Consider the following 57,671-nt stretch of genomic DNA (forward strand, 5'->3'; position numbering starts at 1 on the left):
GGGCGACAAGGAAATCTTCCTCGTTTCCCAGCTGGACCCCGCAGAGGATGATCCGGGTCAGGATTCGCTCTATGACACCGGCGTGATCGCGGTCGTGCTGCAATTGCTGAAGCTGCCCGACGGCACGGTTCGCGTGTTGGTGGAGGGCAAGCAGCGCGCCCGCCTCGACGGCATCAGCAACGCCGAAGGGCATATGATCGCGGCAGTGAGCCAGGTCGATGAACTGGCTGCCGAAGGGCCGGAAGCCGCCGCGCTGATGCGCTCCGTGGCAGAGCAGTTCGAAAATTACGCCAAGCTCAACAAGAAGCTGCCCGCCGAAACCCCGGTGCAGCTGCGTGAGATCGAGGATGCGGGGCGTCTGGCCGATGCGGTCGCCGCCAATATCAACGTCAAGGTCGCCGACAAGCAGTCGCTGCTGGTCGAGGCCGATCCGGTCAAGCGCCTCGAAATGGTGTTCGCCTTCATGGAAGGCGAACTGGGCGTGTTGCAGGTCGAGAAGAAGATTCGCGGCCGCGTGAAGCGGCAGATGGAGAAGACCCAGCGCGAATATTATCTGAACGAGCAGTTGAAGGCGATCCAGCGGGAACTGGGCAATGGCGAGGGTGAGGAGGGCGATGAACTTGCCGAACTCACCGAGAAGATCGCCAAGGCGAAGCTCAGCAAGGAAGCCCGCGCCAAGGCGACGGCCGAGCTGAAGAAGCTCAAGGGCATGCAGCCCATGTCGGCCGAAGCGACGGTGGTGCGCAACTATCTCGACGTGCTGCTGGGGCTTCCCTGGGGCAAGAAGGGCAAGGTCAAGACCGATCTCAAGAAGGCGCAGGCGATCCTGGACGAGGATCATTTCGCGCTGGAGAAGGTCAAGGACCGGATCATCGAATATCTGGCCGTCCAGGCGCGCACCAACAAGCTGAAAGGCCCGATCCTGTGCCTTGTCGGCCCTCCGGGCGTCGGCAAGACCTCGCTTGGTCGCAGCATTGCGAAAGCGACGGGCCGTGAATTCGTGCGCCAGTCGCTGGGCGGCGTGCGTGACGAAGCGGAAATCCGCGGCCACAGGCGGACCTATATCGGCTCGCTCCCGGGCAAGATCGTGACCAACCTCAAGAAGGCGGGGACGATGAACCCGCTCTTCCTGCTGGACGAGATCGACAAGCTGGGTCAGGATTTCCGCGGCGATCCGGCCTCGGCGCTGCTGGAGGTGCTGGACCCCGAACAGAACAGCAAGTTCCAGGATCATTATCTGGAGATCGACGTCGATCTTTCGGACGTGATGTTCGTGACGACGGCCAACTCGCTCAACCTGCCGCAGCCCTTGCTCGACCGCATGGAGATCATCCGGCTCGAAGGCTATACAGAGGATGAGAAGGTCGAGATCGCCCAGCGGCATCTGTTGCCCAAGCAGATCGACGCCCACGGCCTCAAGGAAGGCGAGTTCGAAGTCACCGAAGACGCGGTGCGCGATCTGATCCGCTATTATACGCGGGAGGCGGGCGTCCGCACGCTGGAACGCGAGGTGGCGCGCCTCGCCCGCAAGGCGCTGCGCAAGATTCTCGAAGGCGCCTATGACAAGGTGACGATCACGCCGGAAAACCTCGCCGACTATGCAGGCGTCCGGAAGTTCCGCCATGGCGTGGGTGAGGAAGAGCATCAGATCGGCGCGGTGACGGGGCTGGCCTGGACCGAAGTGGGCGGCGAACTGCTGACCATCGAGGCGGTGACGGTCCCCGGCAAGGGCGCGATCAGGACCACCGGCAAGCTGGGCGAGGTCATGAACGAGTCGGTTCAGGCCGCCTTCTCCTATGTGAAGGCGCGTTCGCCCGGCTATGGGATCAAGCCCAATATCTTCATCCGCAAGGATATTCACATCCACCTTCCAGAAGGCGCGGTGCCCAAGGATGGCCCGTCGGCGGGCATCGGCATGGTGACGACCATCGTGTCGACGCTGACCGGCATCCCGGTGCACAAGGACGTGGCGATGACCGGCGAAGTCACGCTGCGTGGCCGTGTCCTTCCCATTGGCGGGCTCAAGGAAAAGCTCCTCGCGGCCCTGCGCGGCGGCATCAAGACGGTGCTGATCCCGCAGGAAAATGAGAAGGACCTGGCTGAGATACCTGCCAACATCCGGGAGGGGCTGGAGATCGTTCCGGTGTCCCATGTGGATGAGGTGCTGGCCCGCGCGCTCGTTTCGACTCCGGAAGCAATTGCCTGGACGGAGGAGGATGACCTCGCCGCCCAGCCGAGTCCGGCTCAGGGACGGGATGGCGAAGCCTCCATCCGGCACTGATTTGGGGTTATGGAAGCCGTGATCGGCGGCTCTTTGACAGGGTTTTGACTTAAAATCTTGTCTGAGTAGCCATTGGCACCGCTTTCCCTTTGACAAGCCCGGAAAGCTGCGCCTTATTGCGCCGCCTACGCCGCGATTCCTAAAGTTATCCAAACAGCTAGAAGGGGGTTCCCAAGGCATGAACAAGCAGGATCTTATCAGCGCAGTCGCTGAAAGCAGCGGCCTTTCCAAGAGCGACGCCAGCAAGGCCGTCGAAGGCGTTTTCGACGCAATCACCGGTTCGCTGAAGAAGGGCGACGAAGTGCGCCTGGTCGGTTTCGGCACTTTTTCCGTTTCGCAGCGCAAGGCTTCGACCGGTCGCAACCCGCGCACCGGGGAAACGATGACGATCAAGGCATCCGCCCAACCGAAGTTCAAGGCCGGCAAGGGTCTTAAGGATTCGGTCAACTAGGGGTTCAAGGGCGCTTCTTGAAAGAGCGCCTTTGCCCATTTAATCCAGCGTCGCGGTGGGCGAAAGTTTTTACGGAGAGAGTAGCGCAGCAGCAGGGAGGGTACTCTCATCGCGCGCGCCGATTTCGGAAGGCAAGGGAAAAGGGGTGGAAGCGGCAAGCTTCTCGCCCCTTTTCTTTTTTATTTCGATGCCCCGCCTTTTTCCGCATGCACCCGCTTGACGGCGCGGGGTGGGCCGCATATGTCGCCCTTCTCTTACGGGGCATTGCTCCTGTGGCGATCGTAGCTCAGTTGGTTAGAGCGCCGGTTTGTGGTACCGGAGGTCGCGGGTTCGGATCCCGTCGATCGCCCCATTTTCTCCATTCCTGCCCCATAATCGGGGCTTCGCATAAGGCGCGCGGCCCTCTATAGCCCGCTCATGGACGAAGCGCGCGACAAGGGCCTGACCCTCAATCCCAAATATGACAGAGACGGCCTGATCACCGCCGTCGTCACCCATGTCGACAGCGGCGAAGTGTTGATGGTCGCACATATGAATGCGCAGGCGCTGAAGCTGACCATCGGCACCGGCCTCGCCCATTTCTGGTCGCGCAGCCGCCAGGCGCTCTGGAAGAAGGGCGAGACGTCCGGCCATATGCTGCAAGTCCGCGACCTCCGCATCGATTGCGATCAGGATGCCGTCTGGGTGAAGGCCGTCCCGGCCGGCCCCACCTGCCACACCGGCGCGCGCTCCTGCTTCTTCCGCCGCATCGGCCCGGAAGGCCTTACCCCCGTCGATGCGGCTGACTAGCCTTTTCGCGCTGGTCCTGCTCGCCGCCTGCCAGCGCGAAGCGACACCTGCGCCCGGCCCGCGTGAAACCGGCATCCAGACCAGTTCGGGCCTCGAACGCGCGGCCATCGAAACCGGCGTGATCGCGGACGCGGCGAAGATTCCGGCGATCGGCCTCTATCAGCGCGATCATGAGGCCGGCCGCGACCTACTCTGCGTGATCCCGGCGAAGAATGGCGATTATCGCTTTGGTCTGGAAGCGACCTTCGGAGAGGATCAGAGTTGCGCGGGGAGGGGGACGGCGCGGCGCGCAGGCGACAAGCTGATCCTGAGCTTCTCCCGCAGCGACCATTGCATCGTCGTCGCCCAATATGATGGCGACCGGATATCGCTTCCCGGCGTGGTCGACATGAAGTGCGCGGACGTCTGCAAGGGGAGAGGCTCGCTCGAAGGCGTCAGCTTCCCACGCGTGGCCAGTGACGCCGCCTCGGCCCTTCAGGTCCGTAATGGCAGTGGCGATCCCCTCTGCAAGCCGGATTAGCGCTTGCTCATTCGCAGGGGACTACCGCCAACCGCATCGACCGTTGATGCTGGTTGAGCGCGAACAGGAAAATCGCAAGGCCAGCCAGCGCCAGCGCGGCGCCGATCCACCCGGTCGACGTCAGCCCATAGCCCGCCGAGATCGCCACGCCGCCCAGCCAGGGCCCCAGCGCATTGGCGACGTTGAAAGCGCTGTGATGCGCCGCCGCCGCCAGCGTTTGCGCGTCGCCTGCCACGTCCATCAGTCGCGTCTGCAACACGCTGCCCAGACCCCCGCCGCAGCCGATCAGAAAGATGACCAGCGACAGGCTCCAGATATTTCCCGCCATCATCGGGAACAGCGCCAGCGACGCCGCGCTCCACAGCAGCACGATGATCCCCGTCCGGCTCTGTGCCCGATCCGCCGCCCAGGCCGCCACCAGATTGCCGATCGTCATGCCCACGCCGAAGATCGCCAATATCACGGGTACCAGCCGTTCCGACACATGGGTCACGGAAATCATGGTCGAGGCGACATAGGTATAGACGGCGAACAACCCGCCAAAGCCCACCGCCCCCGTCAGCAATGTCAGCAGTACCTGAGGTTCCCGCAGGGCGCCCAGTTCCCGCATCGGGATCGCCTGCGGATCGCCCGCATCGCGTGGTGCAAAGAACGTTACCAGCATCATGGTGATAATCGCCAGCAGCGCGACAATGCCAAAGCCCCAGCGCCAGCCGAGCGCCTGTCCCATCCAGTTGGCCACCGGCACTCCGATCACGGTGGCGACGGTCAGGCCGGTCATCACCCGCGCCACCGCCTGCGCGCGCCGGTCGCTGGGCACCAGAGACGCCGCCACCAGCGCCGCCACGCCGAAATAGGCGCCATGGGGCAGGCCGCTTAGGAAGCGGAACAGCAGCATGGTCGCATAGTCTGGCGAAACGGCGCTCAATCCGTTGCCGATCGCGAACAATGCCATCAGCCCGATAAGCAAGGTCCGGCGCGGCAACCGAGCGCCCAGAACGGCGATCACCGGCGCGCCGACTACCACGCCCAGCGCATAGGCGCTGATCGCATGGCCTGCCATCGGTTCGCTGATGCCCAGATCACCCGCGAAGAAGGGCAGCAGGCTCATCGCCGCGAATTCGGTTGTCCCGATCGCGAACGCACCCATGGCGAGCGCGAGAATGACGAGCGCGGGATGAACCGGACCGGAGGAAAGGGGGCGGCTGGCCTGCGCCATCTGCTGCTCCATAGTGCAATGCAATAGGGGTTGAAGTCCGTACATGACAACGTTGTCTATGGAAATCAAGCCGTGGATTGCGTGACTTTATTGCAGTTGCGTCGATGGAAAGCGCAACTCAGGCGCTGGCCCTGGCATGGCTCGTGTCCAGCATCCTGCCATTGGTGATGACCACCAGATCGCCCAACTTGGCCACGCCGAACAGCTTTCTGGCGAAAGGCCTGGGCACGCCGATGCAGCCATGGGTCGCATTGCCCCATCGCACATCGCTGCCGTGGATCGCGACGCCGTCGCTGGTCAGCCGCAAGGTGAAGGGCATGGGGGCATTATTATAGGTGCGGCTATAATGATCCGCATCCTTCTGAATGATCGGGAACGCGCCCAGCGGACTGGGCTTGTCGTCCGCGCCATAGATGATGACCGCCGATCCGATCTCATAGCCCGCGCGGAAGACGGAAAGCGTCTGGGCCTTCAGGTCCACGGTGATGATGACCGGACCGGTGGCAGGCGCGCCGCCCTCGTCCCAGACATAGTCGCCATGGCGGAAGGGGCCGGTGATGGGAAGAACGCGCTTGACCACCAATGCCTGCGGATCGACGGCAATGGGCTGGGCGCGGGTGCGCTCGACGAGATTGGCGGACGTAGAGGCTTTCGCCGTTGGGATGTTGGTGGGCTGACGCGGTTTCAGATCGCGTCCGCGCCCGATTGACAGGCCTAACAACAGGATCACGGCAGCCGCGCTGCCGCCGATCGCCAGTTTTATGCCTGTTGGAATCCCCATGTGCTTTCCATCGCCTTAAGATCATCGTCATCCCCGCTTTCGCGGGAATGACGGATTATTGGCGACAGGCTATCGTGGGAAAAGGTTAAACTTCAGCCCTCGCGCTCCGCCTCGGCTGCTGCGATCGCAGTCAGGTTCAATATCCCGCGCGCCGTGACGCCGGGCGTCAGTACATGGATCGGCTGCGCCAGGCCCATCAGCATCGGCCCGACCGTCGGCGAACTGGATGCAGCCGACAGCGCGGTCAGGGTGATGTTGGCCGCATCCAGATTAGGCATGACCAGCAGATTGGCCGAGCCTTCGAAGCGGGAATCGGGGATCAACCGTTCGCGCAGCGACTGACTGAGCGCCGCGTCGGCATGCATCTCGCCGTCGACCATCAGCTCTGGGGCTGCCTTCTTCACCAGCTTGAAGGCCTCTCGCATCTTGCGAGCGCTGGGCGAGTGCGACGCCCCGAAATTGGAATGGGACAGCAGCGCTACCCGCGGCGTCAGGCCGAAATGCTTCAGTTCGGTCGCGCCCAGCAGCGCCATTTCGGCAATCTGCGCGGGCGTCGGATCGGGCACCATATGCGTGTCGGTGATGAACAGCGCGCCTGCATCGAGGATGAGGCCCGACAGGGCGTAGACGCGGCTGCTACCCGGCGTGCGGTCGATGATGCGCAGCACATGTTCGACTTCGCCCCAATATTCGCTGTTGCCGCCCACCAGCGCGGCATCGACCCGCCCGGTGCGCAGCAGCATGGCTGCGGTCACGCTTGGCCGGCGATAGACATGGCGCAGCACCTCGGCCGAGGAGACTCCGCGGCGCGCGGCGATTGCGCGATAGGCCTCCACCAACTCGCCCATCAACGGATGATCGGTTTCGGGATCGACCACCTCTACATCGCGATCCAGTTCCAAACGCAGGCCCAGATCGGGCAGCTTCTGCTTCAATATCCGCCGCCGCGCGACGATCACCGGGCGGACAATGCCTTCGTCCAGCGCATCCTGAATGGCGCGCAGCACACGCTCATCCTCGCCTTCGCCATAGGCGATGCGCCGCTGCAACCCGCGCGTTGCCTCGAACACCGGCAGCATCAATCCTGCCGAACGAGTGCTTTGCTGGGCGAGCTGGCGCTTGTAGACATCAAGGTCCAGATGCTTCTTGGCGACGCCGCTGTCCATTGCCGCCTTGGCGACGGCGCAGGCGATCTCCGCGATCAGGCGCGGGTCGAACGGGGTGGGGATGATGTAATCCGGCCCGAACACCAGCTTGCGCCCGCCATAGGCCTGGGCGACGCTGTCATGGGCGGGCATGCGGGCAAGATTGGCGATGGCGTCGGCGGCGGCGACCTTCATCGCCTCGTTGATCTCGGTCGCCCGCGCGTCCAGCGCACCCCGGAAGATATAGGGGAAGCACAGGACGTTGTTGACCTGATTGGGATAGTCCGAGCGGCCGGTGGCGATGATGGCGTCGGGCCGGACTTCGCGAGCAGCTTCGGGGCGGATTTCCGGCTCGGGATTGGCGAGCGCGAAGATCAGCGGATTGGGTGCCATCAGCGGCAGCCATTCGGGCTTCAGCACGCCCGGCGCCGACAGGCCGAGGAACAGGTTCGCGCCCGGCAGCACGTCGGGCAGGGCGCGCGCATTGGTGGTGCGGGCATAGCGCGCCATGTTGGGCAGCATGCCCTCGCGCTCCGAATGGATGACGCCATCCTTGTCGGTCAGCGTCACATTCTCTTGTGGCAGGCCCATGGATACCAGCAGGTCGACGCAGGCCAGCGCCGCCGCGCCAGCGCCGGACGTCACCAGCTTTGCGTCGGCCAGCGTCTTGCCCTGCAACACCAGCGCGTTGCGCACGGCGGCAGCGACGACGATGGCCGTGCCATGCTGGTCGTCGTGGAAGACGGGGATGTTCATCCGCTTCTTCAGTTCCGCCTCGATGGCGAAACATTCGGGCGCCTTGATATCCTCCAGATTGATGCCGCCGAAGGTTGGCTCCAGCAGGGCGACGGCCTCGATGAATTTTTCCGGGTCGGTGGTGTCGACCTCAATGTCGAACACGTCGATATCGGCGAATTTCTTGAAGAGGACGGCCTTGCCCTCCATCACCGGCTTCGACGCCAGCGCCCCGATCGAACCCAGCCCCAGAACGGCGGTTCCGTTGGAGATCACCGCGACCAGATTGCCGCGCGCGGTATAGTCCATCGCCTTTTCGGGGTCTTCGGCAATGTCGACGCAGGGCGCGGCGACGCCGGGCGAATAGGCCAGCGCCAGATCGCGCTGGTTGACCATGCGCTTGGTCGGTTCGATCCTCAGCTTTCCGGGTTGCGGATAGCGGTGATAGTCCAGGGCGGCGCGGCGGGTAGTATCGTCCATGCGATGGGCCTTAAAGCCGCTTTTCCGCCGGGGCAATGCCCGACCGCTCCCAGGGAGGGCTGGGGGCATATAGTCCGACAAGAAAATCGACAAAGGCAGTGATGGCAAGCGGCGGATTATTCTGCGGAAGATGCACGGCATACAGGCCGACATCCGCCGATCCCTCATGATCCGGCATGATCTGTCGAATTTCGCGGCGCTCCAGCGCATCGCTGACGTCCCAGAGCGATCGCAGCGCGATGCCGACCCCCGACAGCGCCAGTTCTCGCACCATTTCGCTGCTGTTGGTGCGAACATGGCTGCTGCCTTCGACGGTGATGGCGCCCCCGGGACCGATGAGCCGCCAGGGCAATTGGCCCTCCGCCGCAAGCAGCCGGTGCTTTTTGAGGTCGGGGAGGGTGCGCGGCATCCCGTACTTCGCGAGATAGCCGGGCGCGGCGCACAACACCCGCCGATTGGTCGCCAGCCTGCGCGCGGCCAGCCCCGGCCCCGGATCGGCAGTGATCCGGATGGCCAGGTCCGCGCGCGTCGCCAACAGATCGGCATAATCGTCCGACAGGTCGATCCGCATCCGCACCTTGGGATGCGCCTCCAGAAACTGTCCGAGATAAGGCGCGACATGCATCCGTCCAAAGGATGTCGGCGCGGACACCCGGAGCATTCCCGAAGCCTCTGCCGAAGCCCCCGAAACCCGCCGTTCCGCGTCGTCCAGCGCCGCCATGATCGCGCGCAGGTCCTCATGCAGGCGCTCGCCCGCCGGGGTCAGAGCCAGCCGTCGCGTCGTCCGGTGGATCAATCGCGTGCCCAGCCGCTCCTCCAGCCGTACCAGCCGCTTCGACACCATGGCAGGCGAGATGTTAAGCCGCCGCCCCGCCGCCGCCATGCCGCCTTCGTCCACGATGGTCGCGAGCAGGTCATAATCCGGGTCCATCATTTATTTCACCAGAGGAAAATCTGAATTTGAATAATATTGTCTACACGGCATAATGCGGCCCGTCTATGGTCGCCCGCAAAGGAGATCATCCATGACCAGCATGACCGATCGCGCGGGCCTCAAGGTCGCGCAGGAATTAGCGACCTTCATCGAGCAGCGCGCGCTCCCCGGCACAGCCTTGGACGCGGACCGCTTCTGGCGGGGCACCGCCGCGATCTTCGCGCAATTCGCTCCCGAAAATGCGCGCCTGCTCGCCAAGCGCGATACCCTGCAAGCGCAGATCGACAGCTATTATGATGGGCGCGCGGGCCAGCCCATCGACACCCCGGCGCTGCGCCATTTCCTCCAGGAAATCGGCTATCTCGTCCCCGAACCCGCGCCGTTCCAGATCGGCAGCGAGAATGTCGATGACGAGGTCGCGCGTCTTGCCGGGCCGCAGCTGGTCGTCCCGATCCTCAACGCGCGCTTCCTGCTGAACGCCGCCAATGCACGCTGGGGCAGCCTCTATGACGCGCTTTACGGCACCGATGCCCTGCCGGGCGCTGCTTCGGGCAAGGGCTATGATCCGACACGCGGCGCGCAGGTCATCGACTGGGCCAAGTCCTTCCTCGACGAAGCGATCCCGCTGGCGAACGGCTCATGGGCAGCACTGACGAGCGACGACATTCAACTGGCCGACCCGACCCAATATCGCGGCCGAAGCGAAAAGGGCCGCCTGTTCCGCCACAATGGCCTGCACATCGAAGTCGTCTTCGACCGCAACCACCCGATCGGCAAGGACGACCCGGCCGGCATCGCCGACGTCATCCTCGAATCGGCGCTCACCACCATCTGCGACCTTGAAGACTCGGTCGCCGCCGTCGATGCGGAGGACAAGGTCGCCGCCTATGCCAACTGGCTCGGCCTGATGCAGGGCGACCTCAAGGACAGTTTCGAGAAGAACGGCGCGATGATGACCCGCGCCCTCAATCCGGACCGCGCCTATACCGCGCCCGACGGCAGCGCCTTCACCCTGCCGGGGCGCAGCCTGTTGTTCGTCCGCAATGTCGGCCATCTGATGACCACGCCCGCCCTCCTTCTCCCCAACGGAGCCGAGGCGCCCGAAGGCATACTCGACGGCATCGTCACGACGCTCATCGCCATGCACGACCTTCAGCGTGACGGCGGCAACAGCCGCGCCGGCAGCGTCTATATCGTCAAGCCCAAGATGCATGGCCCGGAGGAAGTCGGCTTCACCAATCGCCTGTTCGATGCGATCGAGGATCTGCTGGGCCTTGCCCGCCACACCCTCAAGGTTGGCGTAATGGATGAGGAACGCCGCACCTCCGCCAATCTCGCCGCCTGTATCGAGGCCGTCAAAAACCGCATCGTCTTCATCAACACCGGCTTCCTCGACCGTACAGGTGACGAGATGCACACGGCGATGCGCGCGGGTCCGATGATCCGCAAGGGCGAGATCAAGACGTCCGACTGGATCGCCGCCTATGAGGACCGCAACGTCCAGATCGGCCTCGCCTGCGGTCTGTCCGGCCGTGCCCAGATCGGCAAGGGCATGTGGGCCGCGCCGGATCGCATGGCCGACATGCTCGACCAGAAGGTCGGCCACCCGAAAAGCGGCGCCAACACCGCCTGGGTTCCGTCCCCCACGGCGGCGACGCTGCATGCGACGCACTATCACGCCATCGACGTCTTCGCCCGTCAGGCCGAGCGCAAGGCCGAAGCCATCGCCTCCATCGACCGCCTGCTGACCATCCCGGTCGCGAGAGGGCACAACTGGTCGGAGGAGGAAATCACCCACGAACTTGACAATAATGCGCAGGGCATCCTGGGCTATGTCGTCCGCTGGATCGATCAGGGCGTCGGATGCTCCAAGGTTCCCGACATCCACGATATCGGCCTGATGGAAGACCGCGCCACGTTGCGCATTTCCTCGCAGCATATGGCGAACTGGCTGCTCCATGGGGTTTGCACGAGCGATCAGATCGACGCCGCCTTCACCCGCATGGCGGCCAAGGTCGACGCCCAGAACGCGACCGACCCACTTTACCAGCCGATGAGCGGCAATCCGGACAGCCTTGCCTGGCAGGCGGCCCGCGCCCTCGTCTTCGAAGGCGTGGCGCAGCCCAATGGCTATACCGAGCCGCTGCTGCACAAATATCGCGCGTTGGCGAAGGCCGCGAATTGAATGAAATGCGGCCGGGTGAAACGCCCGGCCGCATTTCCCATGCGATCCGACGAAAAGCCCCGCTTGTGCGCCGGGCCGGTTCCAACTAAATCGCCCCTCATGACATCGACCAACGACATTCGCCGCTCGTTCCTCGACTATTTCGGGGCCAACGGCCACACCATCGTCCCTTCAGCGCCTCTGGTGCCGCACAACGACCCAACGCTGATGTTCGTCAATGCGGGCATGGTGCCGTTCAAGAATGTCTTCACGGGCCTCGAATCCCGCCCCTATAACAAGGCGACGTCCAGCCAGAAGTCGGTCCGCGCTGGCGGCAAGCATAATGATCTCGACAATGTCGGCTACACCGCGCGCCACCACACCTTCTTCGAAATGCTGGGCAATTTCAGCTTCGGCGACTATTTCAAGGAACAGGCGATCCATCATGCCTGGACCCTGCTGACCCGGGAATGGGGCCTCCCGGCGGAAAAGCTGACCGCCACCGTCTATCACACGGACGATGAAGCTTTCGACCTGTGGAAGAAGATCGCCGGCCTGCCCGAACACCGGATCATCCGCATTCCGACCAAGGATAATTTCTGGGCGATGGGCGATAGTGGTCCTTGTGGGCCTTGCTCGGAAATCTTCTACGACCATGGCGATCATATCTGGGGCGGCCCTCCGGGAAGCCCGGAAGAGGATGGCGACCGCTTCGTCGAGATATGGAACCTCGTCTTCATGCAATATGAGCAGGAAGCGAACGAGATCGTCTCCGAACTGCCCAAGCCCAGCATCGACACCGGCATGGGGCTGGAACGCATCGCGGCGGTCCTGCAAGGCGTCCATAACAATTACGACACCGACACGTTCAAGGCGCTGATTGAGGAATCGGGCGCGCTGACCCGAACCGCCATCGATGGCGAGCATCAGGCTAGCCACCGCGTCATCGCGGACCATCTCCGCTCGACCAGCTTCCTGATCGCCGACGGCGTGCTGCCCGCGAATGAAGGCCGTGGCTATGTCCTGCGCCGCATCATGCGCCGCGCCATGCGCCACGCGCATATCATCGGCGCGAAGGAACCGTTGATGCACCGCCTGGTGCCCAGCCTTGTCTCCGAAATGGGCGGTGCCTATCAGGAACTGGTCCGCGCCCAGCCGCTGATCGAGGAAACGCTGCTGCGCGAGGAAACCCGCTTCCGCCAGACGCTGGAAAAGGGCCTGAAGCTGCTCGACGAAGCAACCGGCGACCTTTCCGAAGGCGGCACGCTGCCCGGCGAAACCGCGTTCAAGCTCTACGATACCTACGGCTTCCCCTATGACCTGACCGAAGACGCGCTCCGCTCGCGGGGCCTTGGCGTCGACCGCGAAGGCTTCGACAAGGCGATGGCCGAGCAGAAGGCCGCCGCCCGCGCGGCTTGGAAGGGGTCGGGCGAAAAGGCGTCGGACGAAATCTGGTTCGACATTGCCGAAACCACCGGCAGCACCGAATTCATCGGCTACACCGCGACGGTGGGCGAGGGCGAAGTGCTCGCGCTGGTGAAGGACGGCGCGCGCATTGATGCGGCGGGGCCGGGCGATGACGTCACCATCATCACCAACCAGACGCCCTTCTACGGGGAAAGCGGCGGGCAGATGGGCGACGCCGGCACCATCTCGTCACAGGCGGGCCTCGTCGCGGATGTCGAAGACACGGCCAAGCCGCTCGGCCGCCTCCACGCCCACAGGGCAAAGATTGGCGCGGGCAAGATCAAGGTTGGCGACACCGTCCATTTGAGCGTCGACACCCATCGCCGCGACCGCATCCGTTCCAACCACAGCGCCACTCATTTGCTGCACGCCGCGCTGCGCAACGAACTGGGCGCACATGTCACGCAAAAGGGCAGCCTCGTCGCGCCGGAGCGCCTCCGCTTCGACTTCTCGCACCCCGAAGCGCTGACCCATAGCCAGATCGCCGCGATCGAGGCGCAGGTGAACGAACAGATTCGCCACAATGAAGCGGTGACGACCCGTCTGATGACGCCCGATGACGCCATTCAGGCAGGCGCCATGGCGCTGTTCGGGGAGAAATATGGCGATGAAGTCCGCGTCCTTTCCATGGGGAAGGGCGATGCGCACAGCTATTCGGTTGAGCTGTGCGGCGGCACCCATGTCCGCGCGACCGGCGACATCGCGATCTTCAAGATCATATCGGAATCGGCGGTTTCATCCGGCGTCCGCCGCATCGAAGCACTGACCGGCGAGGCCGCGCGCCTCTGGCTCTCCGACCGCGAAGACCGCCTGCGCCAGTCCGCCGCCGCGCTCAAGACGACGCCGGAGGAAGTTCCCGCCCGCATCGCCGCGCTGGTCGAACAGAGCCGCAAGCTCGAACGCGAACTGGCCGAAGCGAAGAAGGCACTTGCCCTCGGCGGCGGCGGTTCTGCCCAGGCCGCTGGCCCCGAAAAGGTCGGCGCAACCAGTTTCATCGGCCAGGTGATCGAAGGCCTTGACCCGAAGGAACTGCGCGGCCTGGTCGACCAGAACAAGGCGACTCTGGGCAGCGGCGTGTCCGCCGTCCTCGCCGTGGTCGACGGCCGGGCCACCATCGCGGTCGGCGTCACCGACGACCTGAAGGGCAGCATCAGCGCCGTCGATCTGGTCCGCGCGGGCGTGGAAGCGTTGGGCGGCAAGGGCGGTGGAGGCCGCCCCGACATGGCACAAGGCGGCGGCCCCGATGGCGATAAGGCGCAGGCTGCGATCGAAGCCGTCAAGATCACCCTGGCCAACGCCTCGGCGTAAATCTGAAAATCCCCCTCCCGCCTGCGGGAGGGGGATGTCCTGCATTGGCCATTGGCTGACGTTTTGCCTTCGCGGGGATGACGAAAAGGTGAGGCGAGGACGGCTCAAACAGGCTGAACGAAGCTGTCCATCACCCGTTTCCGTCCCGCTGTTTCGAAGTCGATCTCCAGCTTGTTGCCTTCGATCTCCGCGACGGTGCCGTAGCCGAATTTCTGGTGGAAGATGCGCAGGCCCACGCTCATGTCGTCGCGGCCCTTGTTGCCCAGCGATACCGCTGAGGCGCGGGCCTCTATGATTCGGACGGGTTCTTTCACGAACTGGCCGCTTTGCTGGGCGCGTTGCCAGCCGGGGCCTCGGCTGGAGCCGCGCTGGACATTGGCGAAGGGGTCAGCGCGTTCCGACCAGTTGGCGCGCCAGAGCGAGGCGCCGCCGGACATGCTGCTTTCCTCCTCCACATGTTCGGGCGGCAGTTCGCCCACGAAGCGCGAGGGGATGGAACTGGTCCACTGGCCGTAGATGCGGCGATTGGCGGCGTGGAGGACGATGCAGCGTTTCCGCGCGCGGGTGAGCGCGACATAGGCGAGGCGTCGCTCCTCCTCCAGCGAGTTCAATCCGCCTTCATCGAGGGCGCGCTGGGAAGGGAAGATGCCCTCCTCCCAGCCCGCGAGAAATACCGTGTCGAACTCCAGCCCCTTGGCGGCGTGGATGGTCATGATCGTGACCTTGCGCTCGTCCGCCTGCGCCTCATTGTCCATGACCAGCGACACATGTTCGAGGAACGCGCCCAGCGTCTCATATTCCTCCATGGCGCGGGTGAGTTCATTGAGGTTTTCGAGGCGGCCCGCGCTTTCGGCAGTGCGCTCGGCCTGGAGCATCGCCGTGTAGCCGCTTTCATCGAGAATCTGGCGCGCGAGTTCCGCATGGGGCAGTTGCGCCGCGCGGTCGCGCCAGCGGGCGAGGTCGCCGATGAAGGCGCCAAGGCTGCGGCGGGCCTGCGGGGTCATCTCGTCCGTGTCGAGGATGCGCGCCGCGGCGAGCGCCAGCGGGATGCCCTCCGCGCGGGCTAGGCGGTGGAGTTTCTCGACCGCCTTGTCGCCCAGCCCGCGTTTGGGGACGTTGACGATCCGTTCGAAGGCGAGGTCGTCGGCGGGTTGGTTGACGAGGCGCAGATAGGCCAGAGCGTCCCGGATTTCGGCGCGCTCATAGAAGCGGAAGCCGCCGACGATGCGATAGGGCAGGCCGATCTGGATGAAGCGGTCTTCGAATTCGCGGGTCTGATGCTGGGCGCGGACGAGAATGGCGACTTCGTCCAGCGACTGGCCGCTGCGTTCGATCGATTCGATTTCGTCTCCGACGCGGCGGGCTTCCTCCGGGCCGTCCCAGACGCCTATGATGCGGACCTTCTCGCCCACGTCGATTTCGGTCCAGAGCGTCTTGCCGAGGCGGTTGCCATTTTCCGCGATCACGCCGGACGCTGCGCCCAGGATGTGCGGGGTCGAGCGGTAATTCTGTTCGAGGCGGACGATCTTGGCGCCCGGAAAATCCTTTTCGAACCGCAGGATATTGGCGACTTCTGCGCCGCGCCATGAATAGATGGACTGGTCGTCATCACCGACGCAGCAGATGTTCTTGGCGCTTTGGGCGAGCAGGCGGAGCCAGAGATATTGGCTGCTGTTCGTGTCCTGATATTCGTCAACCATGATATAGCGGAAGCGCTGTTGATAGCTTTCCAACACATCGCGGTGGCGTTTCAGAATCGTTAGAACATGCAGGAGCAAGTCACCGAAATCACAGGCATTTACGTCACGCAGACGGGCTTGATAGGCGGCATAGAGCTTCTGGCCCCGGCCATTGGCATAGCCCTCGCTTTCGCCTGCGCCGATCTCCTCCGGAGTCCAGCCGCGATTCTTCCATTGGTCGATGAGGCCCGCGAGCTGGCGAGCGGGCCAGCGCTTTTCGTCAATCCCCTCGGCCTGGATGAGCTGTTTCATCAGGCGAAGCTGGTCGTCGGTGTCGAGGATGGTGAAATTGGATTGCAGGCCGACCAGTTCGGCATGGCGGCGCAGCATCTTGGCGGCGATGGCGTGGAAGGTGCCGAGCCAGGGCATGCCCTCGACCGCCGGGCCGATCATGCGGCCGACGCGTTCGCGCATCTCCCGCGCCGCCTTGTTGGTGAAGGTGACGGCGAGGATTTCCGATGGGTAGGCGCGGCGGGTGGCGATCAGATGCGCAAGACGGGCGGTAAGCGCGGCGGTCTTGCCCGTCCCCGCGCCCGCGAGGACCAGCACCGGACCTTCAATAGTGAGCACGGCCTCCCGCTGGGGTTCGTTGAGGCCCTGAAGATAGGCGGGATCGTCGGGCGAGGGGGCGGGCAGGGTCATGGGCCATCAACTAGGGTGCGCGGGTTGCGGGGGCAAGGGCAAGCCGCCTTGCGGCGTGGCGCGATTTATGAGAACAAAAAGAGAATCATGCAAGGAGAAAGGCCATGGTTTCGGGACGGTGCCAATGCGGGGCGATCCAATATGAAGCACAGGGCGAGCCAGCGTATAGCGCGCTTTGTCATTGTTCGGACTGCCGGAAAAGTGCCGGAGCCCCGATGGTGGGCTGGGCGTTGTTCCCCGAAAATATGGTGACGGTGCGCGGGGAACCGGTGGCTTATCGATCATCCGACAATGTGACGCGGGAATTTTGCGGGGCATGCGGGACGGGGTTGTTTTATCGCAACGCCGTGGCCTTTCCCGGCATGGTGGACATCCAGACGGCGACGCTGGATGACCAATCGCTCTTTCCGCCAGCCATTCATGTGCAATTCGCCGAGGCAGTGCCGTGGATGGCGACGGTTCATGAATTGCCGAAATTCGAGCGCTATCCTGAGGCTTAGTGGATCATCTGGCGGCGTGTGCGCCACGGTTCGTCGCCGTGGCCGGAACGTTGGCGTCACGAGTCCGGTTCTTCTCTTCAGCCCAAGCGGCAGAACGGGGTGAAGAAGAAGGAAAGGATGTTCCCGATGAAATCGATCCTGTTGGCGGGTGCGGCCATGCTGGCCTTTGGTACTGGTGTGGCCGACTTTGCGGTCGCGCAGGACATGCCGGCTTCGACACAACCGCCCGCCACCGATATGCCGCCTCCGCCGGACCAGGGTGCGACGCCTGCGACTCCGGCCATGCCTGCCGATCCGGGGACCGCCCCGGCAACGCCTGCCATGCCCGCCACGCCGCCTCCGGGCGCTGATCCGAATGCGGGTCAGCCTACAGGAGCGGTGCCGCCCGATACGGGAATGCGGCCGGCGCCGGCCGACGTGCCGCGGGATTCTTCGGCACCGGTCGGGACTTCGGCCAATCCGGCGACCGTAGGCGGCAACATGACGCCCCCGCCGACCGAGAAGAAGGATTATCCGCTGTGCAGCAGGACGGTGCAGGACAGCTGCATCAATCCGGGCGAAGCGCCCCGGTCTATGCGCAAGCGTCGGTAACGGCGGCAGGGTCGGGCAAGGCGGCGAGGATGGCCGCCAGCCCGGTCCGGTCGCGAGCGGCGTCGGCCAGGCTGTGCTGATGGGTATAGCCAGGAAGGCGGCGGAGGATGCTTTTAGGCAAGAGGCCACGTTCGCTTTAAAACATTCATCCTATTTACATCTTAAAAGATGTAGCATAAATGCACCTTTATCGAGTCTCTTCGTTACCGCGATTTCCAGGTCGCCGGCGCTCCTGGCTGCCTCGAAACACTCTGAAAGAAGGTGCATAAATGACCCAGCTGACCGCCGACACCATCGCCATCGTCAAGGCTACCGCGCCCGCGCTGCGCAAGCATGGGGTGGAGATCACGACGGCCATGTACGCGCGGCTGTTTCAGGATGCATCGATCAAGGACATGTTCGACCAGGCAGCGCAGGAAAGCGGCGAGCAGCCCAAGCGGCTGGCAGCGGCGATCCTGGGCTATGCCGAGAATATCGACAAGTTGCAGGCTTTGGACGGCGCGGTCGCGCGGATGGTGCAGCGGCATGTCGAAACCGGCGTGAAGGCGGAGCACTATCCCAAGGTGGCCGAGGCGCTGCTGCCGGCGATCCGGGACGTGCTGGGGGCTGAGGTGGCGACCGACGCCGTGCTGAATGCCTGGGGCCAGGCCTATTGGTTCCTTGCCAATATCCTGATCGGCAAGGAAGCGCAGGCTTATGAGGATGCGGAGGCGGCTTAAGCCTCTGCGCGCAGAAGGGTCAGGCGGGCTTTGCCGACGTCGCGGGTTGCTTCGACGGTGAAGCCCTTGACCACTACATCCTCGCGGCGGTCGGTTTCCACGCTGATCCAGCTTGCGGGGCCGGTCCAGCCGAGACGGCTGAGCTTGTCGAGCGCGACCGATCCCGCGCCGCTATTATAGGGTGGGTCCATGAAGATCAGGTCCAGCGGCTTGTTCGTCGGGCCGAGGGACAGGACGCTGCTCTGGCGGATGTCGGGGCGGAGGCCGAGTTTGTGGCCATTGGCGTGGATCGCATCCAGCGCGGCGCGGTCCTGTTCCACGAAGAGGCAGCTTGCTGCGCCGCGTGACAGGGCTTCGAAACCCAGCGCGCCCGAGCCTGCGAAGAAATCCCCTACGTTCAGCCCCTCGAAGGAGCCGACACGGCTTAGCAGCATCGAAAAGAGCGTTTCGCGGGTGCGGTCTGCCGTCGGACGCGTGGCGTCGCCCTTGGGCGCGACCAGCGGGCGACCGCGCCATTGGCCTGCGATGATCCTCATTGCGACGCCTTCAGGCCCTTGCGGAAGAGGATGAGATCGTGTTGGCGCACTTCCTCGACCGCGCCGGATGCCAGTTCACCCAGATGAAAGGGGCCGTAGCTGGTGCGGATCAGGCGGTTCACCTGAAGGCCGAGATGTTCGAGAACCCGACGGACTTCGCGGTTCTTGCCTTCGGTCAGGGTCATTTCGATCCACTGGTTGCGGCCGGTGCGGCGTTCCAGATTGGCTTCGATCTGGCCATAGCGGATGCCGTCGATCTCTATGCCTTCGAACAGGTCTTCAAGCTGGTTCTGGCTGACTTCACCGAACGCGCGCGCCCGGTAGGTGCGGGGCACGCCGGTGGAAGGAAGCTCCATCTGGCGCTTGAACTCTCCATCAGTGGTGAGCAGCAGCAAGCCTTCGGTCGTCATGTCGAGACGGCCGATGGGCATGACGCGCGGCAGGTCGGCGGGCAGCTTGTCGTAGATGGTGGGGCGACCGCGCGGATCGCGTTCGGTGGTCAGGAAGCCCGATGGCTTGTGGAAGAGGAACAGGCGCGTGGGGGCGGGCGCCGCGACCGGGGTTCCGTCGACCGCTACGCCGTGGAGCGAGGTCAGGAGCGTTGCGGGGGTGATGAGCGCTTCGCCGTTGAGGGTGATGCGGCCTTCCTCGATCATCCTTTCGATCTCACGGCGCGACGCGATGCCGGCGCGGGCCAGGAGTTTGGCGATGCGTTGCGGCTCATTCTTGCCGCTGGCGGCAGCGGCGGCGCGGGCCGGATGCGGGTTTGCCGGCTTGGCGGGGCCGGTTTTCGCCTTCCCGAAAGACGGGCGGGCCGGGCGTGATCCGGGCGTGGTTCTGGCGCCCGTGGGGCGCTTGGGACCGCCGGGCCCCGACCGGCGGGGCGGTCCAGATTTTTTCGGCGGTTCCACGGAAGAGTTCCTTTTCAAAACGGGACGGCGTTCCCATATCGGGAGAGCCAGGAAATTGACGAATGGTGCTGCCCCCGCGCCTGTATGCGGGGACCATGGGAAACCCTGTCGGGGCATTGCACGTTGGTCGGCTGAATGGCGCAAATGGGGCGGATCGGCAAATGTTTTTCGGACTGGTCAAAGGGGAAGTCGGGGCGAAGGGACGCCGGAAGGCCATTCGCAGCGTGCTGGTGGTGGAGGATGAGCCGCTGGTTGCTTTCGACAATGAGCATGTGCTGGAAATGGCGGGCTATAAGATAGCCGCGACGGTCGATGATTATGCGCATGCCGTTCACGTGATCGAGGAAGAAACCGTCGATCTGGTGATCGCGGATGTGACATTGCATGGCAAAAAGACCGGACTTGATCTGGCGCGTTTTGCAGCGGGCAAGGGCGTGTCGGTGCTGTTCGTGACCGGCACTTGTCCCGTGGATGCGCCGGAGATGGCTCTGGGGTGTCTGGCGAAGCCCTATGCGCCGCGGGATTTGCTGGCGGCGATCGATGTGCTGGACGCTTTGTTGCGCGGAAAAGCACTGCCACGTTTTCCGGAGGGGTTGCATCTGTTCGAGGATGCAGGCTGGCGGTGATCCGCCTACCCTCATCCGGACCCGGCCCGGCCTTCATACCCTTCTTCCTTGAGGGAGAAGGATTTTTTATGCGGTTGTTTCGGTGGCGTTTGGCCATATGGTGATGTCGATAAGGACCATCGGGGGCGCTCCGCATTTATGACTGATATCGCCAAGGGATCGGCAAGCTGGCTGGATGCGGTGAAACCCTATGTTCAGAAGGCGCCCTTGGGGGCCTTTTTTCTCGGTATATCATCTGGCTTTCCCTATGCGATGATCGGCGCCACGCTCACCACGCGGCTGGCGCAGGACGGGATCGACAAGAAGGCGGTGACGGCCTTCACCCTCGCATTTCTCGTCTATAATCTCAAATGGCTGTGGGCCTGGGTGGTCGATGGCGTTCACCTGCCGGTGATTGGGCGTTTGGGACAGCGGGTGAGCTGGCTGCTGGTGGCCGGGCTGCTGGTGATGGCGGCGGTGGCCAATCTGGCCTTGGTCGATCCGTCGACCAGCCTGTTGGAAACAGCCTATGCGGCGATTTTGGTCGGCGTGGCCGGGGCGACCTTCGACATCGTGATCGATGCCTATCGGATCGAGACTTTGAAGCCTGAACAACTGGGCGTTGGGTCCGGCATGTCGCAATATGGCTGGCGCATCGGATCGGTCGCGGCGGGCGCGTTGGCGCTGGTGCTGGCGGCGCGGATCGGGTGGCACGGGGCGTATCTGGCCTGCGCGGTTTTTGCCTTGCCTGCGATGCTGACGGGGTTGGTGCTGGGCGAGCCGGAGCGGCATCGCGAGCCGACGGCGCGGCGCGGCGCGGGCGAGGTGTGGCAGTCGATCGCCGGGCCGCTGGTCGAATTTTTCCAGCGGCGCGCGGCGTGGCTGGTGCTGTTGTTCATCCTGCTGCACAAGATCGGGGATACGCTCGCCAATCTGACCTTCCGGCTGCTGTTCGACGACATGGGCTACACCAATGACGAGATCGCCATTTATGACGTGGGGATCGGTTTCTGGGCCTATCTGATCGGGATTTTCGTTGGTGGCGTGCTATATGCGCGGATGGGGATGAAGCGGTCGGTGCTGGTCAGCCTGCTGCTGATGGGCGTGTCCAATTTCAGCTTTGCCTTGCTGGCTGCGCTGGGGAAGAGCAATTGGGGCATGGCGGGCGCCATCGGATTCGAGAATTTCGCCAGCGGGATTGGCGGCGTAACTGTGGTGGCCTATTTTTCGGCGCTATGTGATCTGCGCTTCACAGCCGCGCAATATGCGCTGATTTCGGCGGCGGCGAGCATTGTCGGGCGGTTCCTGACCGGGACTACGGCGGGCGCGATGATCGAGCGTTTCGGCTATGTCGACTTCTATCTGCTCACCACCGCGCTGGCTTTGCCGGGCATCATCCTGTTCTGGCTGATGATGCGCGCGGGGCTGATCGACGCCAGCGTGGGGACGGCAGCGAGCGATCAGCCCGCGGCATAAAGGTCGAGTGGGCGGCCAAGGTCGTTATGCGCCTGCGCCACCGCCTGAAGGCAGGTGAGCGCGCCCAGCGCATGATCATTGCCGATCAGCGTCGCTACATTGTCATAGGCGGTGCGCGGGCTGCGCAGCGCGCCGCCAACAGCCTGTATCATCAGCGCCTCATCCGCAGTCATGCGTGAGCAGCAGCAGGGCGCGATCAATATCTTGCGGCTGGAGGTGCGGGCGAGTTCCAGCATCATCGCGCGCATCAGAATCAGCGGGCGGCGGTAGCTGCGGCCGAAGGCGCCCAGCATCGCGTTGGCGGCATGGGCGTCGTTGACGCCCGCCGTTGCCATGCGGCGCATGACATAGAGGAATAGCCGGTTGCCATAGCCGCCCGGAAGCGGCGTGGGCTGATTGAGGGAGGGCGACTCTCCATAAGTCATGCGGGATACCTTTGCCTTGTCGTTGGAAGGCCAAGATACGCTATTGCGAGTCAATCGCAAGTAATTTCAGTCGGGATATTGGCCGTTCAGTCGCAAAATCTCCCCGGCCAGATAAAGCGAACCGGCAATCAGCAGCTTGGGGGAGGAATTGGGGTGGGCCGCTATGGCCGCAATGGCGTCCGTCGGCGTGTCATGCGCGGTGCAGGGGATACCCCAAAGCTCGGCTATGGCGGCGAACCGTTCCGGCGGGTGATGGTCGTGGCCGGGAATGGGCACTGTGTGGATATGGGCGATCCTGCCGGCAAAAGGCACCAGATAGGCATCCAGGTCTTTGTTCGACAACATGCCGATGACAAGCTGGAGCTTCTGTCCTTCGAGCCGTTCGTTTGTGAAGAATGCGCTGATCGCTTCGCCTGCGCCGGCATTGTGGCCGCCGTCGAGCCATGCTTCAGTGTTTTCCGGCAGAGGGGCGAGGAGAGGGCCATGGTCCAGCCTTTGCAGGCGGGCGGGCCAATGGGCCCAGAGGGGAGCAGCCTTCAGCGCGGCTTCGCTGACGGGGATGACGCGCTGATGACGCAACATGGCGAAGGCAAGCGCGGCGTTGTGGACCTGATGCACACCGGGGAGACGGGGCAGCGGGGTTTCGAGCCGCCCCTGATCGTCACGATAATGGAGCCGATCGCGATAGGCGGCGGCGTCCCAGCTTTCGCCCATGGCAAACCATTGGGTGCGGTTGCGGGCGGCGGCATCGAGCATCACCGGAAAGAGCGGGTCGGAATAGCGCTGGGTCACCAGCGGCGCGCCGGGCTTGGCGATGCCGGCCTTTTCAGCGGCGATTTCCTTGAGCGTGGTGCCGAGGAAGCTTTGATGATCGAGGCCAAGCTGGGCAATGCCGCAGATGACCGGCTTTTCAATGACGTTGGTGGCGTCCAGGCGGCCGCCTAGGCCGACTTCGACGATGCAGGCGTCAGCCGGGTGCTCCGCGAAGGCGAGGAAGGCGGCGGCGGTAGTGACTTCGAAGAAGCTGGCGCCGATCCCTTCGGCCACGTCCAGGACGCGGGAAAGATAATCGGCAAGGGCTTCGTCGGAGATCAGCTTGCCGTTGATGCGGATGCGTTCGTTGAAGCGGACGAGATGGGGGGAAGTGAAGACGTGGACGCTTTTCCCGTCAGCCTCCAGCGCGGCGCGCAGGAACGCGCAGGTCGAGCCTTTGCCGTTGGTGCCCGCGACGTGGAAGACCGGCGGGAGCGTGCGATGCGGATTGCCGATGCGGTCGAGCAGGCGCGTGATCCGCTCCAGGCCCAATATGTCGGCGCCGGGCGACAGGGTCGCGAGGCGGTCGAGCTGGGCCTGGACGCCCGGATCGTCGGAGACGGCGTGGTCGGCCATTTGCGCTTGTGTCTCCCCCGATGAAGCGCTGTCAGGCTGCGGCGCGGGGCGCCAGATAACCGATCACGCGGGCCAGCGTGTCGCGAAGTTCGCTGCGGTGGACCACCATGTCCAGCATGCCATGTTCCAGCAGATATTCGGCGCGCTGGAAACCGTCGGGCAGCTTTTCGCGGATCGTGCTTTCGATGACGCGCTGACCGGCGAAACCGATGAGGGCGTTGGGTTCGGCGATCTGGATGTCGCCCAGCATGGCGTAGCTCGCCGTGACGCCGCCGGTGGTCGGATCGGTCAGGACCACGATATAGGGTAGGCCCGCGGCGTGCAGCTTCCGGATCGCGACGGTCGAGCGCGGCATCTGCATGAGGGAGAGGATGCCCTCCTGCATGCGGGCGCCGCCCGCTGCGGTGAAGATCACATAGGGGCACTTATGGGCGATGGCTTCGTTGACGCCCTGGATGAAGGCGGCGCCGACGCCCATGCCCATGGAGCCGCCCATATAGGCGAAATTCTGCACGCCCATGACGAGGGGTACGTCATCAATGGCGCCGCGAGCGTTGATGAGCGCGTCCTGATCGCCGGTCGCGGCGCGGGCGGCCTTGATCCGGTCGGGATAGCGTTTTGAATCGCGGAATTTGAGCGGGTCTTCCTGCACATGTGGGGTCGGTAGCAGGATGAAGCCGGCGTCGAGGATCTGCTCGAACCGCTCCGACGGGCCGATGCGGCCATGATGGTCGCAGCGCGGACAGACCGAGAGATTGTCTTCCCATTCCTTGATGAAGATCATCTCGGCGCAGGAGGGGCATTTGTGCCACAGCGTCTCGACCGTGCTTTCCTTCTTCGCGATGAAGGGAATGGCTTTGCGGACGCGGTTGATCCAGCTCATGCGGCCGTCTCCCGGAAATGAGGGCTGTTGGCGTTGAGGGCGCCGCGAAGGGCAGCGACGAAATCCTTGACGAAGGGCGCAGCGGTGTCGCCATGCGAGCCGATGATGTCGACAATGGCGGAACCGACCACGACGCCGTCTGCGACGCGGCCGATGGCGGCGGCCTGTTCAGCGGAGCGGACGCCGAAGCCGACCGCGATGGGGAGGCTGGTGGCGGCTTTCAGCTTGGCAACGGCCTGTTCGACGGCAGCCTGGGCGGCCTGTTGTTTGCCGGTGATGCCTGCGACGGCGACATGGTAGAGGAAGCCGCTGGCGCCGTTGAGGACAGCGGGCAGGCGGACTGCGTCGGTGGTGGGCGTGGCGAGGCGGATCAGATGGATGCCTGCTGCACGCAGGGCCGGGCCGATTTCGGCGTCTTCCTCCGGGGGCACGTCGACGCAGATGACGCCGTCGACCCCTGCCGCCTTGCACTGATCCGCGAACCATTCGGAGCCGCGCACCAGCATCGGGTTGGCATAGCCCATCAGGACCAGCGGCGTATCCGGGTGCTTGGCGCGGAAGGCGGTGGCGAGGGCGAAGATGTCCTTCGTCCTGGTGCCGGAGCCAAGGCTGCGCAAGTTCGCCAGTTCGATCGCCGGGCCGTCTGCCATTGGATCGGTGAAAGGCATTCCGAGTTCAATGATGTCGGCGCCGCCGTCGACCAGCGCGTCAAGAATCGCAGGCGTGTCGGCCACGGTCGGATCACCCGCCGTCACGAAGGTGATGAGCGCGGCGCGGCCTGCGGTCTTGCAGGCAGCGAAGCGGGCGGAAAGGCGGTCAGTTGTCATATTTCGACACCTAGGGCGGCGGCGACGGTGAAGATATCCTTGTCGCCGCGGCCGGAGAGATTGACGACGAGGATCTGGTCCGCGTCCATGGTCGGCGCGACCTTTTCGGCGCTGGCGACGGCATGGGCGGACTCGAGCGCGGGGATGATGCCTTCGAGCCGCGAGAGCTTCTGGAAGCTGGCAAGGGCTTCATCGTCAGTGATGGGCATGTACTGCACGCGGCCGATTTCGTGCAGCCAGCTATGTTCCGGCCCGATGCCGGGATAGTCGAGGCCAGCGGAAATGCTGTGCGCTTCGGTGATCTGGCCGTCCTCATCCTGAAGCAGATAGGTGCGGTTGCCGTGCAGGATGCCCGACTTGCCTCCAGCGAGGCTGGCGGCATGCTTGCCTTGCAGACCCTCGCCCGCCGCTTCGACGCCGATCATCTTGACCTCTGCATCGTCCAGGAAGGGGTGGAACAGGCCGATGGCGTTGGAGCCCCCCCCGACAGGGGCGATCAGCGTGTCGGGCAGGCGGCCTTCCAGCGCCATGATCTGCTCGCGGGTTTCCTTGCCGATGATGGACTGGAAGTCGCGGACCAGTTCGGGATAGGGGTGCGGGCCAGCGGCGGTGCCGATGATGTAGAAAGTGTCGTGGACGTTCGACACCCAGTGGCGCAGCGCGTCGTTCATCGCGTCTTTCAGCGTCTGCGAACCGGAGATGACCGGGATGACTTCGGCACCGAGCAGCTTCATGCGGAAGACGTTGGGCTTCTGCCGCTCAACATCCTTGGCGCCCATGAAGATCTTGCATTCCATGCCGAACAGCGCGGCGACGGTCGCGGTGGCGACGCCATGCTGGCCCGCGCCGGTTTCAGCGATGACCTTCTTCTTGCCCATGCGGCGGGCGAGCAGCGCCTGGCCGATGCAATTGTTGATCTTGTGCGCGCCGGTGTGGTTGAGTTCCTCGCGCTTCAGGTAGATTTTGGCGCCCTTGCCCGGTGCGGCCTCTGCGCGGAGGGCTTCGGTCAGGCGCTCGGCATAGTAAAGCGGGTTGGGGCGGCCGACATAGGAGCGCAGCAGTTCCGCGAACTCGGCTTCGAAGGCCGGGTCCTGCTTCGCTTCCTGGTAGACCTTCTCCAGCTCAAGGATGAGCGGCATCAGCGTTTCGGCGACATAGCGGCCGCCGAAGGAGCCGAAATGGCCGGAGGCGTCGGGCTGCGAGCGCAGGCTGTTGGCCAAGGTGATAGGCAGGATCGTGGTATCGGTCATCGGATCAATCTCGTCAGGCATGTTGGTCACTTCACGGCAAGGGAAGCGATCAACGCCATCGACTGCTGGTTTTCTGCCTCATGAGGACGCCGCATTGCAGAAGGCCATGATCTTGTCCACACTCTTGATGCCCGGCGCGCTTTCGACGCCAGAGGAAACGTCGACCAGCGGAGCGCCGGTGATGCGGATGGCCTCCGCCACATTGTCGATGCCAAGGCCGCCCGACAGGCCCCAGGGAGCGGAAAGGGCCACGCCGCGCAGCAGCGTCCAGTCGAAGCGCAGACCCATGCCGCCGGGGAGGGCCGCGCCTTCCGGGGTCTTGGCGTCGAAGAGGAGCAGGTCGGCGGCGCCATTATAGGCCTTGGCGGCGTCTATGTCGGCGCGGGTCTTGACGGAAATGGCTTTCCAGACCGGGATGGCGAAGCGCTGACGGATGGCGGCGGCGCGTTCGGGGCTTTCCTTGCCGTGAAGCTGGAGGGCGGTGAGGGCGTTGGTTGCCGCGAGTTCGATCAGGATGTCGTCGGTCGGGTCAACCAGGACGGCAACGCGTTCGATATGAAAGGGGACGGGCTCGGCAAGGGCGCGGAGCTGGTCCGCTTCGACATGGCGGGGGCTTTTGGGGAAATGGACGAAGCCCAGATGGGTTGCGCCTGCGCGCATCGCGGCGCCTACCGTTTCGGGCGTGGAAAGACCGCAAATCTTGATGGCGAGTCGGGACATGGGCGGGCTTTAGCGGGTGTGGTGGGCAAGAACCATATGCTCCGTGTTCCTGCGCAGGCAGGAACCCCGTTCGGATGGCGGGACTGGACTCCTGCCTTCGCAGGAGCACGGTGACGCTTAAGGCGATGTAAGGTCCATGTCGTGGAGGGCCAGCCATTGGTCGGCATGGTCGATGCATGCCCTTCCGAGGAAGGCGTCGACCTGATCCATGATCTGCGCATCGCTCAGGGTGGCCGGGTCCAGAGGCGGGTGCCAATGGACGCGGAAGTTCGGGCCATCAGTGCGGATCATGTAGAAGGGCAGGAATTTCGCGCCGACCTTTCGTGCGAGGCGGAGTGCCACGGAGAGGTTGCCCGAGGGCGGCAGATCGCGGCCGAAACGGGGGAACCAGACCTGCCGGTCGCGGCGTTCGTCCAGCAATATGTAGAGGGTAGCGCGGTCCTTGGTGGTGAGGTGCTTGAGGATGCCGCGAGCGGCGCCCTCTCCGGTGATCGCCTCGCCCATATAGCTGGAGCGGGCGCGCTTGAGCATGGCGGCTTGGTTTGGGTTTTCGGGCGGGTCGTAGATGCCGAGGCCGGGGCGGTCGGTGGACGCCTTGATATGGGCGGCGAGCAGGTCCCAATTGCCAAGGTGGACCGCCAGCGCGATCATCGGGCCGGGGCCGTCGAGGACCTGGCTGTAGCCTGCGGCGTCCTCGACCGTGATGTGGTTGTTCTCGATCAGGCGGTCGATGTTGGTGAGTTCGGCCATGGTGCGGCCGAGGTTGAACCAGCGGCGGGTGAGGATGGCTTCGCTGGTTGCTTCATCGAGATCGGGGCGGAGGATGGCGAGGTTGGAGCGGGCGCGCTGGTCACGCAATTTCATAGCTTTGCGCGCGATGTTCGCGGACAGCCAGCCGCCCAGCCATGACGCGATGGACGCGGGAAGAAGGCGGAGAAGGGTGAAGAGAAAGGGGTTGGAGAGCATCGTGCCTGCCGTCATACAGCAGCGGTTGGGGCGGTAAAGGGCTTGGGATAGACATGAGTTTCGCTTTTGCGCTGTGGCTGCTGTTGCAGGGACTGAGCCTGTTGGGGGTGCTGAATTATTGGCGGCATCTGCCGGTGGACCGGCAGGAAGAGGCGCCTGACGGCGTCGTGGTGCTGCTGTCGGTACGGGACGACTGGGATGGCGGCGCGGAACTGATCGCGCGATTGAAGGCGCAGACGGCGCGGTTTCGGCTGGTGATTGCGACTTCGGGGGATTGCACGGCGACGGAGGTCCTTGTCGCGCGGGAGGGGGATTGGGTGCAGCTTGTCCGCGGGGGCGTGGCGTCGGATGAGGGGCAGAAGGTTCATAAATTGCGGGCGGCTTTACGAGCTTTGCGGCCGGAGGATCGCTGGCTGGTTTTCGTGGATGCGGATATTCTGCCGCCGGTGCGGCTGGTGGGGCGGTTGCTCTTTCCACTGGTGCGCGGGAAGGCGGATATCGTGACCGGCTATCGGTTGTTGTTGCCGGAGGCGCGGATTGGGGCAGCGCTGGTGGGCGCGGTGGAGATGCAGTTGGCGACCTTGCCGCGGGCCGCGAGTGCGACCATGCCTTGGGGCGGGGCGATGGCGTTGACGCGGGAGGTGGCGGAGCGGCTCGATCTGGATGCGGCGCTGGCTGGGCGACTGTCGGATGACATGGCGATAGGGCTGGCCGGATGGCGGGCGAAGCTGCGCCTGCGGCCGGTGCGGGATTTGCTGGTGGCCTCACCGCTGGAGGCGCGGGGAGCGATCGGCTTTGGCGCGCGGCAATATCGGCATATTTGGACCAACAGTGCGGGGATGTGGTGGGTCGCTTGGCTTGTGGTGGCGGTTCAGGCTCTGGGTTGGGTCTGGGCTTTGGCCTGGGGCGGTTTGGGGGCTGTGGCTGTGGGTTATGGCGCGGCTGTTGGGCGGGCTTTGGCGCGGCGGCGGATTTTGGCGAGCGTGCTGGAGCCGGGACAGATGCGGGCGGCTCGGCGGTCACTCTGGTGGGATATGCTGGCGCCGTTTGCGGTGTGCTGGGTGCATTTGGGGATGCAGCTGGCGGCGGTTTGTTCGCGGCGGATCAGGTGGGGTGGGTTTGATTATTGGGTGGAGAGGGGGAAGGTGGTGCGGATGGAACAAGCAAGATAATTTCCGTGAATGGCAGTTGTAATTCTGGTTTATCATCCGACCATCGCCTTCGTCACTCAGTGTGCGCTGTCGGGAAGTGAGATAATCAACACGGGCACAAACGGGGTATCAAGTATGACGTCGCAGCAGGCGGCTTTGCATCCAGTAAGAGTTTCTCATATTGAGACGCTTGGAACCGTGGTCGCGCCCGCCATGGTCGCTTTGACCGGACTTTTGTATCTGGCGGGATGGGCAGAGCAGAATGCCATGCTCAAGAATTTTGGACTTTCTGTGGGTTTGTTTAATGAACCGCTGCAAGCCACGCTCGCCCGGGGCTACGCGCCTGTCTGTGTTGGCTGTGTCTTCACGGTTGCGTTTGGTCTTATCATATGGCTGCTTTTTCCAAAAATGGAAAAATGGTCTGTAAAGAGGTATGTACCGCATGTTCCCGCAATCTTGGTGAAGATCTTTTGGAGATTTAATCGCTGGGCCTACTCATTTAACTTTGCCGTGATGGCCCTTTTCCTTGGTCTTCTTTCAGGATCGATATCCGGCGATTTCAAAACGCGACGAGTATGGAACGCACTCGATAGCAATTGTGCAATGTCGGAAAAATCTTACTGCGCCCGATACACTGTTGGAGGAACATCTTACATTGGTGTACTTCTGGCTCAGGATAGCGTCCGTGCTGCTGTAGCAACGAAGACGGGCGTAAGAATATTTGCAAACGACAAAATTATTAATGTGGAAATGATAGGATCGAGGCGGATTCTTATCCAGGAGCAATTGGCTTCAGATTTTAACATTGTCGAGCAAGTGCGCAAGTTGATCAAATGAGGCTGATGTGTTTGCGTGGGAGCACCGATTAATTGGAAGAGTTTGCGCTGACAGGTCTTGGCCAAGTGGCATGGAAAGAGAGATTTAGAATCCCGCCGGAAACAGATGCTTTCCCTGCTCATCCAGCCGCAGCACAACTTTCCCCGCGACCGCGCTCAATGGCAGGTCGGCATAGAGATGCGGGAAGAGCGCGCCACCGCGTGATGCTTCCCACTTCACCGTCTCGCCGAAGGGAGCGAGGTCGACCATGACCATCACCAGATTGTCCTGACCCGAGAAATGCCTGGCTGCTGTTTCGGCGGCCTGCTGCCGAGTGGACATGTGGATGTAGCCGTCAGCCAGATCGACGGGCGCGCCCTTGAACACGCCGTCGGTCTTGAGCTGGTCATATTGGTCCTTGGTCAGGATCTTGTAGGCGAAGAGGTCGCTCACGCCTCCGTGGTTTCCGTGGCGTCTTCGGCTTCGTCGCTTTCCTCGATCTTCGCGGCGCTCACCACATGCTCGTCGTCCGACACGTTGAACAGGCGCACGCCTGCCGAGTTGCGGCCGATGACGCGCAAGGAATCGAGGCCCATGCGGATCAGCTTGGCCTGATCGGTGACGAGCATCAGCTGATCGGCTTGGCTGGCGGGGAAGCTGGCGACGACCGGGCCGTTGCGGCCGATATTGTCGATGTTCGTGATGCCCTGACCGCCGCGTCCGGTGCGGCGATAATCATAGGCCGACGACAGCTTGCCATAACCGTTCGAACAGACGGTGAGGAGGAACTGCTCCTTCGCCTGCAATTCGGCGAATCGTTCGGGCGTCATGGTCGGCTCGCCCTCCTTCTCCGGCTTCCACGGGGCGAAGCGGAGATAGTCGTCGCGTTCCTCCTGACTGGCGCCCGAGCGATGCAGGACGGAGAGCGAGATGACCTCATCGTCGCCCTTGAGCGTCATGCCGCGCACGCCGGTCGAGGTGCGGCTCTGGAATTCGCGCACGTCGGTCGCCTGGAAGCGGATCGCCTTGCCCTGACGGGTGGCGAGCAGCACGTCATCCTCTTCGGTCAGCAGCGCCACGCCGATCAGGCGGTCGTCGCTGTCGTCATCGAAGCGCATGGCGATCTTGCCGTTCGACGGGATGTTCGCGAAGGCGTCCATGCTGTTGCGGCGAACCGTGCCGTTCGCGGTGGCGAACATGACGTGGAGGTCCCTCCAGCTATCCTCATCCTCGGGCAGCGGCAGAACGGTCTGGATCGTCTCGCCGGGGCCGAGCGGGAGCAGGTTCACCATCGGGCGGCCGCGCGTCGCCGGGCCGCCTTCGGGCAGGCGCCAGACCTTCATGCGATAGACCTTGCCCGCCGTCGAGAAGAAGAGGACCGGTGTGTGCGTGGAGGTCACGAACAGTTCGGTGATGGCGTCCTCATCCTTGGTCGCCATGCCGGAGCGGCCCTTGCCGCCGCGCGCCTGGGCGCGGAAGCTTTCGAGCGGGGTGCGCTTGATATAACCCTGCACGGTGACGGTGACGACCATCTCCTCGCGTTCGATCAGGTCCTCGTCTTCGATGCCGTCAGCGGCGGCGGTGATTTCCGACAGGCGGGGGGTGGCGAAGTCGCGTTCGATCGCCTCGAACTCTTCGCGCATCACCGCGTAGAGCTTCACCCGGTCGCCGAGGATGGCGAGATATTCGGCGATGGCAGCGGCGAGTTCCGCCAGTTCATTGCCGATCTCGTCACGGCCGAGCGCGGTCAGGCGATGCAGGCGCAGGTCTAGGATGGCGCGGACCTGCGTATCGCTGAGGCGATAGGTATCGCCCGAAGCCTCCGTTTCGATGGCTTCGACCAGCTTGAGGTAAGGCGCGATCTCCGCCACCGGCCAGTCACGCGCGAGCAAGGTTTCGCGGGCCTCCGCCGGGCTGGCCGAGCCACGGATGATGCGGACGACTTCGTCGAGGTTCGTGACGGCGATGACGAGGCCCAGCAAGATATGCGCGCGGTCGCGGGCCTTGTTGAGTTCGTACTTGGTGCGACGGGTGATGACTTCCTCGCGGAAGCGGACGAAGGCCTCGATAATGTCGCGGATGTTGAGCAGTTCCGGCCGGCCGCCGCGAATGGCGAGCATATTGGCCGGGAAGCTCGACTGGGCGGGGGTGTTGCGCCAGAGCTGGTTCAATACGACTTCGGGCGTCGCGTCGCGCTTCAGGTCCATGACGATGCGCACGCCCAGACGGTTCGATTCATCGCGGATGTCGCTGATGCCTTCGATCCGCTTGTCCTTGGCGGCTTCGGCGATCTTTTCGACAAGGCCGTTCTTGCCGACCTGATAGGGGATGGCGGTCAGCACGATGGAGCGGCGGTCGCCGCGCCCTTCCTCGATCACATGGCGCGAGCGCATCATGATCGAGCCGCGGCCCGTGTGATAGGCGCTCCGCGCGCCCGACTGGCCGAGGATCAGCGGCGCGGTCGGGAAATCGGGACCGGGGACGATCTGGATCAGTTCGTCAATGGTGATGCCGGTGTTGTCGATATAGGCGAGGCAGGCGCGGATCACTTCGCCCAGATTGTGCGGCGGGATGTTGGTCGCCATGCCGACCGCGATGCCACCTGCTCCATTGACCAGCAGATTGGGGAAGCGTGCGGGCAGAACCTGCGGCTCGCTTTCGGAAGCATCGTAGTTGGGCTGGAAATCGACGGTGTCCTTGTCGAGATCCTCCAGCAGCGCAGTCGTCACCTTAGCGAGGCGCGCTTCGGTGTAACGCATGGCCGCCGGCGGATCGGGGTCCATCGAGCCGAAGTTTCCTTGACCGTCGATCAGCGGCACGCGCATCGACCAGTCCTGCGTCATGCGCGCCAAGGCGTCGTAGATCGCGCTGTCGCCATGGGGGTGATATTTACCGATCACGTCACCGACGATGCGCGCCGACTTGCGATAGGGTTTGTTGTGCTGGAAACCCGATTCATGGGCGGAAAAGAGAATGCGGCGATGCACCGGCTTCAACCCGTCGCGCACGTCCGGCAGGGCGCGGGCGACGATGACCGACATGGCATAGTCGAGATAGCTCGCCTTCATCTCGTCCACGATGGAGATGGGGCTGATATCCGAAGGGTCGGCGAGGGCAGTCTCGTCGGTCAATGCGATTCTCTTTTTTGGTGAGTATGTTTCGTTGCTACCGCACTAGCGGAGCGAAACAAATCTGTCACCCCTCGCGCGCACGTGCGCGCGCGGCGGTTTCAAGCTGTATGAACCATGAGATGCATCCGCTCTGCGCCAGATCGTTTCGCGCAATCGCTTCCTTGGGGCTGACAGGCGGTTAACTGGTGCATATAGGCTGTTCAAACGTTATTCACGCGCTGATCCTTAATCGGCGTCATGCAAAGGCCGCCTGTCCCCCGGGCGCAGAGGAGAAGATGACCATGCGTTTTGTTACCCCCGTGGCGCTCGCGCTGACTCTTGCGCTGGCCGGTGGCGCCGTTTCGGCGCCTGCCTTCGCGAAGAAGGAAGAGAAGAAGGGCAGCGCGCCCAAGCTGAACGTGTCGCCCGACGTCATCAAAGCGCTCCAGACCGCGCAGGCGGCGGCAGGGAAGCAGGATTTCGCAGGCGCCAAGGCGGCGCTGGCCGATGCCGACAGCAAGGCCAAGTCGAATGACGACAAATATCAGATCGGCGCGGTCAAGCTGAACACCTCCATCGCCGCCAAGGATAGCGCGATGCAGAGCGAAGCGCTGACCCAGATGCTCGACAGCGGCCTGACCCCGCCGGAGCAGGCTGGCCAGTTCAATGCCGTGGCAGCCGATCAGGCGTTGCAGGGGAAGGATTACGATCTGGCGATCACGCGCGCCAAGGCTGCCGTCGCCGCAGGTTACAAGCCTGATGCGGTGAACGTGACGCTGGCGCAGGCCTATTTCGGCAAGGCGGGCACGACCAACGCTTCGATCGAGCCGCAGCGGGGCCTGAACCAGCAAGGCCTTGCCGCGCTAAAGGCGGCGGCGGACGCGACCAAGGCAGCGGGCGGACAGGTGCCGGCGCAATGGTATCAGATCGGCGTCAGCCGCGCCGCGACCGCGAAGCTGCCGGAAGTCACCGAATGGGCGACCATGGCCTATTCGGCGGCGCCAAGCGGTGAAAATCTCCGCACGCTGATCCGTCTGTTCCAGCAGGCCAATCCGAACATTTCCAACCGTGAAAATCTGGACGTGCTGCGGCTGATGGCGACTTCGGGCGGTCTGGTCGTGGCGGCCGACTATCTGGAATATGCCGAAATGGCCTCCAAGACCGGCATTTACGGCGAAGTAAAGACGGCGATCGATGCCGGCCGCAGCAAGGGCGTGCTGAGCGCGAGCCAGGGCGGTGACCTGTATCAGACCGCCGTGCCGAAGATCGCGGGCGACAAGGGTTCGCTGGGTTCGGCCGAGGCGGACGCGAAAAAGGCGGTCAATGGCAAGATCGCGGCGGCGACGGCTGACGCCTATCTGGGCTATGGCGACTATGCCAAGGCGGCGGCGATGTTCGAACTCGCCAGGCAGAAGGGCGGCGTCGACGCGGACGAAATCAACACCCGCATGGGCATTGCCAAGGCGCTGGGCGGCGACAATGCGGCGGCCAAGGCGGCGTTCCAGTCGGTGCAGGCCGGTTCGCGCAAGAAGATCGCGGATCTGTGGCTGGCCTATCTGGCCACCAAGGCCTGATTTTGCCTGATCGAGGCGCGCTGCCCACCAGAGTCATTCTGGTTCAGATTGAACCGGAATGACTCTGGTTATTCTTTGTCTTTCCGTGATTTCCAGGCCGCCAGATGATTCCATCCGGCTCGAAATCACTCTAGCGGCGGCGCGCCTTTTTCATCTTTGGACATGATGCAAGGGCTGGTGGACGCCGGCCGATAAGGGGATTGGCGGACATGGCCATGCTGCGACATTCGATTCTGACTTTGGGGCTGATGGCCGGAATGGTCGGGCTGGCGACACCGGCCTTGGCGAAAAAGCCGGTCGTGGTCGGGCCTGTGATCGAGATGTCGGACAGCTTCCGCGCCGCGACGCAGGCAGCAGGCAATGCGATCAGGGCGGGCGACGTCGCCACGGCGCAGGCGCAGATTTCCGGGCTGATGCCGGTCAGCGATTTCGAGGCCTATGTGGCGGCCGGGCTACGGTTTGAGCTGGCGGTGCGCAGGATGGACCGTCAGGCGCAGCGGGTGGCGCTCAACGACATGTTCAAGACGTCCTCCGTGCCCAAGATGGACATGCCGCGGCTACGCTATATCGCCGGCTATCTATCCTATGTCGTCGGCAATTATGAGGATGCGACGGCGCAGCTCGATTACGCCAGGACATTGGGTTACGACCCGATCGATGCGACCATGTTACGGGCGGATATAGCCCTGCGGCGGAACAAGGCGAAGGATGCGCGCGGCTTCGTGCAGGAAGCGCTGGCGCGGCAGCGGGCGGCCGGACAGCCGATATCCGCCGCCTGGTATGACCGGGCGATCTCCATGGCCTATCAGGCGGGGGATTGGTCCGAGGTGGGGGCGCTCTATCGCGAGCGGCTGAGCCATTATGACTCGGCGGGCGAATGGCGGTCTGCGCTGGCCAATTATCTCAGCGCGCCGGGCATGGATGCGCAGGTGCAACTGGACCTCTATCGCCTTCAGGCGGCCAATGGCGCCATGGCGAGCGAACGGGATTATCAGGCCTATGCGCAGCTGGCGGACAAGACTGGCTACAGCGCTGAAACCAAGGCGATCATCGAGGCTGGACGTTCGGCGGGGAAGCTGATGCCGACCCAGGCGGCGACGGCGCAGTTGATGAAGAGCGCGACCCCCAAGGCCGCGAAGGAGATCGCGGCGCTGCCGGCGGCTGTGAAGAAGGCCGCGGCGGCCAAGGATGGCTCGGCGGCGATGGCTGCGGGGGATGTTTATTTCTCGCTCGGACAGTTTCCGCAAGCGGTGGAGCAATATCGGCTCGCCCTGAGCAAGGGAGGCGTCGACACCGGCAAGGGCAATGCGCGACTTGGCGTGGCGCTGGCCCGCTCGGGTGATCTGGTGACTGCCAAGGCGATGCTGGGGCAGGTGACAACGGGCAATTGGGCGAATGTCGCCGGTTTCTGGTCGGTTTGGGTCGACCAGCAGAGTCGCAAGACGGCGTTCAAGCCGGTGGTGGTGACGCCGGCGAGTTGAAGGCAAGAATAAGATATTCCCCCTCCCGCAAGCGGGAGGGGTTAGGGGTGGGCGCGAGCGGAGCGAGCTTACAGACTAGCCGTTGCAAATCGCCGCCGATGTCGCGCCAGCCCCTAGCCCCCTCCCGCTTGCGGGAGGGGGAATGACTGAGAACCACCCATCTTCGGTTTTCCGGCCGGCATTCCCGTGCGATCGGATAATTCTTTGTATCTCAGCGCTTCACGCTGCATCCCACTTGGGTTAGTCCCCTCAACATCATGGATGGGGGCAAACATTTCGCGATGAGGGTGAAGTAGGTCGCAATGACGTCGTTGCCCCCCCTTGCCGCCGTGATTTTGGGCATCGTGCTGGCTGCGTGGCTGGGCGCTGCGATCTGGGCGCTCTCCAGCGGTCAACGCAGGCGCCGCGAAGGCATGCAGGCACAGGGAAAGCTCGATCGCCTGTCGGTCCTGCTCGCTTCGGCTCCCGCAGCGCCGGTCGTCATTCATCCTGACGGCCGACTGGAAGCCGCTGATCGCCTCGCAAAATGGCTGGGCAAGGATCGGGTCCCGGCCTTTGCGTCCGAATTGACCGCGCCGGATGGCGGGTTGGAACAGGCGGATGCGGTAGCTCTGGCACGTGAAATCACCGCTGCCCAGCGCGCAGGTCGCGGCTTCGCGCTCGCTGTCCGGGGTGTCGAGTCGTCCCGCCTTCTGCTGGTGCGCGGCGCGCCCGCCGGGCCGGAGCTGGCTGAAAGCGGTGGCGTCGTCCTCTGGATTTTCGATGCGACCGACAGCCAATCGGAAATTCAGCAGCTCAAGGGCAAGGTCGAGCAACTCCGCGAGGCGCTGGAGGCGCTGGCCGGGTTGGTCGAGGCAGCGCCTTTCCCGATGTGGCACCGCTCGCCCGATATGCGCCTCAACCTCGTGAACACGGCTTATGTCCGCGCGGTGGATGGGGAAAATGCCCGCGACGTGATCGCCAACGGCACGGAACTGGTCGAAACCGTCGCCGGGCTGAGCCCGCAGGGCGCCGCTGGTCAGGCGCTTGCCGACGGTAATCCCGTCGACCGCATGGTCCCGGCGACCATTGACGGGGAACGGCGCACGATGCGGGTGGTCGACGTGCCGCTGGGCGATGCGGGCGTCGCCGGTTTTGCGATCGACCAGAATGAGCTGGAGCAGGCCCGCGTCGAGCATCGCCGGCTGGAAGCGGCGCAGCGCGACCTGCTGGACCGGCTGTCGGCCGGTGTCGCCCGTTTTGGTTCCGACCGGGCATTGCGCTTCTGGAACCAGCCCTTCATGAGCCTGTTCGGCTTGGATCAGGAGCATCTGTCCGACAATCCCCTGTTCGAACGGGTGCTGGACCAGATGCGCGAATCCCGGCGCTTGCCAGAAAATCGCGATTTCCCCGCCTGGCGGACCGAGCGGCGGGACTGGTTCCTCTCGCCTGATCCGCGGGAGGAGAACTGGCTGCTGGCCGACGGAACGCATTTGCGGGTCTATGCCCAGCCATTGCCTGATGGCGGGCTGTTGTTGATTTTCGAGGACCGTACCGAGCAGGTTCAACTGTCCAGTGCCCGCGATACGCTGCTGCGCGTTCGCACGGCGACCTTCGACAATCTGTTCGAATCGATCGGCGTCTTTTCCTCCGACGGCCGCCTGCATCTCTGGAACAGCCGGTTCCGATCGATCTGGGAGGTGTCGGAGGAGATTCTGGCCAAGCATCCGCGCATCGATGAACTGATGCGCGTGGTCCAGTCCCGCCTCGCCAAGCCGCAGCAGGCGAATCTGGTCCGCGAACTTGTGCGCGCCGCCACGCTGGAACGCAAGCAGCGGGTTGGCCATGTCGGCTTCGCAGACGGGCGCATTTTCGAATTTGCCGCCATTCCGCTGCCCGATGGCAACGCCTTGTTCACCATGCTGGATGTGACCGACAGCCGCCGGGTCGAACAGGTGCTGCGCGATCGTAATGACGCGCTGGAGCAGACCGACAAGGTCAAAACCGCCTTCGTCACCAATATGAGCTATGAACTGCGCACGCCCCTTACCACCATCGCCGGTTTCGCGGAGATGATGAGTGCGGGCTATGCCGGCGAAATGAGCCAGTCCGCCAGGGAATATGTCGACGGCATCCTGCAAAGCACCAGGCGGCTGTCCATGTTGATCGACAACGTCCTGGACCTTACCCAGGGCGAAGCGGGAATGCTGCCGATCGAAAAGGCGCCCGTGGACCTTGCGGCGGAAGCCCGTGACGCGGTAGCCCGGATCAGGGACAATGCCGCCGCCAAGGGAATCGATCTTGCCCTGTCTCTCCAGGCCAGCCTGGGCACGATCGAGGGCGACAAGCGCCGGATCGGGCAGGCGCTCGACCATCTGCTGGAAAATGCGGTGCGCTATTGCAGTCGAGGCGGGCGCGTTCTGCTGCATGGCGATGGGGCGGCGGACAATGCCCGGCTGGTCGTGTCGGACAATGGTCCGGGCATCAGCGCCAAGCGGCAGGCGACGATCTTCGACGCGTCATCCCGTACCGAGCAGGCCCGCAATGGCGGCAAGGCGGGAATTGGCCTGCCGCTCGCCAGGCAATTGGCGGAGGCGCATGGCGGCAGGCTGCAATTGGTGTCCGAGCCGGGGCAGGGCACCATGGTCGTGATCGAGCTGCCCCGTGGCTGAGGGCGAAATCATTCTGTCCGGTGAAGCAGAGATGCTGGCTTTCGGGCACAGGCTGGCCGGGCAGGTCCGCATCGGCGACGTCATCGCGCTGGAAGGCGGGCTTGGTGCGGGCAAGACGACCCTTGCGCGGGGCATATTGGAAGGGCTGGGGCTGGAAGAAGAGGCGCCCAGTCCCAGCTTCGCCATCGTCCAACCCTATGATATTCCCGAAGTCCGTCTGCCTGTGGCGCATGTCGACCTCTATCGTCTCGACGGCCCGGAGGAAGCGGAGGAACTCGCGCTGGACGATTATCGGATGGACAGCCTGCTGATCGTCGAATGGCCGGACCGGCTGGGGAAGGACGCCTGGCCCGATGCCCTGCGGTTCCACATCGCGATCGAACCCGACGGCGCTCGGCGCTTGACAGCGCGCGTGCCGGGCGCTTGGACGGAGCGATGGTCACAGATATGATCCCGCCCGCCGCTGCTCCCGCCTTTCTCTCAGCTGCGGGTTGGGGGCATGCGGCCATATTGCCGCTGGCCGGCGATGCCTCCTTCCGGCGCTATTTCCGGGTGATTGACGGCGCCCGCCGCGCGGTGTTGATGGACGCGCCGCCGCCGCATGAGGACCCGCGCCCCTTCATCGCCATTGCCGAGCATCTGACCGGGAACGGCTTTGCCGCGCCGCGGATACTGGCGCGCGATCTGGAAGAGGGACTGGTGCTGATCGAGGATTTCGGCGACCTGCGTGTCAAGGAACATGTCGAGGATCTACCGAGCGCGGAGTGGGAGGTCTACACCCGCGCCGTCGACCTGCTGGCTGCGCTTCACCGTCTGCCGGCGGCCGACGTGCCCCCCTATGATCGCGCCGTTTACCAGCGGGAGGCGGGGCTGCTCATCGAATGGTATTGCCCGGCCATTGGCCTGGCGGTGGACGAGGAAGCCTATGTTCGTGCCTGGGACGCGGTTCTGCCGATAGCCGAACGGTCCGCCAGCCCGGTCGTCACCGTGCTGCGCGACTATCATGCGGAAAATATCATGCTGATCGACCGGGCGGCCTCCCACGGGTTGGGTCTGCTGGACTTTCAGGACGCGCTGGCGGGCCATCCCGCCTATGATCTGGTGTCGCTGCTTCAGGATGCGCGGCGCGATGTCCCGCCTGCGCTGGAGGCAGCCATGCTCGACCATTATCGCGCCATCGCCAGCCCGCCCACGGATTTCGATGCGGCCTATGCCGTGCTGGGCGCCCAGCGCAACGCGAAGATCATCGGCATCTTCACGCGACTGTGGAAGCGCGATGGAAAACCGCGCTACCTGTCCTATCTGCCACGGATGTGGGACCTGCTGGAACGCGACCTCAACCATCCGGCGCTGGCTCCGGTGGCGGAATGGTTCGTGGCCAACATCCCCGCCGACAAGCGCCATCACGCCCTAGAGGATTTCGCCCGCGCATGATCGACACCGCGATGCTGATGGCGGCGGGCCTGGGCAAGCGCATGCGGCCGCTGACCGCGACCCGCCCCAAGCCGCTGGTGAAGGTGGCGGGCAAGCCGCTGATGGATCATGCGCTGGATCGGCTGGCGGCGGGCGGCATCAGGAAGGTGGTGGTCAATGTCCACTATCTGGCCGATACGGTCGAGGCGCATCTTCGCGCGCATTGCAATGGCATGCAGGTGGCGATTTCCGATGAGCGCAGGAAGCTGCTGGAGACGGGCGGCGGGCTGATGCACGCGAAGGAACAGCTGGGCGATGCGCCCTTTTTCTGCGCCAACAGCGATAATCTCTGGATAGACGGCCCGCAGGAAACGCTGGGCATGATGCGGAAGATATGGGATCCGGCGCGGATGGACGCGCTGCTGCTGCTGGTGCCGCTCGCCCGTGCCAATTGCCACCGGGGCCCCGGCGATTTCCACATGGATGCGACTGGCCATCTGACCCGGCGCAAGACCGCCCATGTCGCGCCCTTCGTCTTCACCGGCGTTCAGATCATGTCGCCCAGCCTGCTGGTCGATCCGCCATCGGAGGTCTTTTCCACCAATATCTTCTGGAATCGGGCGATAGAAGCGGGCCGTCTCTACGGCGTCTCGCATCAGGGGCTATGGTTCGATGTCGGTACGCCGCAGGCTATTCCGGTTGTGGAGTCGATGCTGGCCCATGGGTGATCGCACCCGCCCGGCGCTGTACAACATCCCCACGCATCGCGCCTTTTCCGACGCGCTGGCGGCAGGCATAATCGCCCAGCATGGCGGCGATCCGATGCGGCTGGCGCAGGGCATGATCCTGTTGCCCAATAATCGCGCCATCCGCTCGGTCAGCGATGCCTTCGTGCGGAAATCGGGTGGCGGATTGCTGTTGCCGCGCCTCGTCGCGCTGGGCGATCCCGATCTGGGCGAACAGGTCGGCGGCGCGCTCGATCCGCTGGGCGAGGATGAGGCAGTCCTCCCCGCCGTCGCGCCGATGCGCCGCCAGATGATCCTGGCGCGCATGGTGCAGCAGGCATCGGCGTATCCGGTGGACGCGGGGCAGGCGCTGAAACTGGCTCAGGCGCTTGGCGCGGTCCTCGATCAGATGCATGTGGAGCGCGTGCCAGTCACGGCGCTGGCCGATCTTACCTTGTCGGACGAATTGTCGCAGCATTGGCAGACGTCGCTCAGGCTTTTCGTCATATTGTTGGCGCAATGGCCGCAGGAGCTGGCGCGGCTGGGCTGCATCGATCTGGCGGACCGTCGCAATCGGCTGCTGGATCGGGTTGCCGCGCGCTGGGCGAACGCGCCGCCGACGGGCTTCGTCATCGCGGCGGGCATGTCCACCACGGCGCCCGCCATTGCCACGCTGCTCCGCCGGATCGCGATGCTGCCCAAGGGGGCAGTCGTCTTTGCCGGTCTGGATCAGGAAATGGACGGCGAAGCCTGGGACGCCATTGGCCCCTTCGATGCCGATCCCGTCACCGGCCGAGCGCCCGCGGGGCATGAAACCCATCCCCAATATGCGTTGAAGCGCCTGCTCGATCGCATGAGCGCGACGCGCGACGACGTGGCGCTCTGGCGCTGGGGCAGCGAGCATGATGCGCGCGCGGTGCGGGGGCGCAATATCTCCAACGCCATGTTGCCCCCGCGCCTTACCAGCCGCTGGCGGGACCTGAAAACCGCCGACCGCTCGCTCGCCGGGGTGGAGGCGCTGGAGGTCGCGACCCCCGGTGAAGAAGCGCAGGCCATCGCCATCGCGCTCCGCGAAGCCGTGGAGACGGAAGCCCGCACCGCCGCGCTGGTGACGCCCGACCGCCAACTGGCGACCCGCGTGTCCGCGCACCTCAGGCGCTGGGGCATCGACGCGGACGATTCCGCCGGCCAACCCCTGTCCCGCCTGCCGCCGGGCACATTGCTGATCGCGATGGCTGAAGCGCTGGCGGAGCGCTTCGCGCCGGTGGCGTTGCTGACGCTGCTCAAGCATCCGCTGGTCATGCGCGGGGATACGCGTCTAAACTGGCTGGAGGGCGTGCGCGGGCTTGATCTGCTGCTGCGCGGGCCAAGGCCGCAGGCAGGGATAGCGGGCCTCGACCTGCTGCTGGCGGAACGCGACGGCGAGGATCGCCAACGCACCCTGCGCGCCCGCACGCGACTATGGTGGGCTGAGGCGCGCGCGTTGCTGGAGCCGTTGGAGCAGGGCTTTGCGGCGGCGTCCGACCTCCCCGGCCAGTTGGCGGTGATTCGCGAACATTCCGGGCGCCTTTCGCATGACGCGGTCTGGGCCGGGCATCAAGGGCATGCCGCCGCCGATCTTTTCGCCGAGATGGAAGACGCCGCGCGCGAAGGCCCGCGCCAGGCGGACATCCGCGCGCTGCCGGTCCTGCTCGACCATCTGCTGGGCGGCGTTTCCGTTCGCCCGCCGCAAGGGGGGCATCCCCGGATCAGCATCCTTGGCCTGATCGAAGCGCGGCTGGTGCAGACCGACCTCATGATCCTGGGCGGCCTGAACGAAGGCAACTGGCCGGGCCTGCCCGCGCCGGACCCCTGGCTTGCGCCGCGCATCCGCCGGGAAATGGGCCTGCCGGGACTGGAAAGTCGCATTGGCCTTGCTGCCCATGATTTCGCGAGCGCATTGGGCGCGCCACAGATACTCATCACCCGCGCCCGGCGTGGATCGGGCGGCCCGGCTGTCGCCTCTCGTTTCTGGCTGCGGCTGAAGGCCATGGCGGGGGCGCAATGGAAAAGCGCCGACCGTTATGCCGCGCTGGCGCAGGTGCTCGATCATGCGGCGGAACACAGGCCCGCCAACCGCCCCGCGCCGGTGCCGCCGTTATCCGTGCGCCCGAAGATCATCCCCGTCACCGATGTCGACCGGCTGAAGGCTGACCCCTATGCCTTTTACGCCAAGCGCATCCTGCGCCTCGCGCGGCTCGATCCGGTGGATGCCGATGCCGGGCCGGCCTGGCGCGGCACGGCCGTTCACGAAATCCTCCAGCAATGGGCGGAGGCTGGCAGCGGTGATCTGGCCGATCTGGAAGCCCGGGCAAGGGCGATGTTCGACCGGCCGGATGTCCATCCCTTGCTGAAGGCGCTCTGGCAGCCACGCCTGATCGAAGCGATCCGCTGGATCGCCGCTGAGGTCGCAAGCGATCTTGCGGCGGGACGCAAGATCCTCTCCGTCGAAACCGAAGGCCGCGCGGAGATCGCCGGAGTGACGCTGACGGGCAAGGCCGATCGCATCGACCTGCTGCCTGACGGGAAATTGGGCATCGTCGACTATAAGACCGGCAAGCCCCCCAGCGCCCGGCAGGTGCGCGCGGGCTATGCGCTCCAGCTTGGCCTGCTGGGCCTGATCGCGGAACAGGGCGGCTTTCCCAGCACGGATGCCGCGCCGGTGGCGGGCGGCTTCGAATATTGGTCGCTCGCCAAGAAGGGCGACGCGTTCGGCTATCGCGAAAGCCCGGTCGATCCGATGGGCAAGCGGGACAAGATCATCACCGCCGATTTCACATCCCATGTCCATGCGCAGTTCGAGGATGTCGCCACCACCTATCTTACCGGATCGGCGCCCTTCGATGCACAGGTGAACCCTGAAGTCGCGAATTACGGCGATTATGACCAGCTGATGCGGCTGGAGGAATGGTATGGCCGCGACGATGGCTAAAAAGGCCAAGGCCCTGCAACCATTGGCGGGCGCGCAGGCGCAGGCCGCCGCGCCCGACGCGCATGTGTGGCTGTCGGCCTCTGCAGGCACGGGCAAGACCCATGTGCTGACCGCCCGCGTTTTCCGCCTGCTGCTTCAGGGGGTGCGGCCGGAAAATATCCTGTGCCTCACCTTCACCAAGGCGGGCGCGGCGGAAATGGCGGATCGCATTCATGACCGGCTGGCCGCCTGGGTGCAGATGGAGGAGGGCGATCTCTTCCACGATCTGGAAGCGTTGGGCGAGGAATCCGGCCCCGAAGCCCGTGACCGCGCGCGGCGCCTCTTTGCCGAAGTGCTGGAGTCGACCGGCGGCGGCCTGCGCATCCAGACGATCCATGGTTTCTGCCAGCAATTGCTGACCGCTTTCCCGCTGGAGGCCGATCTGCCACCTGGTTTCCGGCCGCTGGACCAGCGCGAGCAGGCGACGCTGGCGCGCCAGACGCTGGCCGACATGGTGGTTGTCGCGCAGGAGCAGGGCGACGATGCGCTGATCGAGGCGTTGCAGGTGCTCAGTTTGCGGATGGGAGAAGGGGGAGCGGAAAGCTTCCTGCTCCGCTGCGCCGCTCGCCTTGACGCGCTCACGTCGCTGCCGAAGGATATCGCTCCCTGGCTGTTGCGGGAACTCGACCTGCCCGAAGGCGATATCGACGCGCATATTGCGGAGCAATGCGTGGATGAGTTGTTCGATATGCGAACGCTGGTCTGGATCGCGCAGGCCAATGCGGATTGGGGCACGGGCCGTGCGCTGGAACGCTGCGACCGGATCGCGCGCTGGCGGGGACTCGACCCGGCGGAGCGGGCGGCCACGCTCTCCGATCTGCACGGCGTCTGGGCCAAATCCGACGGCGAATTGATCTCGACCGCCAGGGGGTGGGCGCCGCCCGTCGATGGCTATGGCGACGCGATCGCGCGGATGCATGGCCGCTGCGCCGAGCTTCTGGGCCTGAAAATCCGGGCCGTCTATGCCGCCTTGCTGGCCCAGGCCCTGCATGCCGGGCGAAGCTATGCCCATGCCTATGCGGAGGCCAAGCAGCTGGCTGGCGCGGTCGATTTCGACGACCTGATCGCCAATACGGCGCAGTTGCTGTCGCAGCGCGGCATTGCCGACTGGATACGCTACAAGCTCGACCAGCGCATCGATCATATACTGGTGGACGAAGCGCAGGACACCAATATCAGCCAGTGGCAGATCGTCGGCGCGCTGGCGGCAGAGTTTTTCGTGGGCGAGGGGGCGAAGGGCGACACGGTCCGCACCATCTTCACCGTGGGCGATTTCAAGCAGGCGATCTTCGGTTTTCAGGGTACCAGCCCGGAAGCCTTCCGCGCTGCGCAGATCGTCTTCCAGCGTCATGCGGAGGATGCAAGCCATCCCTTTCACGACCTGTCGCTCCAGCACAGTTTCCGCTCGACGCCTGCCGTGCTGGATGTGGTGGACCGCACCATCGCGACGCTGCGTGCCGAGCGTTTCGGCCTGGAGCCGGGCGAGGTCCGGCACATCAGCGCCAACCGTTTCCCCGGCGAGGTGCTGCTGTGGAAACCGGTGGTCGCGGGCCTGTCCGACGATGCCGAGGGGGAGGAGGATTGGGCCGCCGATCAGGAGCGCGTGCTGGCGCAGACCATTGCCCGGCAGATCAGGCAATGGATCGATGACGGGCTGATGCTGGAAAGCCGGGGCCGTCCGGTGTCGGCTGGCGACATCATGATTCTGGTGCGCCGCCGCAGCGAGCTGGCGCGGCTGATCGTGGCGCGGCTCTATGAGGAGAAGGTCGCCGTGGCGGGCATCGACCGCCTGCGCCTGAATGCGCCGCTGGCGGTTCGCGATCTGCTGGCCGCGTTGCGCTTCGCGGTCCAGCCGGAAGATGATCTGAACCTCGCCGCGCTGCTGGTTTCGCCGCTGATCGGCTGGACGCAGGGCGCGTTGATGGACCGGCTCATTCGCCGCCGCACTGGCCTGTGGCAGCATCTGACGCAGACGCTGGACGATGCGTTGCTCGACCCCTTGCGCCAGTTGCTGGGGCAGGCTGACTTCACGACCCCCTATCGCTATCTGGAGGCCATATTATCCGGCCCGATGGATGGCCGCCGTCGGTTGATCGAGCGGCTTGGTTCCGAAGCGGCCGATCCGATCGAGGAATTGCTGAACGCGGCGCTGGCATTTGAAAATGACGATTATCCCTCCCTGCAACGCTTCATCGACTGGTTCGACCGGGGCGAGGTGGAGATCGTGCGTGACGCAGCAGCACAGGGCGACTCGCTGCGCCTGCTGACGGTGCATGGCGCCAAGGGGTTGCAGGCGCCGATCGTCATCCTGGCCGACGCCTGCCTTGATCCCGATGCCGGCAATCGCGCGGATTCGCTGGAATGGAACGGCCTGCCGATCATTGCGCCGCGCAAGGCCGAGCGGCAGGGGCCGATCGGGCAGGTCGCTGAGGAAGCGAGCGCCGTCGAACGCGCGGAACATTGGCGCCTGCTTTATGTCGCGCTGACCCGGGCGGAGGAAAGGCTGGTCGTTACCGGCTCGCTCGGCCCGCGCGCCAGGGGCGAGGTAAAGCCCGAAAGCTGGTATGCGGCGGTTGAAGGGGCCCTGATCTCCCTGGATGCGGAGTGGGAGGCTGATCCGCTCTGGGGCGCGCGGCGCAGTTGGCGGGGGAACGAAATCCTTCCACCCAAAGCGCCGGAACCGACTCCGACCGAAGGGCAGGCGGTTCAGAGCGAGCCTTGCTGGCTGCGGTCGCCCGCGCCCGTCGAAGCCCGGCCGCCGCGCCCGCTCGCGCCTTCCGCCGCGGTGGAGGATGACGTGCCCTATCCGCCGCCCAGCCCGGCGATGCGCGACGCCGCCGAGCGTGGCCGATGGCTGCACCGGCTGTTCGAACGGCTGGCCGACGTGCCGCCGGACAGCCGACGCGTACGCGCCGACAGCTGGCTGGCGCAGCAGGGACTGGCTGAACCGGCGCGGCGGCTTGACGTCATCGAGCAGGCTCTGCGGGTTATCGAAAATCCCCAATTCGCTGAGCTTTTCGGACCTGATGCGCTGGCGGAGGCGCCGATCGCCGCGGTCGTGGGGGAAGCTGTGATCGCCGGAACCGTCGACCGGCTGCGCATCGGCGATGATCTGGTCCAGCTGGTGGATTTCAAGACCGGCCGCATATCCCCGCTTTCGGTCGCTGAGGTTCCGCTGGCCCATGTCCGGCAGATGGCCGCCTATGCGGCCGCATTGCAGGTGATCTTCCCGGATCGCCGGATCGAGGCCGCGCTGCTCTACAGCTCCGCGCCGCGTCTTATCACTCTGCCGCCGGAACTCTTGGCGCGGCACAAGCCCGGCTTTCCCCCGGCGCAGGAGAATTTGCCGCTTCCGACCGTTGAGCCGGACGCGACGCCGTCCTAGATACTCGTCCAAGCAAGGAGATAAGCACTATGGCTACCAAGGCAGTCACCGACATCAGCTTCCAGCAGGACGTCATCAACGCGGACAGGCCCGTTCTCGTCGATTTCTGGGCCGAATGGTGCGGCCCCTGCAAGATGATCGGCCCGGCTCTGGAAGAAATTTCGGAGGAACTGGCGGACAAGGTCCTCATAGCGAAGATCAATATCGACGAGAATCCCGATGCGCCCAGCAAATATGGCGTGCGCGGTATTCCGACCATGATCCTGTTCAAAAATGGCGAAGCCGCCGCGACCAAGGTTGGCGCCGCACCCAAGAGCGCGCTCAAGGGATGGATTGAAAGCGTCCTATAAACCTTTGAAAAGGCCGGTTCATGTCAGCGGTATCGTGACTGTTTCGATATGAGCCGGCCTTTAAAGTGATTTCGAGCCAGATGGAAAGGCCAGCTCAGCGGAACAGCCGCTCCGCTGCCAGATCCCAGACCCGTGGAGAGGACGCCCCCAGCAACCCGCGTTGCAGGTCGCCCACGACATAGGGCGATCCGTCCAGCCGCTGACAACAACCGCCCGCTTCATTCACGAACAGCGTTCCCGCCGCATGATCCCAGGGCAAGGTGCGCGCAAAGACCGAAATGTCGTTCTGTCCCAGCACCAATCGCGGATATTGCTCGGCGGCGCAGCGGGGAATATCCACCAGCTGGAAGGTGTCTTTCGATCGGCGCTTGATGTCGGCGCGCTCTTCCTCGGTCATGAAATAGACGGCCAGGGCAGCGATGGGCAGTGTTTCGCCGCTTTCCTTCGCATAAACCTGCTCTGCGTTGATGTGGCTGCCCGCGCCCAATATGGCGTGGCACAGGCGCCCCGACAGCGGGTCCAATATCCATCCCGCCAGGATCGTCCCGGCATCCGCCAATGCGACCATGATGCCGAAGGGCGGCTTGCCGGCCGCGAAATTGCCGGTGCCGTCGATTGGATCGATGATCCAGTTCAAGCCGTCGCCCGCCCGTTCCAGAATCGCCGGATCGGCCGCGCAGGCCTCCTCCCCGATGATGCCAGCTTCCGGCAGGATCGAGGCCAATCCCTCGGCCAGGCGAATTTCGCTTTCCTTGTCCGCAATGGTCACAAGGTCGTCGGCCGCCGATTTTTCGCTGATCTCGTGACTGGCGAGATTCTGGTAGCGCGGCATGACGACATCCCGCGCCACTTCGCGCATCAGCGCGACGACCGGCTCATGCAATTCCGTTGGCATCAGCTCCGTCCCATCTTCAACTACGCCCTGTTCTTCTCAACTACGGTAATCCGCGTTGATCGAGATATAGCCATGTGTCAGATCGCAGGTCCAAACCGTCGCCCGGCCATTGCCCAGCCCGAGGTCGACGCCGATCAGAATATCCTGCCCCCTGAGGTGGGCAGCGACCGGCGCTTCGTCATAGCCCTCGACCGCGAGGCCGTTCGAAGCAACCTGAGTCGCGCCGAAGCGGATGGAGAGCCTGTCGCGATCCGCAGATTCGCCCGCCTTGCCGACGGCCATGACGACGCGGCCCCAATTGGCATCCTCTCCCGCTATGGCGGTCTTGACCAGTGGGGAGTTGGCGATCGACAGGGCGATGCGATGGGCACTGGCGTCGCTTTCGGCGCCTTCGACGGTGATCTCTATGAATTTGGTCGCGCCTTCGCCGTCGCGCACTACCAGATGGGCCAACTGGCGGCAGAGATCGCCCAACGCGGCGGCAAAGGCATCGGCCCCGGCATCGTCCATCGAAGCGATCGGCGCATTGCCTGCCTTGCCGGTGGCGAAGGCCAGCACCGTATCGCTGGTCGAGGTGTCGCTGTCGACCGTGATGCAGGAGAAAGTCCGCTTGTTGGCGGCGGACAGCATCTGCTGCAACAGCGGGGGATCGATCGCCGCATCCGTGAAGATATAGCCCAGCATCGTCGCCATGTCGGGCGCGATCATCCCCGAACCCTTGATGATCCCGACCAGCTCGACCCGCGTGCCGCCAACCATGGCAGAAGCATGGGCGCCCTTGGCATAGGTGTCGGTCGTGCCGATGGTCGTGGCCGCATCCTCCCAGTCGCAAGGGGTGGCGGCGAAAGCAGCGTCCAGCCCGGCTTCGGCCTTGTCCACCGGGAGGGGAACGCCGATCACGCCGGTCGAGGAGATGAAGATATCCGACGGCTGGCAGGAAAGGTGGTTCGCGACCTTGGCCGCGATCGCTTCCACCGCGGCGCGACCCCGATGTCCGGTAAAGGCGTTGGCATTGCCCGCATTCACGACCAGAGCCCGCGCCGAGCCGAGCGGGATGGCGTCCCGGCACCATTCGACCTCGGGGGAGGGGCATTTGCTCTGCGTCGTGACGCCCGCGACCACCGTGCCCTCCGCCAGTTCGACATAGGTCAGGTCGCACCGTTCCCAATTCTTATAACGTGCACGCGCGACGCGCGCCGTGACGCCCGCAACGGGCGGAAGATCAGGGAAAGCGGCGGGGGCGAGGGGCGAGCGTTCGGTCATGTCCGTCGCTTAGCGCAATATGTCTGCCCGTCAACGGCGAGATGGCCGGATATAGAGCTTTCCCACGCCGTCGGGCATGGCCAGCATCCGGTAGGCGCGCCGCTTTGCATAGGCGATCAGGCCGTCATCGGGCCGCAGCGGCAATTTGCGCGTTCCCATTTCATAGCCGACCAGTATGGCATCGGGCGGATTGCGATCCAGGTCGGCCAGATTTGCCGGAATCATGGCATGGATACGCCGGGCCCGTGCCGTCTCCATCGTCCAGCCCGTCCGATAGACGAAGGGGCCCGCAGCGAAGCGGCGATCGATGTTCAAGCCGCTGTCGACCAACAGCTGGGGCGAAAGGCTGACAATCTCATCACCATCCGCCAAGGCGCGCACCTGCGCGCCTGCCCAGCGAGCGTCGGCGCTTGCCGCCAGGACAGGCGATCCATGGCGCGTCATTGCCATGACATGCCGACTGACGGGCAGCATGCCCTTGACGGCGGCAAGGCTGAGCAGAACGACAAGACCCGCCCGTATCCCCTCACGCCATTGCCGGGCATCATCCAGCACATGGCCGAGAGCCAAACCCAGCGGGGGCAGCAGCGGCATGACATATTGGACCTGCGACGGGGTTGGCAAGGCGGCGCCGATCAGCCCGCCGCCTATCATCCAGAAAGCGAGTTGGCGTTCCGGGGGCCAGGCCTGCCCGCGTCTCATCCATCCATGACCCAGGATCACCACCAGCGCTACCAGCGCTGGTCCGCGCCAGAGATATTTGACGAGGTCGCCGAATTTTTCCCCGATCGCCAGTTCATCTCCCGCCCCATTGGCAGCATACCAGGCAAAGGGCCCCGTCGCGGCAAAGGTGATGACGCCATAGGAAAAGGCCTCCGGTGCCAGAGCCCAAGCCATGATCATCGGCGCGACCCCGGCCAATAGGCCAAGGACAAGCCAAGGGGCATGGCGGCGATAGGCCAGCAGAGCGAATGCACCCGCCGCCGCGCCCAATGGAATGAAATTGAGCTTGGTGGCAATCGCCAGTCCAAAGCACAGCCCCGCCCCGAACCAGAATCGCCGTCCGGCGATTTTAAGCGCCGCCATCATCAGGAGCATCGCTAGCGTCGCAAGCAAGGTCGGCAGCATATCGTTGCGCGTCACGCTAGCGGTGAACTGGAATGCCGCGGTCGCCGCCATTAATGCGGCAGCAATCGCTCCACTGCCGCGCGAAATGCCCGCCAGACGCTGCGCATGGTAGAGTAGCAGGAGCGTTCCCGCCGCGCAGGCCGCCGTGACGAGCCGCATCGCCGCCAGCATCTTGCCCGGAAAGGCCACGGCCAGTGGCGCGAACAGCCAGCTGTGCAACGGTGGTTGAAGATAGAGGAAGTCCCGATAGACCAGCATGCGCGAGCTGAACCATGCCCCCGCTATATATTGACTCTCGTCATGATCGAAAGGCGTGGCCAGCGCCGTCGTCCCAAACCAGAGAAGGGCCGCGACCACCGCCATCACCACAAAAGTCGCGCCACGCAACTTCATGCGGGCAGGGCCGGGAACCATCGTCAAGCGCCTCTCATTTTATCGGCCTTTGGCACAAGACGCCGCAATCCGCCAATATCCAGCGCATCATGGTCATTTCGCGGCGAAAAATCCGCCTGGCCATCGAATATGGCGCTGTTCCGACATGCCCGCTCTGATTGACTAACGCCTGTGTGCCTCCTAAATCGCCGCGCATGTCTGTGCGCGTTGCCCCAAAAGGGCGCGCGTCCCCCTTTTGTCAGGAACTTGCATGTTCGGCGCACTCGCCAAGTCCATTTTCGGCTCCTCCAACGACCGCTATGTGAAGTCGCTGGGTAAGACCGTCGAACAGATCGCTTCTTTCGAGCCGACCATCTCGGCGATGACCGACGAGGAACTGACGGCGCAGACTACCCGTTTCCGTGAGCGGCTGGCGCAGGGGGAAACCCTTGATGGCCTGCTGCCCGAAGCTTTCGCCACCGTGCGTGAGGCTGCCAGGCGTACCCTTGGCCAGCGCCATTATGACGTGCAGATGGTCGGCGGCGTCGTCCTCCATCGCGGCGAAATCGCGGAAATGCGCACCGGTGAGGGCAAGACGCTGGTCGCGACGCTGGCCACCTATCTCAACGCGCTGGAAGGAAAGGGCGTCCACGTCGTCACCGTGAACGACTATCTGGCCAGCCGCGACTGCGAATGGATGGGGCAGGTCTATCGCTTCCTGGGCCTCACCACCGGCGTCATCGTGCCGAACCTGTCGGAAGACCAGCGGCGCGAGGCGTATGGCGCCGACATCACCTATGCGACGAACAACGAGCTGGGCTTCGACTATCTACGCGACAATATGAAATATGACCGCGCGTCGATGGTGCAGCGGCCCTTCAACTTCGCCATCGTCGACGAGGTGGACTCAATCCTGATCGACGAGGCGCGCACGCCGCTGATCATCTCCGGCCCGACTGACGACAAGTCGGAACTTTATGTCGCTGTCGACGCCATCGTGAAGCGGCTGGACGAGGCCGACTATGAAAAGGACGAGAAGCAGCGCACCGTCACCCTGACCGAGGACGGCACGGAAAAAATCGAGCGCATGCTGGAGGAGGCCGGGCTGCTGCAGGGCGCCAACCTCTATGATTTCGAGAACACCGCCGTCGTCCACCACGTCAATCAGGCGCTGCGCGCGAATGTCATGTTCCGGCGCGACATCGATTACATCGTCAAGGACGGCAAGGTCATCATCATCGACGAATTCACCGGCCGCATGATGGATGGCCGCCGCTGGTCGGATGGCCTGCACCAGGCGGTGGAAGCCAAGGAAGCGGTGAATATCGAGCCGGAGAACCAGACGCTGGCGTCCATCACCTTCCAGAATTATTTCCGCATGTACCCGAAGCTCGGCGGCATGACCGGCACGGCCGCGACCGAAGCGACCGAATTCTACGAAATCTACAAGATGAACGTTGTCACCATCCCGACCAACCGGCCGGTGCAGCGCGTCGATGAGGAAGACAGCTTCTACAAGAATCTGGAAGACAAGTTCCGCGGCATCGCCAAGACCATCAAGCTCCATGCGGAGCAGGGTCAACCGGTCCTGGTCGGCACGGTGTCGATCGAAAAGTCGGAAATGCTGTCCGAATTCCTGACGCAGGAAGGGGTCAGGCATGCCGTCCTCAACGCCCGCTTCCACGAAAGCGAAGCGCATATCGTCGCGCAGGCAGGCCGCAAGGGCGCGGTGACGATCGCCACCAACATGGCCGGTCGCGGTACCGACATCAAATTGGGCGGCAACCTTGAGATGCGTGTCGAGGACGAACTGCGCGACATGCCGGAAGGGCCGGAGCGCGAAGCCGCGATCCGCCGCATCGACGCCGAAATCGAAGCGGAAAAGGCCGAAGTGCTCGCCGCCGGTGGCCTGTTCGTGCTGGCAACAGAGCGCCATGAAAGCCGCCGCATCGACAATCAGCTGCGCGGCCGTTCGGGCCGTCAGGGCGACCCCGGCCTGTCGCGCTTCTACCTCAGCCTTGACGATGATCTGATGCGCATATTCGGCCCGGACACCATGTTCGCCAAGATGATCCGATCGAACCTGGAAGATGGCGAGGCGCTGCCGCCTTCAAAGTGGCTCAGCAAGGCTATCGAAACCGCGCAGAAGAAGGTCGAGGCGCGCAACTACGACATCCGCAAGCAGGTCGTCGAATATGACGACGTGATGAACGACCAGCGCAAGGTCATCTATGAACAGCGCAGCGACATCATGGATGCGGAAACGGTGGACGATGTCGTCGTCGACATGCGCCATGAGACAGTCAATGATCTGGTCGGCGCATCCTGCCCGCCCGGCACCTATCCCGAGCAATGGGACATGGAGCGGCTGAAGGCCCGGACGGCGGAGGTGCTGAACCTGGAACCGGACTTCGACGCCTGGCTGGCGGAGGATCATGTCGATCCGGAAATGATCGAGGAACGGCTGACCGCGCTCGCCGATGAAGCGGTGGCGGACAAGGTCAGGGAACTCGATCCCGAAAACTGGCACATGATCGAGAAGAGCATCCTGCTCCAGAGCCTGGATCATCACTGGAAGGAACATCTGTCGACGCTCGACGCGCTCCGCCAGGTGGTCCACCTGCGCGCCTATGCGCAAAAGACGCCGATCAACGAATATAAGCAGGAAGCCTTCGCCCTGTTCGAACGCATGCTGGGCAACATCCGGGAAGATGTGACCGGTTCCATTGCGCGCGTGCAGTTCCGCATGGAAGAGCCGTTACCCGAATTCGACCTGCCGGTGTTGCCCGACTTCATCACCACCCATATCGACCCGTTTTCAGGCGAGGAGAATAGCGGGGACATTGATGGCGGCCAGATCAGCGGAATCACCACGACCCTGCCGCGTCCGCCGGTGGGCACGGGTCAGGCAGGGGAATTCGTCAATCTGGATATCAGCCGGAACGCGCCATGCCCCTGCGGTTCGGGCCAGAAATACAAGCATTGCCACGGCGCGCTCAACTGAGCGCGCCCAGCGTGAGGGCGCTGCATTAAAGCAGACGCAGGACACCCGCTCCAGTTTTGTTTTCGCATCGTTTCAGGTGCAAAACCGGTTCCCACTTTTGCGCCCAATTGTTCTAACTCCAGCGCAGAATTCTAATCGCCGGGCCGGTCGCCGTGCAGTTTCGCCCATAATTGGGCTGTGCCGGCCTCTTGCGCCTTGTTCACATATTGCGCCGCGATTAACCATCCCTTGATCGGCCGAAGCGGCAGAACCGTCGTCAAAACCAGTACCGGAACGCTGACGGCCAGATGCACCCACAGGCCTGGCCGCGCCAGTATCTCCAGCATGATGATGAAAATGACGCCGGGCACGCAAGCGAACAATTGCACGAATACAGCCGGACCATCGGCCGGATCGGCAAAGTCATAGCTCAGTCCGCATATCTCGCAATGATCGCGTACCGTGAGAAAGCCATGGAAGATATGCCCCTCGCCACATCGAGGGCAGCGACCGAAGGGACCCGTTTCGATCGGCGAGCGCCGTTCCCAGTCCCCGCCTTCCTGCGTCCCTGCCATTTCCGTAAGTGACTTTCTGTTTGCGTCGTCCATCGTCATGCCGTCCTGTCCGACGTGGAAATGTGATCATCACTGGCCGAATTGCAATTGGGCTTTTTGCCTCAGGTCCCCACAATATCTTTCAAGCGGAGATGACGTTACGGAAAGAAGCCCCCCACCATTGGATAGATTGCCAACAGGCACCTCCGCTGCTACGCGAAAGGGGATTTGGATGCCCGACAGCAGACAAGTCGCGTCCCCGGCTTTCCCTTGCCCGGGGGCGCTTTTTTTCGTCATTCAAAGGTTCGGGGAAAGTTCCCATCTGCCGGATTCAATGTGCGATCGTTCCCCAACAGGAAGCGCCCGATCCCTGGTCCTTTTCCATCGCATCATGCAGGACCTGATCCGGGCAGGACATCGCCAACGCCCTGACCTTGTAGCGTAGCGCCAGTTCGCGATGAGCCGCAACTTCCTGCGGCGAAGCGCTTCTTTCGACCGCAGCCTCAGCTTTCGCGGCTTCTTCTCTCGCGCGCCGGAATAGATAGCGCGCGTTGGTATCGGCAGACATCACCACCTCCCGATGATTTGCAAACCGACATTAGCATGGCCTGATGCGCTCCGCTTTAACGGGGATCAAGTTTACGGACAGGGCTTATAGCCAGTTCCCAAGGCGGAGTGGCTATGAGCACCGCAGACCCAGCATAGGCGAACAGCGGTCAATGTCCTTCGATGCGCCTTCCCTGCAAAGGTCATTCGGGTTACGAACCTCCGCATATTCACCCGGGAGTTCAGGAAATGTCGACGGAGGATCGCCTCGATTCAGTCCTCGGGACCTACCAGAAATCATTCGTTGGCAAGGTGTATGGCGAGGAAAACGACGATCACGACCTTTTGATGGATGCTTTTGGAATTTCTCCAGCATTGAAGAGGGAGAACAGGCAATATTGGGGAAGGGAATTAGGCTTTTGCTGGCAGCTATTAATCATCCAGGCATGCGTGGAACGGGACGATTATAAATCTGCCTTCAAGGTTGGCAGTGGTGAACCTTGCGATTTGATTGTCGGAAAATACGCCATCGATACGAAGTACCGTATTGGATCGGGTGACGCGGGCACGCTAAAAAAGTTCAAATCCTATGGGCCATTATTGAGAGAGCATGGCTATGAGCCTGTTTTACTGATTTTGCGTGAGGATAACCTTCCTGCTGCAATTCAGGCTTGCAAAATGGGGACTTGGGCGGTCTTCACCGGAAAGGACTCTTTCAAGTTCATTTCAGATATCAGTGGCTTCGACATGGAGGGATATCTCACAAGTCGAGCATCGAAGTTTCAGGTTGAGCGATAGCTTCTTCCCGCTCGTTTCCGTCCTATCTCATAAAGGATCGGCGCGTCAGAAATGTAGACTGTACAATTCGAGCGATGCGGACGCTGGCGGATGGGGTGGGATTCGAACCCACGGAGGCTTGCACCTCGCCGGTTTTCAAGACCGGTGCCTTAAACCGCTCGGCCACCCATCCGCACAAACTGTCAGGACCAGCGCTTCAACCACTTGCCACTTGTCCGTCGCACGCTTCCTAGCGAACCGGGCGGCCATGCCAAGCGCAAAAATCGAAGGAGACTGCTTTCATCATCGGAAAAGCGCCCTGTCCCAATAAGGGGATTCACGCCACGGCGTCCCTGTGCAACAAAAGGGAACAAGGAGATTCTTCAATGCGTTCCTCGATCATGCCCTTGTTGCTGGGATTAACTACCCTCATGGTGGTCAGTCTGACGGCCGGCGGCGTGATGGCGCAGGAAGATGTCGCATTCCGGGCCTATCTCGAATCCCTCCGTCCCAAGGCTCGTGCCCTGGGTATCCGGGACACGACCCTGGACAGCGTGTACCCCACCCTGACGCTCAACCCGCGCGTGGTTCAACTTGACCAGAATCAGCCGGGCGGCGGCGCCTATGCGCCGATCCCCAATTTCGAGCCCTATCGTCGCCAGCATGTCGACATGGCCCGCATCAGCCGTGGCCGCGCCGTCTACAGCGCCAATCGCGCGCGCTTGGCCCGGATCGAAGCGGAAACCGGCGTGCCGGAGGAGGTCATGGTCGCCATATATGGCCATGAAACCAATTACGGCTCCTATACCGGCGATTTTGATCTCATCCGCTCGCTGGCGACGCTATCCTATGAAGGACGGCGCCGCATCTTATTCGAGCCGGAATTGCTGGCGACGCTCAAGATGCTGGACAATGGCGTCCCGCGCAGCCGTCTGGTGGGCAGTTGGGCCGGGGCCACCGGCTATCCGCAATTCCTGCCCAGCGTCTACCTGCGGCTTGGCAAGGATGGCGATGGCGACGGTCGGGTCGACATC

At 63.8% G+C, this 57,671-nt stretch carries 46 protein-coding genes and 2 tRNA genes (2 of these 48 running past the window's edge); 26 read left to right on the top strand and 22 right to left on the bottom strand.

The window, feature by feature from the left end:
- From lon to RUH75_RS02765, 5 genes are all read left to right on the top strand, one after another.
- Positions 1–2,281 carry the 3' portion of an endopeptidase La gene (lon, locus tag RUH75_RS02745; protein WP_313801947.1) on the top strand. The gene continues 116 nt to the left of window position 1, outside the view, so 2,281 of the gene's 2,397 nt are visible here — the last part of the coding sequence; its start codon lies off the left edge, out of view; its stop codon occupies positions 2,279–2,281.
- A 178-nt stretch (positions 2,282–2,459) separates the two neighbouring features.
- Positions 2,460–2,732, top strand: coding sequence for an HU family DNA-binding protein (locus RUH75_RS02750; protein ID WP_313801949.1), 273 nt, complete (start codon positions 2,460–2,462; stop codon positions 2,730–2,732).
- A gap of 275 nt (positions 2,733–3,007) precedes the next feature.
- A tRNA-His gene (locus RUH75_RS02755) sits at positions 3,008–3,084 on the top strand.
- Between the two features lie 65 nt (positions 3,085–3,149).
- On the top strand, positions 3,150–3,521 hold the full coding sequence (gene hisI / locus RUH75_RS02760; protein ID WP_313801951.1) for a phosphoribosyl-AMP cyclohydrolase: 372 nt from the start codon (positions 3,150–3,152) through the stop codon (positions 3,519–3,521).
- The gene (locus RUH75_RS02765; RefSeq protein WP_313801953.1) at positions 3,508–4,041 is read left to right on the top strand and encodes a hypothetical protein; all 534 of its coding nucleotides are present in this window, start codon (positions 3,508–3,510) and stop codon (positions 4,039–4,041) included. Before hisI ends, RUH75_RS02765 begins: the two co-directional genes overlap by 14 nt.
- A 7-nt stretch (positions 4,042–4,048) precedes the next feature.
- Here the strand turns inward: RUH75_RS02765 and RUH75_RS02770 are convergent, their stop codons facing one another.
- From RUH75_RS02770 to RUH75_RS02785, 4 genes are all read right to left on the bottom strand, one after another.
- Positions 4,049–5,260: an MFS transporter gene (locus tag RUH75_RS02770; protein ID WP_313801955.1), complete on the bottom strand. Its 1,212-nt coding sequence runs from the start codon at positions 5,258–5,260 to the stop codon at positions 4,049–4,051.
- Positions 5,261–5,378: 118 nt separating this feature from the next.
- Positions 5,379–6,041, bottom strand: coding sequence for a L,D-transpeptidase family protein (locus tag RUH75_RS02775; protein WP_313801957.1), 663 nt, complete (start codon positions 6,039–6,041; stop codon positions 5,379–5,381).
- 92 nt (positions 6,042–6,133) lie between these two features.
- The gene (locus RUH75_RS02780; RefSeq protein WP_313801959.1) at positions 6,134–8,401 is read right to left on the bottom strand and encodes an NADP-dependent malic enzyme; all 2,268 of its coding nucleotides are present in this window, start codon (positions 8,399–8,401) and stop codon (positions 6,134–6,136) included.
- Positions 8,402–8,411: 10 nt separating this feature from the next.
- A complete protein-coding gene (locus RUH75_RS02785) occupies positions 8,412–9,335 on the bottom strand; it encodes a LysR family transcriptional regulator (protein WP_313801961.1) in 924 nt (307 codons plus the stop codon).
- 91 nt (positions 9,336–9,426) lie between these two features.
- Between RUH75_RS02785 and RUH75_RS02790 the strand changes: the two genes are divergently transcribed.
- The gene (locus RUH75_RS02790) at positions 9,427–11,520 is read left to right on the top strand and encodes a malate synthase G (protein WP_313801963.1); all 2,094 of its coding nucleotides are present in this window, start codon (positions 9,427–9,429) and stop codon (positions 11,518–11,520) included.
- A 99-nt stretch (positions 11,521–11,619) separates the two neighbouring features.
- On the top strand, positions 11,620–14,274 hold the full coding sequence (gene alaS, locus RUH75_RS02795) for an alanine--tRNA ligase (protein ID WP_313801965.1): 2,655 nt from the start codon (positions 11,620–11,622) through the stop codon (positions 14,272–14,274).
- A 104-nt stretch (positions 14,275–14,378) separates the two neighbouring features.
- On the opposite strand, the gene RUH75_RS02800 is transcribed toward alaS, so the two are convergent.
- A complete protein-coding gene (locus RUH75_RS02800) occupies positions 14,379–16,655 on the bottom strand; it encodes an ATP-dependent helicase (protein WP_313801967.1) in 2,277 nt (758 codons plus the stop codon).
- 104 nt (positions 16,656–16,759) lie between these two features.
- Between RUH75_RS02800 and RUH75_RS02805 the strand changes: the two genes are divergently transcribed.
- The 3 genes from RUH75_RS02805 (at position 16,760) to RUH75_RS02815 (ending at position 18,465) form a co-directional block, all read left to right on the top strand.
- Positions 16,760–17,155: a GFA family protein gene (locus RUH75_RS02805; protein ID WP_313801969.1), complete on the top strand. Its 396-nt coding sequence runs from the start codon at positions 16,760–16,762 to the stop codon at positions 17,153–17,155.
- Between the two features lie 126 nt (positions 17,156–17,281).
- Complete coding sequence (locus tag RUH75_RS02810; RefSeq protein ID WP_409592309.1) at positions 17,282–17,746, top strand: Fe-S oxidoreductase; 465 nt, start codon at positions 17,282–17,284, stop codon at positions 17,744–17,746.
- A gap of 269 nt (positions 17,747–18,015) precedes the next feature.
- Complete coding sequence (locus tag RUH75_RS02815) at positions 18,016–18,465, top strand: globin domain-containing protein (RefSeq protein WP_046762780.1); 450 nt, start codon at positions 18,016–18,018, stop codon at positions 18,463–18,465.
- On the opposite strand, the gene rsmD is transcribed toward RUH75_RS02815, so the two are convergent.
- Together rsmD and RUH75_RS02825 are read right to left on the bottom strand one after the other, a co-directional pair.
- Positions 18,462–19,001 carry a 16S rRNA (guanine(966)-N(2))-methyltransferase RsmD gene (rsmD, locus tag RUH75_RS02820; RefSeq protein WP_313801974.1) on the bottom strand — a complete coding sequence of 180 codons (540 nt, stop codon included), beginning with the start codon at positions 18,999–19,001 and terminating at the stop codon, positions 18,462–18,464. The genes RUH75_RS02815 and rsmD overlap by 4 nt on opposite strands.
- The gene (locus RUH75_RS02825) at positions 18,998–19,912 is read right to left on the bottom strand and encodes a pseudouridine synthase (protein ID WP_313801976.1); all 915 of its coding nucleotides are present in this window, start codon (positions 19,910–19,912) and stop codon (positions 18,998–19,000) included. The genes rsmD and RUH75_RS02825 overlap by 4 nt, the downstream gene beginning before the upstream one ends.
- A 161-nt stretch (positions 19,913–20,073) precedes the next feature.
- Between RUH75_RS02825 and RUH75_RS02830 the strand changes: the two genes are divergently transcribed.
- Positions 20,074–20,538: a response regulator gene (locus RUH75_RS02830; protein ID WP_313801978.1), complete on the top strand. Its 465-nt coding sequence runs from the start codon at positions 20,074–20,076 to the stop codon at positions 20,536–20,538.
- 138 nt (positions 20,539–20,676) lie between these two features.
- Positions 20,677–21,993 carry an AmpG family muropeptide MFS transporter gene (locus RUH75_RS02835; RefSeq protein WP_313801980.1) on the top strand — a complete coding sequence of 439 codons (1,317 nt, stop codon included), beginning with the start codon at positions 20,677–20,679 and terminating at the stop codon, positions 21,991–21,993.
- Here RUH75_RS02835 and RUH75_RS02840 read toward each other — a convergent pair.
- The 7 genes from RUH75_RS02840 to RUH75_RS02870 all read right to left on the bottom strand — a co-directional run bounded on the left by RUH75_RS02840 (position 21,978) and on the right by RUH75_RS02870 (position 28,453).
- Positions 21,978–22,418, bottom strand: coding sequence for a DUF6628 family protein (locus RUH75_RS02840; protein ID WP_313801982.1), 441 nt, complete (start codon positions 22,416–22,418; stop codon positions 21,978–21,980). The two genes, RUH75_RS02835 and RUH75_RS02840, sit on opposite strands and share 16 nt — an antisense overlap.
- 66 nt (positions 22,419–22,484) lie before the next feature.
- Positions 22,485–23,807 (bottom strand): folylpolyglutamate synthase/dihydrofolate synthase family protein, encoded by a 1,323-nt coding sequence (locus RUH75_RS02845; protein ID WP_313801984.1) that lies wholly within the window; start codon positions 23,805–23,807, stop codon positions 22,485–22,487.
- Positions 23,808–23,838: 31 nt separating this feature from the next.
- Positions 23,839–24,690 carry an acetyl-CoA carboxylase, carboxyltransferase subunit beta gene (gene accD / locus RUH75_RS02850; protein WP_313801986.1) on the bottom strand — a complete coding sequence of 284 codons (852 nt, stop codon included), beginning with the start codon at positions 24,688–24,690 and terminating at the stop codon, positions 23,839–23,841.
- The gene (gene trpA / locus RUH75_RS02855; RefSeq protein ID WP_313801989.1) at positions 24,687–25,517 is read right to left on the bottom strand and encodes a tryptophan synthase subunit alpha; all 831 of its coding nucleotides are present in this window, start codon (positions 25,515–25,517) and stop codon (positions 24,687–24,689) included. The genes accD and trpA overlap by 4 nt, the downstream gene beginning before the upstream one ends.
- Positions 25,514–26,788, bottom strand: coding sequence for a tryptophan synthase subunit beta (trpB, locus tag RUH75_RS02860; protein WP_409592310.1), 1,275 nt, complete (start codon positions 26,786–26,788; stop codon positions 25,514–25,516). Before trpB ends, trpA begins: the two co-directional genes overlap by 4 nt.
- Before the next feature lie 57 nt (positions 26,789–26,845).
- On the bottom strand, positions 26,846–27,487 hold the full coding sequence (locus tag RUH75_RS02865) for a phosphoribosylanthranilate isomerase (RefSeq protein ID WP_313801991.1): 642 nt from the start codon (positions 27,485–27,487) through the stop codon (positions 26,846–26,848).
- Between the two features lie 117 nt (positions 27,488–27,604).
- On the bottom strand, positions 27,605–28,453 hold the full coding sequence (locus RUH75_RS02870; RefSeq protein ID WP_313802080.1) for a lauroyl acyltransferase: 849 nt from the start codon (positions 28,451–28,453) through the stop codon (positions 27,605–27,607).
- Positions 28,454–28,506: 53 nt separating this feature from the next.
- Between RUH75_RS02870 and RUH75_RS02875 the strand changes: the two genes are divergently transcribed.
- Positions 28,507–29,625 (top strand): glycosyltransferase, encoded by a 1,119-nt coding sequence (locus tag RUH75_RS02875; RefSeq protein WP_313801993.1) that lies wholly within the window; start codon positions 28,507–28,509, stop codon positions 29,623–29,625.
- 9 nt (positions 29,626–29,634) lie between these two features.
- Complete coding sequence (locus RUH75_RS02880; RefSeq protein ID WP_313801995.1) at positions 29,635–30,441, top strand: hypothetical protein; 807 nt, start codon at positions 29,635–29,637, stop codon at positions 30,439–30,441.
- A gap of 84 nt (positions 30,442–30,525) precedes the next feature.
- Here RUH75_RS02880 and RUH75_RS02885 read toward each other — a convergent pair whose 3' ends face one another.
- Complete coding sequence (locus tag RUH75_RS02885) at positions 30,526–30,873, bottom strand: DUF952 domain-containing protein (RefSeq protein WP_313801997.1); 348 nt, start codon at positions 30,871–30,873, stop codon at positions 30,526–30,528.
- On the bottom strand, positions 30,870–33,551 hold the full coding sequence (gene gyrA, locus RUH75_RS02890) for a DNA gyrase subunit A (RefSeq protein ID WP_313801998.1): 2,682 nt from the start codon (positions 33,549–33,551) through the stop codon (positions 30,870–30,872). Before gyrA ends, RUH75_RS02885 begins: the two co-directional genes overlap by 4 nt.
- A 275-nt stretch (positions 33,552–33,826) precedes the next feature.
- Between gyrA and RUH75_RS02895 the strand changes: the two genes are divergently transcribed.
- The 9 genes from RUH75_RS02895 to trxA all read left to right on the top strand — a co-directional run bounded on the left by RUH75_RS02895 (position 33,827) and on the right by trxA (position 48,119).
- Positions 33,827–35,104, top strand: coding sequence for a hypothetical protein (locus tag RUH75_RS02895; protein ID WP_313802000.1), 1,278 nt, complete (start codon positions 33,827–33,829; stop codon positions 35,102–35,104).
- Between the two features lie 209 nt (positions 35,105–35,313).
- Complete coding sequence (locus RUH75_RS02900) at positions 35,314–36,585, top strand: hypothetical protein (RefSeq protein WP_313802002.1); 1,272 nt, start codon at positions 35,314–35,316, stop codon at positions 36,583–36,585.
- A gap of 302 nt (positions 36,586–36,887) precedes the next feature.
- Entirely contained in the window at positions 36,888–39,236 is a 2,349-nt protein-coding gene (locus tag RUH75_RS02905) for a PAS-domain containing protein (protein WP_313802004.1), read from the top strand.
- Positions 39,229–39,687, top strand: a complete 459-nt coding sequence (tsaE, locus tag RUH75_RS02910) for a tRNA (adenosine(37)-N6)-threonylcarbamoyltransferase complex ATPase subunit type 1 TsaE (RefSeq protein ID WP_313802006.1) — start codon at positions 39,229–39,231, stop codon at positions 39,685–39,687. Before RUH75_RS02905 ends, tsaE begins: the two co-directional genes overlap by 8 nt.
- On the top strand, positions 39,684–40,670 hold the full coding sequence (locus RUH75_RS02915) for a phosphotransferase (RefSeq protein WP_313802082.1): 987 nt from the start codon (positions 39,684–39,686) through the stop codon (positions 40,668–40,670). The genes tsaE and RUH75_RS02915 overlap by 4 nt, the downstream gene beginning before the upstream one ends.
- Complete coding sequence (locus tag RUH75_RS02920) at positions 40,667–41,377, top strand: nucleotidyltransferase family protein (protein ID WP_313802008.1); 711 nt, start codon at positions 40,667–40,669, stop codon at positions 41,375–41,377. The genes RUH75_RS02915 and RUH75_RS02920 overlap by 4 nt, the downstream gene beginning before the upstream one ends.
- A complete protein-coding gene (addB, locus tag RUH75_RS02925) occupies positions 41,370–44,345 on the top strand; it encodes a double-strand break repair protein AddB (RefSeq protein WP_313802010.1) in 2,976 nt (991 codons plus the stop codon). The genes RUH75_RS02920 and addB overlap by 8 nt, the downstream gene beginning before the upstream one ends.
- The gene (gene addA, locus RUH75_RS02930) at positions 44,326–47,769 is read left to right on the top strand and encodes a double-strand break repair helicase AddA (protein ID WP_313802012.1); all 3,444 of its coding nucleotides are present in this window, start codon (positions 44,326–44,328) and stop codon (positions 47,767–47,769) included. The genes addB and addA overlap by 20 nt, the downstream gene beginning before the upstream one ends.
- 29 nt (positions 47,770–47,798) lie before the next feature.
- Positions 47,799–48,119, top strand: a complete 321-nt coding sequence (gene trxA, locus RUH75_RS02935; RefSeq protein WP_313802014.1) for a thioredoxin TrxA — start codon at positions 47,799–47,801, stop codon at positions 48,117–48,119.
- Positions 48,120–48,213: 94 nt separating this feature from the next.
- On the opposite strand, the gene RUH75_RS02940 is transcribed toward trxA, so the two are convergent.
- The 3 genes from RUH75_RS02940 to RUH75_RS02950 are packed head-to-tail and all read right to left on the bottom strand — an operon-like array spanning position 48,214 to position 51,819.
- Positions 48,214–49,014 carry an inositol monophosphatase family protein gene (locus RUH75_RS02940; RefSeq protein WP_313802016.1) on the bottom strand — a complete coding sequence of 267 codons (801 nt, stop codon included), beginning with the start codon at positions 49,012–49,014 and terminating at the stop codon, positions 48,214–48,216.
- Between the two features lie 36 nt (positions 49,015–49,050).
- Positions 49,051–50,277, bottom strand: coding sequence for a bifunctional glutamate N-acetyltransferase/amino-acid acetyltransferase ArgJ (gene argJ, locus RUH75_RS02945; RefSeq protein WP_313802018.1), 1,227 nt, complete (start codon positions 50,275–50,277; stop codon positions 49,051–49,053).
- A 30-nt stretch (positions 50,278–50,307) separates the two neighbouring features.
- A complete protein-coding gene (locus tag RUH75_RS02950) occupies positions 50,308–51,819 on the bottom strand; it encodes a glycosyltransferase family 39 protein (RefSeq protein WP_313802084.1) in 1,512 nt (503 codons plus the stop codon).
- 229 nt (positions 51,820–52,048) lie between these two features.
- On the opposite strand from RUH75_RS02950, the gene secA reads away from it, so the two are divergent.
- Positions 52,049–54,781, top strand: coding sequence for a preprotein translocase subunit SecA (secA, locus tag RUH75_RS02955; protein ID WP_313802020.1), 2,733 nt, complete (start codon positions 52,049–52,051; stop codon positions 54,779–54,781).
- A gap of 131 nt (positions 54,782–54,912) precedes the next feature.
- Here the strand turns inward: secA and RUH75_RS02960 are convergent, their stop codons facing one another.
- Positions 54,913–55,335, bottom strand: a complete 423-nt coding sequence (locus tag RUH75_RS02960) for a DUF983 domain-containing protein (protein WP_313802022.1) — start codon at positions 55,333–55,335, stop codon at positions 54,913–54,915.
- 310 nt (positions 55,336–55,645) lie between these two features.
- Positions 55,646–55,882 (bottom strand): hypothetical protein, encoded by a 237-nt coding sequence (locus RUH75_RS02965; protein WP_313802024.1) that lies wholly within the window; start codon positions 55,880–55,882, stop codon positions 55,646–55,648.
- Positions 55,883–56,109: 227 nt separating this feature from the next.
- Here RUH75_RS02965 and RUH75_RS02970 point away from each other — a divergent pair, with 227 nt between their 5' ends.
- Positions 56,110–56,658: a hypothetical protein gene (locus RUH75_RS02970; RefSeq protein ID WP_313802026.1), complete on the top strand. Its 549-nt coding sequence runs from the start codon at positions 56,110–56,112 to the stop codon at positions 56,656–56,658.
- A gap of 84 nt (positions 56,659–56,742) precedes the next feature.
- Here the strand turns inward: RUH75_RS02970 and RUH75_RS02975 are convergent.
- Positions 56,743–56,830 (bottom strand) — tRNA-Ser (locus tag RUH75_RS02975).
- A 193-nt stretch (positions 56,831–57,023) separates the two neighbouring features.
- Between RUH75_RS02975 and RUH75_RS02980 the strand changes: the two genes are divergently transcribed.
- On the top strand, positions 57,024–57,671 hold the 5' portion of the coding sequence (locus RUH75_RS02980; RefSeq protein WP_313802028.1) for a lytic murein transglycosylase. Its footprint extends 390 nt past the window's final position; the window shows 648 of its 1,038 coding nt (coding positions 1–648); it begins with the start codon at positions 57,024–57,026; its stop codon lies off the right edge, out of view.

It is taken from the genome of Sphingobium sp. (genome assembly GCF_032153725.1).
Classification (GTDB): domain Bacteria; phylum Pseudomonadota; class Alphaproteobacteria; order Sphingomonadales; family Sphingomonadaceae; genus Sphingobium.

Coding starts and splice junctions, on each gene's coding strand:
- RUH75_RS02750 (WP_313801949.1), top strand. CDS start 2,460: ATGAACAAGCAGGATCTTATCAGCGCAGTCGCTGAAAGCAGCGGCCTT.
- hisI (WP_313801951.1), top strand. CDS start 3,150: ATGGACGAAGCGCGCGACAAGGGCCTGACCCTCAATCCCAAATATGAC.
- RUH75_RS02765 (WP_313801953.1), top strand. CDS start 3,508: ATGCGGCTGACTAGCCTTTTCGCGCTGGTCCTGCTCGCCGCCTGCCAG.
- RUH75_RS02770 (WP_313801955.1), bottom strand. CDS start 5,260: ATGGCGCAGGCCAGCCGCCCCCTTTCCTCCGGTCCGGTTCATCCCGCG.
- RUH75_RS02775 (WP_313801957.1), bottom strand. CDS start 6,041: ATGGGGATTCCAACAGGCATAAAACTGGCGATCGGCGGCAGCGCGGCT.
- RUH75_RS02780 (WP_313801959.1), bottom strand. CDS start 8,401: ATGGACGATACTACCCGCCGCGCCGCCCTGGACTATCACCGCTATCCG.
- RUH75_RS02785 (WP_313801961.1), bottom strand. CDS start 9,335: ATGATGGACCCGGATTATGACCTGCTCGCGACCATCGTGGACGAAGGC.
- RUH75_RS02790 (WP_313801963.1), top strand. CDS start 9,427: ATGACCAGCATGACCGATCGCGCGGGCCTCAAGGTCGCGCAGGAATTA.
- alaS (WP_313801965.1), top strand. CDS start 11,620: ATGACATCGACCAACGACATTCGCCGCTCGTTCCTCGACTATTTCGGG.
- RUH75_RS02800 (WP_313801967.1), bottom strand. CDS start 16,655: ATGACCCTGCCCGCCCCCTCGCCCGACGATCCCGCCTATCTTCAGGGC.
- RUH75_RS02805 (WP_313801969.1), top strand. CDS start 16,760: ATGGTTTCGGGACGGTGCCAATGCGGGGCGATCCAATATGAAGCACAG.
- RUH75_RS02810 (WP_409592309.1), top strand. CDS start 17,282: ATGAAATCGATCCTGTTGGCGGGTGCGGCCATGCTGGCCTTTGGTACT.
- RUH75_RS02815 (WP_046762780.1), top strand. CDS start 18,016: ATGACCCAGCTGACCGCCGACACCATCGCCATCGTCAAGGCTACCGCG.
- rsmD (WP_313801974.1), bottom strand. CDS start 19,001: ATGAGGATCATCGCAGGCCAATGGCGCGGTCGCCCGCTGGTCGCGCCC.
- RUH75_RS02830 (WP_313801978.1), top strand. CDS start 20,074: ATGTTTTTCGGACTGGTCAAAGGGGAAGTCGGGGCGAAGGGACGCCGG.
- RUH75_RS02835 (WP_313801980.1), top strand. CDS start 20,677: ATGACTGATATCGCCAAGGGATCGGCAAGCTGGCTGGATGCGGTGAAA.
- RUH75_RS02840 (WP_313801982.1), bottom strand. CDS start 22,418: ATGACTTATGGAGAGTCGCCCTCCCTCAATCAGCCCACGCCGCTTCCG.
- RUH75_RS02845 (WP_313801984.1), bottom strand. CDS start 23,807: ATGGCCGACCACGCCGTCTCCGACGATCCGGGCGTCCAGGCCCAGCTC.
- accD (WP_313801986.1), bottom strand. CDS start 24,690: ATGAGCTGGATCAACCGCGTCCGCAAAGCCATTCCCTTCATCGCGAAG.
- trpA (WP_313801989.1), bottom strand. CDS start 25,517: ATGACAACTGACCGCCTTTCCGCCCGCTTCGCTGCCTGCAAGACCGCA.
- trpB (WP_409592310.1), bottom strand. CDS start 26,788: ATGCCTGACGAGATTGATCCGATGACCGATACCACGATCCTGCCTATC.
- RUH75_RS02865 (WP_313801991.1), bottom strand. CDS start 27,487: ATGTCCCGACTCGCCATCAAGATTTGCGGTCTTTCCACGCCCGAAACG.
- RUH75_RS02870 (WP_313802080.1), bottom strand. CDS start 28,453: ATGCTCTCCAACCCCTTTCTCTTCACCCTTCTCCGCCTTCTTCCCGCG.
- RUH75_RS02875 (WP_313801993.1), top strand. CDS start 28,507: ATGAGTTTCGCTTTTGCGCTGTGGCTGCTGTTGCAGGGACTGAGCCTG.
- RUH75_RS02880 (WP_313801995.1), top strand. CDS start 29,635: ATGGCAGTTGTAATTCTGGTTTATCATCCGACCATCGCCTTCGTCACT.
- RUH75_RS02895 (WP_313802000.1), top strand. CDS start 33,827: ATGACCATGCGTTTTGTTACCCCCGTGGCGCTCGCGCTGACTCTTGCG.
- RUH75_RS02900 (WP_313802002.1), top strand. CDS start 35,314: ATGGCCATGCTGCGACATTCGATTCTGACTTTGGGGCTGATGGCCGGA.
- RUH75_RS02905 (WP_313802004.1), top strand. CDS start 36,888: ATGACGTCGTTGCCCCCCCTTGCCGCCGTGATTTTGGGCATCGTGCTG.
- RUH75_RS02915 (WP_313802082.1), top strand. CDS start 39,684: ATGATCCCGCCCGCCGCTGCTCCCGCCTTTCTCTCAGCTGCGGGTTGG.
- RUH75_RS02920 (WP_313802008.1), top strand. CDS start 40,667: ATGATCGACACCGCGATGCTGATGGCGGCGGGCCTGGGCAAGCGCATG.
- addB (WP_313802010.1), top strand. CDS start 41,370: ATGGGTGATCGCACCCGCCCGGCGCTGTACAACATCCCCACGCATCGC.
- addA (WP_313802012.1), top strand. CDS start 44,326: ATGGCCGCGACGATGGCTAAAAAGGCCAAGGCCCTGCAACCATTGGCG.
- trxA (WP_313802014.1), top strand. CDS start 47,799: ATGGCTACCAAGGCAGTCACCGACATCAGCTTCCAGCAGGACGTCATC.
- RUH75_RS02940 (WP_313802016.1), bottom strand. CDS start 49,014: ATGCCAACGGAATTGCATGAGCCGGTCGTCGCGCTGATGCGCGAAGTG.
- argJ (WP_313802018.1), bottom strand. CDS start 50,277: ATGACCGAACGCTCGCCCCTCGCCCCCGCCGCTTTCCCTGATCTTCCG.
- RUH75_RS02950 (WP_313802084.1), bottom strand. CDS start 51,819: ATGGTTCCCGGCCCTGCCCGCATGAAGTTGCGTGGCGCGACTTTTGTG.
- secA (WP_313802020.1), top strand. CDS start 52,049: ATGTTCGGCGCACTCGCCAAGTCCATTTTCGGCTCCTCCAACGACCGC.
- RUH75_RS02960 (WP_313802022.1), bottom strand. CDS start 55,335: ATGGCAGGGACGCAGGAAGGCGGGGACTGGGAACGGCGCTCGCCGATC.
- RUH75_RS02965 (WP_313802024.1), bottom strand. CDS start 55,882: ATGTCTGCCGATACCAACGCGCGCTATCTATTCCGGCGCGCGAGAGAA.
- RUH75_RS02970 (WP_313802026.1), top strand. CDS start 56,110: ATGTCGACGGAGGATCGCCTCGATTCAGTCCTCGGGACCTACCAGAAA.